Genomic DNA, 40,631 nt, shown 5'->3' on the forward strand with positions numbered 1-40,631 from the left:
GAGAAATGGGAGCAAGCTCCCATTTCTCCGCTCGACTTGCATGTATTAGGCACGCCGCCAGCGTTCGTCCTGAGCCAGGATCAAACTCTCCGATAGAAAGTCTAATCTAGCTTTAAAACTTGTTGTTTCCGTAGAAACAATTTCTTGCATGGCGTTTCGTTCAGTTTTCAAAGATCAATTGTATCTTTCGTTTGTCGTTTTCAGCGACTCAACTAATATAACATTTCGTCGGAATCGATGTCAACAACTTTTTTCGAGATTGTTTATTGTTATCTGCGTGCTCCGTAAGAAGCAACGTGATTAATAATACATGACTACCGAAGTAGTGTCAATCTCTTTTTTTATTTAATGATGTTGTCTTTGCAACAACGTTATCTACTATATCAGTTGATTCATGGTGGGTCAATACATAGGATGATATTTTTTGAAAAACAAATAAAAAAGCCAGAGCACAGTTACGCCCTGACTTTAAATGTATTAATTCTTCTTAATTTAATTCAATCAAACGTTTGTTTAACTCGCTCTCTTCTCTTCGATTAAATCGAACATTTCTTCTTTCTTTTCCTTAGTCACTTCACTTAATTCTTCACGTTTCTTGTTGCTGTAGTCTAGAAGGATATCTGAACGCTTATTAATTTTCTCTTTGAGTATTTCTACTTGTTCTTTTGAAATCTTTTCTCTGTAATATAGTTCCTGGGCAGCTTTATAGAGAAGATCCTCTTCTGTCTGAACAACATCATTAAAGGTTGATCGGATTTCATCTAGCTGTTTGATTTTTCGTAGATGCTCTTTGTTTACTGAGATGTCCGCCTTTGCTGATGCAAGGTCTGCTTCAATTGATTCATGAGCTTCATCCACTAATTGATCGAGGGTGTTGTTTAGTTCAACTTTTGAATTAACCGTTTTATAAAAACCGCCACCAGCATCCGCTGCATCCTCGAGCTGATTACGTCCTTCTGTATCTACGTTGAACCCAATAATGTTTACTGTTACATCTAGATCTGATTCATGGAGGTTTTTCGCTTCCTCTACAGGGTCTCCATCACACGTTTCAACACCATCACTTACGATATAAATGTTGTTCTTTACACCTTCTCCAGCTTTCCCTTTTAAATCAGACTGGACTGAGCTGATAGCATCACCTAAAGGAGTCCAGCCCGTAGGTTCGAATTTGCTCAAAGCTTCATTAAATGTCTTTTCATCGTATGTATTCAGTTCATAAAACACCTCATTACTACTACACGAAAGCTCCTTATCACTATCGTCATTGCTTCCTTTATGGCCATATGCTCTTAAGAGTACATTGGCATCCTCAGGTAAGCTACTAGAAAATCGCTTTAAAGCATCTTTTGCGAGATCCATCTTCGTTCCCCCGCTTACTTGCCCTGCCATACTTCCACTAGAATCCAAAAGAATGACGACATTCTCTTCATCTACCTCTTCTTCCTTCTTCAATAGATCCATAAACTCAGGGTTATAGTTTTCGTACGCTTCATTCACTTTGCTATAGTCAGCATGTAGCATAGAAACCAAACCGTTATAAGCTTCCTCCGCATTTGCTGAAGAAGGAATTTTCTCTATTACTTTATCAGGATTAATGGATTGTTTACCACTCTTAATGAAAGAACCCGGAGCTTCTTTTACAATACTCTCTGCATCTGTCGCCGCTTCAGGAAATTCGGCTTTCACTTCCTGTTGCTGTTCTTCTTCTTTGTTATCTTTACTTTCTTGACTAGCACCATCACCGTTGTTAGAGCAAGCTGCTAGTAGTATGCAAATTAACCCCATTAGTAAAACAGAATGCCTCTTCAAGTTTGTGCACCTCCGATAAAACACCTTATCAATAAAATGAACCAAATGTTTTTTAGTGATAGGTTATTACCTAAACGAATTTGTTATAGTTAAAATTACTCCGATGAAGAGTATCATTAATACAGTTTGAATAAGACGTACTGAAATACTCTCCCCTAAGTTTCTTCTGCTCATATGAGCAAAAACACCTATTACACTTACTATACATACAACTATTACAGCATAAATCAACCACGGCGGGCGTTCAGTCAATTTGTAGACTCCCCCACCCTGTGATTCACCTAATGAAAAAACTATTCCTAACGTACTGCCAAGAACAGTTACTGCCGCAATCGCTTCTATATAACCCCATACTTTACTCATATAACTGTCACCTGGTGTTCTCCACTATATTTTTCAGTAAATTAATTAAGTTAGTGCATAACGCTATTAGTAAACAAGTAATTCTAATAAAAGAAGAAACTTATTCAAATTCAAAAATAACAAGAATGTGCAACAGTTTGATAGCACATCTTCTTACAAACTTTAATTCATAGCCAAAACTCTCCTATGGCTCTAGATACTAAAAGTAATATAAATAAAATAGCACCCCAAACTATCGTTTTAACCGTAACATTCTTTCCATTTTCACTTATAAGATTAACTGATGAAACAATTCCACCAAATGCAAACACAATAATGATTCCCACAAAAAACATTTTATCATTATTATCTAATTTCCCGTTTTCAATAAATAACTGAGAATAAACAAATATTACTACGAATGCGAGTATTATTAGTATCGTTGTAGTCCTAGATAATTTTTTCCACACTTTTAACATTCACCTCCACCTTTAAAATATTATTAATCGATTTTTATTTGTGTATCGGGTGTATTGGGTTTCTATAGTTACTATTTAATAATTCTCTTTCCCTACTATTATCAGTTGGTTGATCTGGTTTTTGGGATTTCTTTTGTTGTTCTGAAGATTTCTCACTTGATTTTCCAGAGTCGGAATTGTTAAATCCATCCTTCACCTCTTTCTTTACAATATCTTCTGTTCCTTTACCAGTTAATTCTTCAAGCATCTCTGTAGAAGATGGATTCCCTAGCCAACTCAAAACCCTCCGGCTATTAAAAAATTTGTTACTCACATTAGAAAATACTCCATATGTGAACATACCTCCAACGAAGCCTGCGACGAAGTTTTCAGTAAAGAGCCATTCTCCTTTTAAGCCTTCAACCATGAAGTTTTCGATACCACCAAAGGTAGCAATAGGGACTCCCCACGCAGCGTACTGACCGAACTTTCCAGCCGAAAGTAAACCACCTGCAAATAAAGAAATAGGTGCCATTAATCCAGTTACTAAACCTCCTGCAACAATATCAATTAATAAGTGGGAATGATTAAACTCACCAGTTATTATAGAGTTTGTTAAGGACATCATTGTAGAAATCCGGACCCCCACACTCACACCGTTAGTTATCTTGGACAGAGTTCCACTCGCAGTATAGGATAATTTGAGCTGACCCCAAGCACTCTTCCCTAAACTCAACAAACCTCTCCCAGCAGCAGCCAACGCCCCAGTAGCCTGTCCAATCCCACCAAGCAGCGCACCACCAGCTGTCCAGCCTAATGAGCCTAGGAAACTATAATCGCTGTTTCGATTCATAAGGTAATAAGCGCCACCAGCGATGCCAGCTCCTATTCCTGCTGCAATCGCAACTGGAGCGCTAATAATCCCAAGAGCGACTCCACCTACGATCCCTGCGCCAACGCCTACAAAACTTATTGTTGATTTAACCCAGTTCGGCGTAGCATCCCAGAGATTAGATGTGAAATTCGTTAATGCATTCCATCCATTAACTGCGCCATCAATAAATCCGTCCCAGAGGTTTGCGGACCAATCTGTAAAAGATGCCCACAATTCTTGTGACAAACTACTGAGCTCGCCCCATTTGTCACTTGCAAAATTCATTAGTTTGTTCCATCTATCAGAGATGACATCCCCCATATCACCGACAGTATCGAAAAGTGGGGCTAGAAACTCTCTTCCTTTGTTAAAAGCGTCTCCTATATAGTTTCCGATTTCTTCCCACCAATGGCTATCTTTCTTACTGTCATTAACAGTGGCCTCTCCGTCACTTTCGGTTTTTTGAAAGTTATCGTTCTTATAGTCAACGTCTCCAACCTCAGCTAAAGCAATAGGAGATATGCTAGTAGCGAGCATTAATATGAGAAAAACCAGAGATATCAGACGTTTAAACGCCACTATGTACCCTCTCCCCTCTGTTATTTACAACTTATATCGATTCCCACTGGTGTCCCAATCCCAGCAGCAGCATCCGCTTTGATTCCTTCGAACTGTGAATCTTCAACAGTAACGTATGAACCTTTGCGTTCAGATTGTACGTAAATGCTGAAGGTTTCTTCTTCAAATTCAACCCTTACGTTTCGATCAGCACCATTTTTCTTGGCATAGCGATTCGCTGCATCTTCAATTTCAGACATGTTTCCTCGCACGGCTTCACAGGCAATCTCGCTAATTTCCTCTTCATTATAAAAGTAGAGTAGTAGCTTATTCGCATCCAGGTCGACGCCATCGCCTTCTTTGATCCATTTCTCAACTTCTGAACGATAGGAATCGTCTCCGCCTTCGATTTCACTCTCAAGCCATCCACCAATGTCAGCATCTTCGAGTTCCTCATTTGCGACATTTTGCTTTATATCTTCAAGGCGATTTTCGAGCTTGTCTTTAATCACCTCGTCATAAGACTTTCTTGCCTCTCTTGATGCAGCTAGAACTGCTGAATCTGCACTTGTTTGACTGACGCGTTTTGAGATGAATACATTAAAGAAATCAAAGAAAGCAAAGCTGATAAAAATGGAGACGACGAGTAACCCAACCATGATCAGCAGCATACTGTTGCCTTGTTCATTTTTTAGATAAGAACGTAGTTTTGTCATGGCAAATTTCCTTCGTCGTCATCCTCTTCCATCGGCATCGTCGCATCAGCATCAAAATCAAGTTCAATTTGACCGACAAGCGGAATTGATACAGTCGGAATTCTTGAAACGACCGTTACAGTTATGTCCTCTCCCGATTCAACCGAACTGACAGATTGAATCTGTAAGCCACCTGCTGAACGCTCCGCTACTTGTTCCGCATTCCCACCTACCGATGCCGCCCTGGCACCATCTCTGGCAGCTGACTCTGTAACAACAACCGCATAAGCCACTAGCGCCATCTGCCAGATAATCATAAATGCCACGATAACAAGCGGGAATACAGCTAGAAATTCAATCGTTTGTGACCCTTTCTCATTTTTGAGGTAAGAAGTAAGCTTTCTCATAGCGAATTAAATGTCACTGATCATTTGAGAAATACGATCAACGATAGCGGATGCTATTCCATCCCCATTTCCTTCTACCGCCGTTGCAACGGCTGCCATCACTGCTAGAACAACTAGACCAAGCGCTACCCACTCAAGAGCTTGAGCTCCTTCTTCATTATTTACGTACTGATTCATCGTTTCCTTAGATTTAATCATTAATTTGTTCAACATTGTAATCTCTCCCTTTATTTAATAGTTTTATTATTTGAACCTTCTAATTAAAGAAGGTATCAAGACCAAATGCACCAGGGTTGTAAATCACGTTCAGAGCTAGTAATCCGATGATCAAGATGAACACACCCGGCAAAACGAAAAATGTTGTTACTAGCGTAATTTGAGGACTTGCCTTCGCTGCTTTCTCCTTAGCTTTAAAGCTTCTAGTGGCGCGAAGGTCATCCGCTTGAATGGCGAATGTTTTAGAAACAGGAACACCTAGAGTAGATCCCTGAATAAGAGAGTTGACAAGCATCTCTAGCTCTCTAGATGAATTTCGGTTGATTAAGTTTTCATAAGCTGTTTTTCTCGGAACGCCAAGATCAATTTCGCGATTAAAGCGTTCTACCTCTTCACTCAGCGGTCCATCGAACTGCCTTGTAACTTGATGGAGAGCACCATCTAATCCAACACCAGCTTGAAGTGTGACGCTGACGGTATCGAGAAAGTCTGGCATCATCATACTAATCGTTTCTTGTCGTTCTCGAGCTTTTAATAATAGCCATAGATTCGGCCCTAAATAGCCCCCAAGAGGTAGTAGGAGAAACATCGCAAATGCAAGCGGAAGTCCTAGAAGAAGGTAGAACATCCCAGCGACGATTCCGCATAGTCCAAGGAAGAACCGAAGACCATAAAAGCTTTCAAGCCTGAGGCCCATCGGATTACCCGCCTGAATCAGGTTGTTTTCGTCCTTTTCTCGATCTGAGAAGAACGCGTATTTAACGCCTGTTGGTCCTGCATATTCAGCTGCTTTTATCAGGCGATCACTCACTTTTTGCCTAAAACTCACTCGGCTCTGTCGAACAGATTCCTCTACCTTCAGTTGGTCGACTAGCTTATGTTTCTTGCTGATATACAAGTAGATATAGATAAAACCGATTAGTAGTATTAATAAAATGGCAGTAATTAAGAAACCCGCGTAAACACTTAATAATGAACTCATAGGTTACACCCTTATCCTTGAAATCCGTTTGATCAGAATGAAAGCCGCGAACATGATAAGGGAAAATATCGCGAATAGGAGCAGCCCCCATGTTGTGAATAGAACGTTTAGAAAGCCTTCGATGAACAGGTTCATCATAATCGCCATCATGAATGGCATGATCACTAGAATGTATGCGATCGAGCGTGATTCTGCTGTCGCGGTTTGGATCTCTTTTTGAACACGACCTCTTTCCTCTATCGTTCCTGCCATTAAATCCAGCACTTCAGCAAGGTTTCCCCCTACGCGCCGTTGAATCAAAATCGTACTTACGAATATCGAAATCTCCTTACTCGAGTATCTCTCTCGAAAACGTCCCATCACTTGCTCAACGTCATCCCCAAGCTTTATTTGTTGGTCCATTATTTTAAATTGCGGACCAGCTGGTTCTGACACCTCTGTCCCTACCATTTCAATTCCTTGTGGGATTGTCTGACCAGCCTTAATCGAATTAGACATCATCCTACAGATTTCAGGAAGTTGTTTGTTGAAGCTTTCATTCAACTTATCTTGTCTTGCATTTAATAGAAGTCTAGATCCGATCCATACAGAGAAGTACGCGATCAATAGTGCGATGAGTGGGAGTAAGCCTAATAAGAAAAACCCCACGAACCATAGCACTGCAAGAGTAAGTAAATAGATCCCCATATACTCAGAGGGCTTTAGGCGAATGTTCGCTTTGACAAGCTTCTTCCCTAAGTCTCGTGACAACTCTGATTCGTCGTATTTATCGCCTATCAAAATCACGAAACTCTTTCTAGTCTGTTCACCTGTTTCAAACCATTCATCGATCTTCTTAACTGACTGTTTCGCTCGACGACTTTCCATGACGTAATAAATGAATAAAAAGAATGATAGAAATGCAGCGGTAAGTGCCAGGAGGGCAGTAGTCATACGATCGCCCCCTCTAGGAACAGTGAATCAGGTAGTTCAACTCCGTAAGCTTTGAAGCGATCAACAAGGTTTGGTCTATACCCAGTAGCCTCAAAATGCCCTTTCACTTTGCCATCTGCTGTTACACCTTCACGCACATAGCGGAATATGTCATGAATTTCAATTTCCCCGTTAACTTCAGCAATTTCAGCTATGCTAACTACTTTACGCCCACCATCAGGTTGTCTTGAAGTTTGGACGATGAGATCGAGAGCTCCTACAAAATAGCCCCGAATGATATCAACTGTTATCGGTAAACCTGACATCACGACCATTGCCTCCAAACGACCAAGCGCATCTTTTGGCGAGTTGGCGTGCACCGTTGTGAGAGAGCCTTCGTGCCCCGTATTCATGGCTTGAAGCATATCGATCGCTTCAGAACCACGAACCTCTCCGACAATAATTCGATCAGGACGCATTCTTAGAGCATTCTTTACAAGCTGACGAATCGTGACCTCACCTTTGCCTTCCATATTGGGTGGCCTCGCTTCTAGACGAACAAGGTTTTCATACGTAAAGCGAAGTTCAGCCATATCCTCAATCGTTACGACCCGCTCTCCGAGTGGAATCGAATCTGAGAGAACATTGAGTAGAGTTGTCTTCCCGCTTCCCGTTCCTCCAGATACGAGGATATTCGTTTTTGCTTTAACGGCCGCTTGTAGAAAGCGTCCCATTTCATCCGTAAACGTCCCAAAACCTTGAAGGTCCTCAAGCGTAAACGGTGTTTTATTAAATTTACGAATTGAGATAGAAGGCCCATCTAGTGAAATAGGAGGAATGACCGCATTCACACGGCTTCCATCCGGCAGTCTCGCATCTACCATCGGCGAACTTTCATCGATTCGTCTTCCAAGTGGAGCGATAATGCGATCGATGATATGACGAATATGTTGATCATCTTTGAACTGAATGTCTGTTTCCTGCATTTTCCCGCCACGTTCGATATACACTTCGTTCGCACCGTTCACCATAATTTCTGTGATGCCATCATCCTGAAGCAACGCCTCTAGCGGGCCATATCCAACAGATTCATTAATGATCTGTCGAATGATCCTCTCCATTTCTTGACTTGGAATGATGACTTTTTCTTCATCGATCATTTGTTTAACGAGCCGTTCGATCGTTTGCTTTCGTTCATGAGGTGGAAGGGTAGTGATACTCTCAAGATTCGCTTCTTTAATCAACCGATTCTTGTAGTGCCTCACCCACTTTTCTTCAGGGCTGTTTGTAACGTCCCATTCTCTAGCCTGTGGAGTACTTTGATTCGATGCTCGCTGTAACCAGGACATAAACTCACCTCCTCTACATCAACACTTTGTCAACAAAGAGCTTCATATCCTTCGTTGCTTTTGACTGACCACGATCATTTTTCTTTTTATAAAATGGTTCACCCATGTTCAGAACCGGTTGTAAACCGAAGTAATCGGATCGAACCGAAGCGGTAACTTCTTTTGAAAGAAGTCTCGCGATATCCTTTTCCGCTAACTCACCTTTTGGGTGTGTCCGATTTAATAGAAGTGAAACAGGGTGATTGCGTCCGCTCAGCTGAAACCGCTCGAATAAATCCATCGCATTTTTGAAAGCACGTAGCCCCAAACTATCCGGGGTCAGAATATAGTGAATCGCCGTCGACTCTGTTAATCCAGTAAAACTAATCGTACTGATGGCTGAAGGCAAATCAAGAATCACATAGTCATAGTGCGCTCGGCACGTACGTATCACCTTTGAGATCAGCTCTTCGTTTATCTCTTCTGCCTTAGCTGGATTTGCAGGTCCAGGCAATACATCGATACCTGTTCGCTCATCTTTGATCGCAATGTTCTCGATATGATGTAAAGACAGCTCCTGAAGAACAGGCTGTAGATCATAATAGGATCTTGAGAATTCAAGCCCAAGAGCCGGCTCAACTCCTCCGAACTGCGCATTTAAATCTATGAGCATGACTCGTTTATCATGGTGAATTCGAAGTGACTGAGCTGTTAGGATCGATAATAATGTCGTTCCACTGCCACCCTTTGCACTATAAAAGGCATGGACAACACCGTTCCCTGAATCGCGGTTGAACGATTGTTCTGTTAATTCAAGACTTTGCTGGACTTCCATAATCAGTTGACCTAGTCGGTCCATCTCATCAGGGAACACCAATACATCATAAGCCCCCGCTTTCACCCATCGTCTCCCTTCATCAAACGAACGATCATCGGTTATCCCGATCACGAAGCTCGAGGTAGGAACCGTAATCGCTTGAAGAGCCTCAAGCTCATCACTATCTACAAAGTAAAATTGAAAGGTTTCAGAGAAAGAAGGTTTCCATTCTTCCTGAGTGACGACATCGACGCCACCTTCTAAAAGCTCTTTTCTTATCGACTCAATAACGTCTTTTTTCTTTGATAAAATTAATGACTTATACGACGAACTCATCTCATCCACCCCACTTTACTCCTCATCAGACTCATCCTTCGCTGCTTCTTTTTTAGCATTTTCTTTCTTCTGTTCAGCCGCCTCTTTTGCTTTGGCCTCTTTGGCCTCTTCTTCCTTCTTCTTCTCAGCCGCTTTCTTTGCCGCAGCTTCTTTCTTCGCTTGCTCTGCTTCTGCAGCAATTTGGTTCACACGAAGAATACGAATTTGTTTCGCTGCGTTTTGGGCATGGATCAATTTTTCAGCCTGGTCCAAATCTAGCGATACTCGAATTGCTGGACCAAACGACTCGTCGTCATTATCCGACTGAATTTCTTCTAGTTGTACGACCGGAACCGTTTCAAGCAAGCGCTCTGTTGTTACGCCGCTTTTGGTTTCCATAACAGAATACACATCAACAAGGTCACCTTCAGTGATCGCTTGATCGATTACGACATTAGACGTTGGATTTAACCACACGACTCTGTTTTCAGCCGGAATATCAAGCTTCTTCCTGACAACGTTTTTTGTAAGAATATCCCCATCATTTAAGTTAACGACGGCGATCGCTTCATCTAGATCCTTCTCATCCTGGATGAAAGAGGATACCTGGCTGCTTCTTGGCATCTCGACCCATTCGATATCACTTTTCTCAAGTGACGTGTATGAACGGATATCAGAACCTGCAGCTGCTACCTTTACCGTTTCACCCAATGACTCCTGAGCCATCCGAATTTGATTTAGAATAAAGCCAGCCGCAACGACGGCAAGGATAAAAGCAAGTGTAAGAAAAATAAGTGCTTTTCGTTTTGCATCAATCATCAGATTCACCCCAACGCTTATTAATAGGTATCCGAGCAATATGGATAAATGGAACATTAACCGGAAGGTGGGGTTTCGCTATCGTAATATCGCGGTCACCTTGAAAGTCGATCGACACGCCTTTTTTCACAACCCAGTATTCTGAATCGTCCTTCGGAACGATTACGGCTTTCAGTACTTCCGATAGTTTTCCAGATCCTTCAACAGTTATTTTTTCGTTTTTCCAATTAGCTCGTTTGTAGATTTCACTTTTTGGTTCTCGATACGCACGAAGCATTCTTCCATTCGAGAAGACAGCTGGCTTTTGAGAGATGACCGTTCCTGATACAGTTCTAGTCAACCTTTCAACCAAACGATTGACTTCCTGCTTTGTAGGTTTTGAGAGAGATTGAACCTTTTCAACGAGCATGTAAAGCAGCGCTCGGTTGCTTGGAGCCGGAATCGCAATCACATATCTTTCGTTCATAAGCCAGTTTGATAACTTCCTAAGCTCATCAGCTGGTTGTACTTGAGGGTCATAGAAATAAATAATTCTGCTACCTGAAGGAAAACGATCGATGAAATACGCGATCTCATCCTCTAGCTTCCAGTTGGCAAAGGGAACCTTCTTTGATAATCGGAATCTAGAATCATACTTATTGAGATAGTCTCCTAAATCATCAGCACCCTTTAGTTTGATAGGTTTTATACAAATGGTATCGCTTTGGAGTGATTGAAGCCCAAGCGATTCATCAAGTACGATTTTCATATAATCTCCTTGCTCTTTTTTTGTTTTTTTCACATTTGTTATATTCGCATAAATGTGTAAAAAAATGTGTGCAAATCGGCCGTATAATGGAATTTCCAGAAAGTAACGACGAAAGTCACCGTTACATCTGTGCTAAAACGACTGTACGTATGACTTAAGGCTTAAGATAGATAGTCACTCATCTGTGATTATTGGCGCAATACATGCAAAAAACCAGACAGCAAATGACTGCTGTCTGGTTTCTATTAATCTTGTAATCTACGCTAAGAATGCAAAGTAGGCAACGAATACAAAGAACAAGGCATACATGATCGGATGTATGTTCTTTCCTTCGCCTTTCACTAGCATCGTGATGGGATACATGACGAACCCTAGTGCAATCCCAGTTGCGATACTGTACGTAAGCGGCATCGCGATGATTGTTAAGAATGCTGGCACTGCGATTTCAAATCGGTTCCACTCGATTTTCCCAAGAACACTGACCATTAGAACCCCAACGATAATCAAGACGGGAGCCGTAACTGCTGGCGTTACGACAGCTAATAATGGTGAAAAGAATAAAGCTAGAAGAAAGAGTCCAGCAGTGACAACGGAAGTGAACCCTGTTCGGCCACCAGCCGCTACACCTGATGATGACTCAATATATGCGGTTGTTGTAGATGTTCCTAGCACAGCACCTAGTACCGTTGCAGATGAGTCAGCGAACAATGCTTTACCTGCACGAGGTAGCTTATTGTCTTTCATAATCCCCGCTTGCGTTGCAACAGCGATTAGCGTTCCTGCTGTATCGAAGAAATCTACGAATAAGAAAGTAAGGACGACGACTAGCATATCGATCGAAACTAAGTCACCAAGGTGACCAAGTGCTACGCCAAATGTTGGCTCTAGACTTGGAATACCACCAACGATGCTACTTGGAACTGGAACCTGGCTGAAGATCATTCCAACGATCGCTGTGATTACCATTCCGTAGAAAATGCCTCCGTTTACGTTTCGCACCATAAGGATGACTGTGACGATAAGACCAAACACCGCTAGAAGCGTTGAACCTGATAGAAGATCTCCTAACTGGACGAGTGTAGAATCGTTATTCTCAACGATACCAGCACTCTTAAGACCGATGAATGCGATGAAAAGCCCGATACCGCTCGCTGCGGCGTATTTTAATTCCATCGGTATGGCATTGATAATCTTTTCTCTAATTTTGAAAATCGTAATAATAATAAAGATAAGTCCTGATACTAATACGCCCGCAAGCGCTGTTTCCCAAGGTACTCCCATGACTATCACGACTGAATACGTGAAGAAAGCATTTAATCCCATTCCAGGTGCTAGTGCAATCGGATACCCAGCGAGCACACCCATGATTAGCGTACCCAGTGCCGCAGCTAAAGCTGTAGCGGTGAAAACAGCTCCTTGATCCATTCCTGCATCTGCTAGGATAGATGGGTTAACAAATAGGATGTATGCCATCGAAAGAAATGTTGTTAATCCCGCGATCGATTCCTTTTTGTATGTTGTGTTGTGTTCTTGAAAGCGAAAAAATCGATTCATTTTAAATCCCCCTATTTGAACATCCGTCGTAAAAATAAAAAAAGCTCCGGGTTCTCTACCCGGAGCGGACTAATAGGAAAAGAAAGATCGCAAACCGTCATGCTTCGTGAGCCAAACGGTTCACTCCCCTCTCTGTTTCCTTCGTAGTCAGGTTATTTACGGTAACCTGGTAGAGACTTTCGGGCCATATTCCCGATGTTATACGATGGATTGTCGTTCATTTATTTACTAGTGTAGTGTATCAATTACTTCATTTTGCGTCAACAGTAAATCCGAACAATTTCTGTTTTTATTTTTTATTTGTTCGTGTTTACTCCCACTCGATTGTAGCAGGTGGCTTGGAAGTAATATCGTACACGACACGATTCACATGATCCACTTCATTCACGATACGAGTCGAAATGATTTCAAGGATATCGAAAGGAATACGTGCCCAGTCGGACGTCATTCCATCGATCGATGTAACGGCACGAACACCAATCGTATAGTCATACGTTCTCGCGTCTCCCATAACGCCAACACTACGGAAGTCAGGAAGGGCCGTGAAGTATTGCCAAATATCACGATCAAGTCCTGCTTTTTTGATTTCTTCACGAAGGATCGCATCTGATTCACGAACGACCTTCAGCTTCTCTTCCGTTACTTCGCCAATAACGCGGATACCAAGACCTGGTCCTGGGAACGGTTGTCTCCATACAATCTCATCCGGTAGACCAAGCTCTGTACCAACTTTACGAACCTCATCTTTAAAGAGCATGTTGAGTGGTTCGATCAAGTCGAGCTTCATATCTTCAGGAAGACCACCTACATTATGGTGGGATTTAATCGTTTGAGCTGTCGCAGTTCCACTTTCAACAATATCTGTGTAAAGCGTTCCTTGAGCAAGGAATGACATATCCTCAAGCTTCTCGGACTCTTCTTCAAACACATAGATAAACTCGTTACCAATGATCTTACGCTTCTTCTCTGGGTCCGTTACCCCTTTGAGCTTCGATAGGAAACGGTCAGCAGCATCGATCTTGATAAGGTTCATTTCAAACCCTTCACCAAATGTCTTCATCACACTGTCTGCTTCGTTCTTACGAAGAAGGCCATGATCGACAAACATACATGTTAGCTGGTCACCGATCGCGCGGTGAACGAGAGCCGCAACGACAGAAGAATCAACGCCCCCGCTTAGTGCGCAAAGAACTTTCTTGTTACCAACTGATTCACGGATCGTTTCGATCTGTTCTTCAATAAAATTCTCCATGGACCAGTTTCCTTCACACTCACACACGTTGTAAACGAAGTTCTTCAATAGTGCGTTCCCATGCTCAGTGTGACGAACTTCAGGGTGGAACTGAACGCCATATAGGTGACGAGAAGAATCGCTCATCGCTGCAACTGGACATGATGGGTTTGTTGCAGCTACATCAAATCCTTCTGGTGGAGCTTTTACAAGATCACCATGACTCATCCATACTGATTGCTCTTCAGGAAGGCCCTCATACAGTGGTGATTGGTGAGTGATGTTCAACATAGCTTTACCATATTCACGGTGCTTTGCTGCTTCTACACTACCACCAAAATGATGTGTCATAAGCTGCATACCATAACAAATGCCAAGAACCGGAATGCCAAGCTCAAAAATTTCCTCATCACAGCGTGGTGCTCCTTCACCGTATACGCTGTTAGGACCGCCTGAGAAGATGATTCCCTTCGGATTAATCTTCTTGACCTCTTCTGCAGTAATGGTGTTCGGGTGTAACTCACTGAATACACCAAGGTCACGAATACGTCTTGCTATTAGCTGATTGTATTGCCCTCCAAAGTCGAGGACAATAATGGATTCCTGTTCTTCTAACATCTAATTCCCTCACTTCTATTTAGTCTTCAGTAGTTTTGTCTACAATAGCTATCACTACTCTAACAAACAATGCCCGGTAATATAGAAAAAAAGCCAGAACTCTGCCATGGTACAAAGGCAGAATCCTGGCTTTAACTAGGAATATCTGCCTTCATAGTCAGATCATTTACGGTGATCCGGTAGAGACTTCTGGGCCATATTCCCAGGGATATACGAAGGTGACACTTATTCTCGCTAAAACTATGGATTCATTCTATCAACCGTCTATACAACGGTCAAGATTGCATCTTTTTAATTAAATTTTCCCATAATTCCTTCATTTCGTTCCAACCAGATTCTGAAGGTTTACCACGATAGTGATTTTCCTCATAGCGCCTTGTTAAAACCTTCATATCCTGTGTACCAAGTTGGTTGTCAACTTTCACCGCATACTCACGTAACGTCTGACCATCTCCCCGCTTAATACCATGAAGTTCTAGCAACCATAGGAGTCTAAAGTAAGCTTCTGATAGTGCTTTGCTATCGTCTCGCCGCTTATATTTACGAAGGAAGAAACGCTTGATCCACTTCTTGTAATTTTTAAATGCATAAACAACGAAAGCTGCTAACACAATGAGTAAACCAATCGTATGCCAGATTGTCCATTCCAACGATAATGAGAATCCTTTTGAAGAACCTTGCTGCTCATCCTCTTGAGTTTGATTTTGAGGCTGTTCTTCTTCAGGCGTAGCCGGTTCAGGAGCTTCAGCTTCTGCTCCGCCCTCTTCATTATAATCAGATACAAAGTCAGCTAAGCCCGAAAACCCACGCGTTGGCTCAAACGGAACCCAACCTACACCTGGAAAATAGGCTTCTACCCAGGAGTGGGCGTTATTGTTCGTAACTTCATACTCACCATAATCACCATTCGTGCTTACATACTCTCCTTCAGTAAAACCTTTCACCCAGCGTGCTGGTATATCAAGACTTCTCAATAGTACCGTCATAGAGCTTGAGAAATTATCGCAATATCCCTTTTTACTTTCAAAAAGAAATTGATCAACATAGTCTTCATCTTGATCAGGGACCGATACATCTTTCGTTTCATAAACAAATCCATTACCAACGAAGTAATTCTCGATCGCTCTTGCTTTATCGTAAGGATTGTCTTCTTCTGCTACGATCTCCTCAGCAAGTTCCGAAACACGTTCTGGAAGCGATTCAGGTAACTGAAGATACTGATTCCGGATATCTTGTGAATACTCTACCGGTGCTTCCTTAAGAAGTTTCTCTGAAAATGTTGGCCTTTCATATGATAACGAATAGTTATCAAGTACAAATGGGTCAGCTAGCTTTTGAGTGAATACTTTCCCAGAAACAACGTTCGTCACTAATTGAACATCATCTGGTGCCTCAACATCTGTCACTTGCCCAGGGTGAATGATAAAGTCATATTCAACGTTACCACTCATCGAAACGTTTGCATCTAACCCTTCGACCTCAACGCTTTCTTCGTAAAGACGGTCTGTTCGGCCTTCGAAAATTCTGCGATCAGGGAGAGAAACGTCCCACCCTTTACCTGTATACACATCTTTTGTTTCTACACGCCAATAGCCTCTTTGCTGTGTTTCAGCATTGAAAACAGGTGTATCATCTTCAATGAAAGGACCACCAAGCCTTGAATCATCTTCATCATAGCCGATCTTACTGATGCCATTGCCTTTCGCATCGCTGCCCTCTTCATACTCTGTTGTTTTCTTAATAAACGGAACAGGATCTGGCCACTGTGGTTCTGCCTTAGGTGCGATATAACCAAACAAAGAAGAGAATGTGATAATCAGGACGAGAGGCATAAGCCAGAATACAGGAAATCTACCTTTTGAGAAGGTAACGCCCTCTTGCTCTTGAATTCGTAAGATTTGTAGTAACCCTAATAACACAAAGCCAATCATTATGATGCGGATGATTGCAACATCAGCGTTATAAGCTGTGAACGTATCGATCACAGAGATATACACGATGGTAACGACGAGAAAGAGAAAGATTCTTCTTGTCTGAATCAACCAGTACTGCATAAGATAACTGATCAACCATAATAAAATAAAAAATAAAAGTGTCCGAAATAGATTGGATAACTCTCCCCAACTTGTATCGAACATCAATCCGATGTTTTGACCGACGTCTGAGAGAAAGTACTTGAACCAAATCATTTCAAGAAAAGCACCAGGAAAGAATAGAGAATGCAGGGCATAGGTCATCGCGATCGCTTTAATAGGAAACGATAACCAGAATGGGATTTGAAAATAGGACATCAAGAACAGAAATGCTGTAAAGAGAATAAACACTTCTGGTTCCCCGGTATTTGAAATGACAGATAACGGCCTTAGCCATTCCCAGAACAGGAGAAAACCTAGTCCATAAAGGAGAAGGGAATAGATCCAGTCTAATTTCTGATCAGCTTGTTGCACGTTTCCCACCTCCCTTTAACTCCTCATTAAAAACCTCACCTGAAATAGCATGAACCTTCACTCCAAATTGAATAAGCTTGTTAAGTTCCGCCTGCTCAGCGAGTTTAATATTTTCAGTAACGTAGAAGAATTCAACCTGCACTTTTCTTGAAACAAGCTCTTTCAGCGTCGAAAGAAACGCAGCATCAAGAGAAGGACTCACAATAAACACGCCTGTCCCTGCAGGAAAATGGTGTGCCTCACGTTTAATAACAGTATCGAAACGCGTAGATCCGTTCGGATTCACTCTAGCAAGATGGTGAAAAATTCTTCTGCGCTGGGCCTTTCCACCATTCACACTTAAAACGGTATGATCTTTCCCAGAAGAAACGAGCCCCATCATCGCATTTTGTCTCAACGCAGCATGCGTGATGGAAGCAGCAAGTCGAACCGCCTTCTCAAACAGTGGTGAGTAATCACGACCAAAATGCGTTTCCTCACGATCTAGAAACAGCATGAAGTCCCTACTAACTTGTTGTTCGAACTGCTTCGTTAATAGCTTCGAGCTCTTTGCTGTTGCTTTCCAATCGATCCAGGACAACTTATCGCCAGGTACATACTCTCGAACACTTACGGCTGTTGAATAATCAAAGTCCGCCTTTCTTGGGGAAGGTCTTGTCCCAGAAAGCTGTTGGCGGTAAGGTGTCCATGTAATAGATTGATAGCTTGGAAGAACATAAACAGATTGCTCAACTTTTACATTCTCTTCATGTTGAACGAATCCAAACATATCTCCCGCTCTGCATCGCAATGAATGAAACCGATACTCCCCTCTTGGAATAGGATTAATGACATAAGAATATGTCAACTCCTTACGAAACATGGGGAAAAGAAGTGCGAGCGACCCTCTCTGATACCGAGAAGAATCTTCTGAAGCAAGTGGAAATAAACGCTCAGGTAAAAGATCTTCTACGATTAAATAAAAAAGAGGAAAGCGATTTGCACGCTTGACCGTAACCGTTACGGTGAGCTCCTGACCATCTTCCAATTCCGTCTTATTAACTGTTCTCGTCATCTTTATGCCATCTAGCGGATAGAAAAGCAATGCGAGGGAGTAAATCACGAAGGGAATGAACGTATAGAAGAGAAACCAACTAACAAACCCGCCTTGAAACATCGCATATGAGAAGGTGATGAGTAGTAGGAAAATTAAAAAGAAGAATTTTAAAACTCGATTTTGTGAAAGCTTCTCTCTCATTACACTTTCTCTTCCCTTACGATCGGAACTTTTACTCTTTGAACGATCTCTTTTATGATTTGCTCAGACTGCTGACCTTCAAAAGCTGCCTCCGACTTTAAAAGCACACGGTGTGATAACACATAAGGAGCTAAATATTTGATGTCATCAGGAACGACATAATCACGATTGCGCATGAATGCATAAGCCTGGGCAGCCTTCATCAATGAAAGTGAACCTCGAGGACTCGCCCCTAAATAGATCGACGTATTATGTCTCGTCCTGCTTACGATATCGATGATATACTGCTTAACTGATTGCTTTACGAATACCTCTTTCACGGTCTTCTGCATGCTGATCAACTCATCGATTTCAAGAGCTGACTCAATCGCGTCGATAGGATGCCCGTGCTCTGTTCTATTCAACACTTCGAGCTCCTCTTCAGGAGATGGATAGCCCATCTTCAGCTTTAGTAAGAAACGATCGAGCTGAGCTTCAGGCAGCGGATACGTTCCTTCATATTCGATTGGGTTTTGTGTTGCCATAACGAAGAATGGTTGAGGAAGGATATGCGTTTCCCCGTCTACCGTCACACTGCCTTCTTCCATTCCTTCTAGAAGTGCAGATTGTGTCTTTGGTGACGTACGGTTGATCTCATCGGCAAGAATAATGTTTCCTAAAAGAGGCCCTTTTCGAAACTCAAACATCATTTCTCTCTGATTAAATACAGAGACCCCTGTTAAATCAGATGGCAATAAATCGGGTGTGAATTGAATTCGATTAAATCCAGCTCCTACCGATTTCGCAAGTGCTCGAACCATCATCGTTTTCCCTACGCCCGGAACGTCTTCTAAAAGGACATGGCTACCAGCCAGAAGGGCAACAAGACTTAATTCAGTAACCTCCCTTTTTCCTACCATTACATTTTCAATATTTTCTATGACTTTTCTCACAGATGGGTGGTACGTATCGTACTGGTACTCTGAGCTCATGAACGATTCCTCCATTAACCTCTATCAAGGTAGTTGTATTCAATATAGGTATCTTTACCTATTAAACGCAATGTCTAAATACTCATAGCCTTATTGTAACAAAAATAGGAAACGACACGTTAGAAAGTTCCTATATTTTCACATAATTACAAAAATAAAATATGGAAGATAGTGTAACGATACTCGTTTTCTCTACGTAAAAACGGGAACAGGATATGTAAATCTTGTCCTACAATCTTGTTGGTATAAGAAAGGTGATTACTATGTCCGTTGTATTGAAAAGGATCTATGATGAGGAAAAACCGCTTGGAGGTCATCGTGTGCTAATAGACCGAGTTTGGCCTAGAGGGATTTCCAAAGAAGATGCGAACTTAGATGAATGGATGAAAGATATTGCCCCAAGCTCTTCCCTACGTAAATGGTTTGCTCACGATCCTGATAAATTCGAATCATTTAAAGAAGCATACCAAAAAGAAATAAAAGAATCAGATGCTATGTCAAAACTAGATGAGTTGAAGAACATAGCTAGAAACAATAGGGTTGTATTGCTCTACGGGGCTAAAGACAAAGTGCACAACCATGCTGTTGTATTGAAGGAAATGATCGAAAAGTAGACTTTTATTTATAATGGCAAGGTAACAATAACAATAGGCTCCGAAGTTATTCGGAGCCTAGATTTTAATTTTGTTTAAACCACTCAGGCTGATGAAATCCCTGAAACTCTTCTTCAATTACTTTTCTAAATTCATCAGACCTTACTGCTTCCTCAATATCCTTAACATATTGCTCGTCCTTATCTTCCGTATTTACAACAACCTGGTTGATGATATTTTCAGGCAAATCGTCTTTTACGATCGCATCGTTCAGGTCCATTCCCGCTGCGATCGCGAAGTTCCCGTTCACTGCCGATACATCGACCGAATCGAGCGTTCTCGGGAGCTGTGCTGCTTCAACAGGCTTAAAGACAAGGTCTTTTGGGTTTTTTGTAATATCTTTTATAGAAGCACGGAGAGGATCGACATCCTCATCAAATTCGATCACGCCGTTATCTCGTAGTACCGTTAACCCTCGCGCAAGATTCGTAGGATCATTCGCAATCGCTACAGTACTTCCCTTTTCGATCTTATCTAACGAATTATATTTGTTTGAGTAGATGCCGATTGGAGCAGTAGGTACCCTGATCACACCGCTTAACTCCATATTGTTTTCTTTCGCAAATGCATTCATATATACTTCATGCTGATATAAGTTTGCATCGATCGAACCGCTCTTCAGTGCTAGATTCGGCTGAACATAATCATTAAACTCCTTGATCGTGACCGTGTATCCTTTCTTCTCAAGATAAGGTTTCACACCTTTTTCTAACATATCGCTATAAGGAATCGTTCCTCCTAGAATCAACTCTTCTTTCTCTACATTGCTTGCTTTACTCCCCTGGTCTCCACATGCTGACAGCAACCCGACCGTCACTAAAAGCACGATCATCGTTAACACATTTTTCTTCATTTGAACGACTCCTCACTCTATTTTTTGTCTACTGTTTTGGCGATAAAATCACCCATGTATTGAACGAGTTGAACAATGACGATCAATAGGATCACTGTCGTGAACATCACAGTATCGTCATAGCGATAATACCCATAGCGAATCGCTAAATCTCCAATGCCTCCACCGCCGATCGTTCCAGCCATTGCTGAATAGCCGATCAAACTGATAGCGGTTATCGTAAGCCCTGTAATCAAACCAGGTTTCGCTTCCGGCAAGACAATGTGCCGAATGATCATCCACGGCGAAGCCCCCGCTGCGACAGCAGCTTCGATGACGCCTTTGTCAATTTCACGCGCAGCCGATTCCACAATTCTTGCATAAAACGGTATTGCCGCAACCGAAAGGGAGACTGAAGCAGCCATAGGACCAATCGTTGTTCCTAATAAAAGGCTCGTCACCGGAAGGAGGAATACGAGCAAGATGATGAAAGGGACTGAACGAATTAAATTGATGATGATGCCAACCACTTGCTTCACCCATTTATTCTCTAGAAACAACCCTCGATCCGTAATAAACAGGATGACACCTAGCGGGAGGCCGATAATCACTGCGAACAACAATGCGATCCCTACCATGATCAACGTTTCAAAGAACGCGACATTTAGTTCAGGCAAGAGCTTGATAATGTGTTCCATCATTGATCACCTCCACGCTGTTTACTCGCTTCTCTAAATAAGATATCGCTTGATTTACTTCAGCCTCTTCGCCACTCACATCCATAATGAACACCCCGAGCGGCGTTTCTTGGATGTATTCAACTTTTCCATGTAAAATATTTCCTTTCACTTTGAATCTCTGTAGCATATCGGATACAACCGAATCGGTTGCGAGGTCTCGGAGAAACATGAGTTTAACGAGCTTCCCTTGGACTTGGTCAATCAACGAATCTGGAAGATGAAATTCAAGCACGTTTTGGATGAACGTCTTTGTTAATTCATCCTTTGGATTAGAAAAAATATCGAATGTGGTGCCGGATTCGACCACTCTTCCTTCCCGCATCACCGCACACCGATGACAGATTTCCTTCACCACTTCCATTTCATGAGTAATGATCACGATCGTTATTCCTAGCTTCTTATTGATATTCCTCAGCAATGAAAGAATGGATTTCGTCGTATTTGGATCAAGGGCTGACGTCGCTTCATCGCAAAGCAACACCTTCGGATCGTTTGCTAACGCTCGAGCAATACTCACCCTCTGTTTTTGTCCACCGCTCAATTGCGATGGATATTTCCGTTTCTGGTCAGCGAGATCAACGACATTTAACAAATGATCTACTTTTTCCTCAATATGTTTTTTACTCACACCGGCAGCCAGAAGCGCAAATGCTACGTTGTCATAGACGGTTTTTGAAGCAACCAAATAGAACCCTTGAAAAATCATTCCGATCGATTGCCTTGCTTTTCGAAGCGCTTTATTCGATAGCGATAGCAAGTCGATTCCATCAACGTGGACGGACCCTTTCGTCGGCCTTTCCAAAGCATTAATAAACCGTAAGAGCGTACTTTTACCTGCTCCGCTATACCCAACGATTCCGTAGATTTCTCCCTTTTCTACACGAAGAGAAACGTTATCGACAGCAACGATTTTGTCCTTCTTTCCATACTCTTTCGTAATCTCTCTTAGTTCGATCATCGCACGACTTCCTTACGAAAAGCATAGGCTTTTCCTGGATGATCATCTGGTAGTCTCGCTTCTCGGTCAAACAGCTTTTCACGCAACGTACCTTCTGCATACTCCTTTTTATATAACCCGCGTTTCTGTAATTCAGGAACGACTAACTCTATAAAAGCTTCTAAATCTCCTGGAGTAACAAGGTGATTCAAATTAAAACCATCCACTCCGGAAGCTTCGAATTGAAACTGGATCGCATCTGCTACCTCGGTAGGATTGCCGACGATCACACTATTTCGGTCGATCGATTCAAAACGATTTAACACTTCTCTTACAGTCAGTTTCTTCGGGGCATCCTTCGTCAACGTCGCTGCTTTATACTGGCCACCTTCTGTTGATTTCTTATATTCAAACGGCTCATCAAGATCCATTTTTTCAAATTCCGCTACATCATAGCCACTTGCACCGTATTGCGCTTTGGCTGCATCAGCGCTCCAAACCTTGTTGTATTCCTCAAACTTCTGCTCCGCTTCCTCCGTCGTTTCACCGACAATCACACTTAAAAACGAGAAGATCTTAACGTGGTCAGGATTTCTTCCATGCTTAACGGCACGCTCACGAATGTCCTCGGCATAATACCGGATTCGCTCTGGTGTAGGACCGCCAACAAATACACACTCCGCATGCTTTGAAGCGAATTCGCGCCCTTTCTCAGAAGTTCCAGCTTGGTAGATGACAGGCGTTCGTTGTGGAGATGGCTCACTAAGATGAGGCCCTTCCACACTGAAATATTGACCTTCATGATTGATTTCATGAACTTTGTGTGGATCAACAAGCGTATCCGTTTGATGATCTTCAACAACCGCTCCATCTTCCCAACTGCTCTCCCACAGTTTGTAAGAAACGTCCATATACTCATGAGCAATATCATACCGTTCATCATGACGAATCATCTTATCGAGACCAAAATTACGTGCTGCATTCGGTAAATAAGACGTCACAACATTCCAGGCAACTCGCCCTTTTGTTAGATGATCAAGGGTAGAAAACCTGCGCGCATTCCCAAACGGTGCTTCGTATGTCGTACTCACCGTTACAGCGAATGAGAGGTGCTCGGTGACACTTGCCATCGCTGGAACAAGAAGCGCGGGATCGTTGATCGGAACTTGCAATCCGTCACGGATAGACGGTTCTTTACTCTTTTGATAAACATCATACACACCGAGTACATCCGCAAAGAACACCGCATCGAACTTTCCTCTCTCTAATGTCTTAGCAAGGTCGATCCAGTAGTCTAAATCTTTGTATCTCTTATGACGCTTGCTCTCTGCATGTTTCCATAGCCCGTGCGAATTGTGCATCGAACTGTTCATGTCAAACGCATTTAAAATAATTTGTTTACTCATCTCTCCATACCTCCACTCTTTTTTTAGAACGTAAAAAGGCCTCTTCATAAGAAAAGAAGAGGCCGTGAAAAAGCAACTGTCTTTTCTTATCCTTCAAGCATCGCTTGCTGGAATTGGCACAGTACTCATCCGAGTCTGTTGCCGAGGCTTCAAAGGGCCAGTCCCTCCACCTCTCTTGATAAGAAAGTTTGTTTTATGGAATTTAACGATGAATATACAGCACCGATTCATGACCTGTCAACAAGATATCAAAAAATTATTTCTTTTCTAATTACTTATTGACATTGGATTAATTTGTCTTTATTCTATTCTTTAACGCGCTAATACATTTATCTAGAGTCAGGGGAGGAAACTGGTCCAACGATCCTGCAGCAACCGCTTGTAACAAGCAAGGTGCTCATTCCAGCAGACTTTTTGTCTGAAAGATGAAGCTTGTATGGTTCGAATCAAGGAGAGCCTAAGTCTACTTTCAGCTGAAAGTAGACTTTTTTTGTATAGAGAAAAAGGAGGATACCGATGCCATTCGCAACTGAAAAGCAACCTAACTTAGAAAAAGACGTCAAAGAACTTGTAGAACGGTTTAAAACAAGAGCCGCCAAATACGATGAAGAAGAAAGGTTTCCTTACGAGAATTTCGAAGACTTAAAGGAGAAGAATTTTCTATCTCTCACTGTGCCAAAAGAATACGGAGGCTACGGTCTTAACCTGTACGAGTTCTTGAAAGTTCAAGAACAGCTCGCATCAGGTGATGGTCCTACCGCTCTATCCCTCGGTTGGCAGCTTGGCGTTATCTTAGAAATCGCTGAATCGAGAGCGTGGGATGAAGCGGTATTCTCTAAAGTGTGCGAGTTGATCGTAAACGAAAAAGCCCTTCTAAACCTCGCGCAAACAGAAAAAGCAACCGGCAGTCCTTCCCGAGGAGGCATTCCTCAAACAACTGCCACGAAAACACCAGACGGCTGGTTGATCAATGGACGGAAATCCTTTACGTCGATGGCTGTTGCTCTTGATTACTCGATCGTGACGGCTGATGTGGATCAAACCGGCAAAAAAGGGTTTGTGCTGATCGATCATAAGCTTGAAGGCGTTCATGTCGAGGAAACGTGGGATAGCATCTCTATGAAAGGTACGAAGAGTGATGATCTCGTGCTACATAACGTCCACGTTAAACCTGAGGATCTTTTGGTAATCGAGGAGAATCACAAGGCATCACCGAAAGGATGGTACCTACAAATACCCGCTGTGTATCTTGGCATCGCAACATCAGCCATGGACTACACGGTCGAATTTGCCTCTTCCTTCTCCCCTTCAACACTTCCTGGGCCGATTAAAGATGTCTCGGAAGTACGTAGGAAGATTGGTGAAATGCAGTTAGAGCTATTCAACGCGAGAGAAGTTCTTTATTCTGTTGCAAAGCGATGGAGCGAAAATCCTGACGAGCGTCCACATATGGAAACGGACCTAGCAGCAGTAAAGCACATCGTGACAAATAGCGCAAACCGGGTTGTAGATTTAGCGATGCGCGTAGTCGGTGCTAGAAGTCTTTCTGCCAGCAACCCATTACAGCGGCATTTTCGAAATGTACGAGCAGGGCTTCATAACCCCCCAACTGATGATGCAATTGTTTATAGTCTTGCGAACAGCGTGTTTGCTGATTAAGTACGGTTTAGAAAGAATGTTATTACACTAGTTTAGGAGAGTGAAAACGATGAGCAATGTTGTACTAATTTACGGAGGGAATTCCCTTCAATCGAGATTAAAAGGAATTAAAGACTATGCAGAAAGCTATTTAGATGAGCAGTCGATCTCCTATGAATCAATCAATGTGATTGACTTACCTTCTACAGATTTAATTACCGCTAACTTTAATAGTCCCGAGATTTTAGAAGCAAATGAAAAAGTGGAGAAAGCGTATGCTGTGATTATATTGACCCCAGTTTATAAGGCATCGTATACAGGGATATTGAAAACTTACCTTGATCTTCTCCCTCAAAAGGCTTTGAAGGGAAAAGTTGTTCTCCCATTGATGATCGGTGGATCGTTCGGACACCTGCTTGCGATCGATTATGCACTAAAGCCTGTCCTGTCTTCCCTTGGAGCAACGAATCTCCTTAGCGGTGCGTATGTGATCGATCAGCATGTTCAGCGTGGTGAGGGGAATACGTTTGTGTTGGATGAGGAGGCGAAGAAGAGGTTGAGGGGTAATTTGGAGACGTTGGAGGAAGAATTGAAAAAATAAAAAAAGAGATGACGAACGAAATGTTCGTCATCTCTTTAAATTTTATGAAACGGGAGATGATGCAATATAGCTAAGTGAACTAAATGGTAGGGTCATTTTTTCTTCCCTCACTGAAATTCACTAAGTTATATTATTACATCATGCCGCCCATTCCACCCATACCGCCCATGCCGCTCATGTCAGGCATGCCGCCGCCTTCGTTTTCCTCAGGCTTGTCAGCGATAACTGCTTCAGTTGTAAGAAGCATAGCAGATACAGATGCAGCGTTTTGTAGAGCTGAACGCGTAACTTTTGTAGGGTCAACGATACCAGCGTCTACCATGTTTACCCACTCACCAGTAAGAGCGTTGAAGCCGATACCGATCTTCTCACCTTTGAGGCGCTCAACAACAACAGATCCTTCAAGACCAGCGTTGTGAGAGATCTGACGGATTGGCTCTTCTAGTGCGCGAAGAACGATTTTCACACCAGTTGCTTCGTCGCCAGTTGCTTCAACAGCTTGAACTGCCTTCACAACGTTAACGAGCGCAGTACCACCACCGGATACGATACCTTCTTCAACTGCTGCGCGAGTTGAGTTAAGAGCATCCTCGATGCGAAGCTTACGTTCTTTCAATTCAGTTTCAGTTGCAGCACCAACTTTGATGACAGCTACGCCGCCAGCAAGTTTAGCAAGCCGCTCCTGAAGTTTTTCTTTATCAAACTCAGAAGTTGTTTCTTCTAACTGAGCTTTGATTTGGTTAACACGAGCAGCGATCTTGTCAGTTTCACCAGAGCCTTCAACGATTGTTGTGTTTTCTTTCGTTACAACAACTTTAGAAGCGCGGCCAAGCTGAGTGATGTTTGCTTGTTTAAGATCTAGACCAAGATCTTCAGTGATAACTTCAGCACCTGTTAGTGTACCGATGTCTTCAAGCATTGCTTTACGGCGGTCACCGAATCCAGGAGCTTTAACAGCTACTGCGTTGAACGTTCCACGAAGCTTGTTCACAACTAGTGTTGCTAGAGCTTCACCTTCAACGTCTTCAGCAATCATAAGAAGTGGTTTACCTTGCTGAACAACTTGCTCAAGCACTGGTAGTACATCTTGAATGCTTGCGATCTTCTTATCAGTGATAAGGATATATGGATCTTCTAGAACAGCTTCCATCTTATCGGAGTCTGTTACCATGTATGGAGATGCATATCCGCGGTCGAATTGCATACCTTCTACTACTTCAAGCTCAGTAGCAAAGCCTTTTGATTCTTCAACAGTGATAACACCGTCGTTTCCAACGCGCTCCATTGCTTCAGCGATCAATTGGCCTACTTCTTCATCAGCAGCAGAAATCGACGCAACCTGTGCAATTGACTCTTTACCTTCGATTGGCTTAGAGATTTTCTTAAGCTCTTCTACAGCAGCTTTCGTTGCTTTTTCGATTCCTTTACGGATAACCATTGGGTTAGCACCTGAAGCAACGTTCTTAAGTCCTTCACGAACCATAGCTTGCGCAAGAACTGTTGCAGTCGTTGTACCGTCACCAGCAACGTCGTTCGTCTTGCTTGCTACTTCTGCTACAAGCTTTGCTCCCATGTTTTCAAAAGCATCTTCAAGTTCAATTTCTTTTGCGATTGTTACGCCATCATTTGTGATAAGTGGAGAACCGAACTTCTTCTCAAGTACCACGTTACGTCCTTTTGGACCGAGTGTAACTTTTACTGCGTTTGCAAGAGAATCAACACCGCGAAGCATTGAGCGACGGGCTTCTTCACTAAACTTAATATCTTTAGCCATTTGTTACCCTCCAATTTATGTAGTTCTTATTGTATTTGAATAGGTTAATTACTTGCTTACAACTGCAAGAATATCGTTCTCACGAAGAATCAAATATTCTTTTCCGTCATATTTCACTTCTGTGCCAGCATACTTACTGTAAATAACAGCGTCGCCTTCTGATACTTCAAGAGCTACACGCTCGCCAGAATCAGTCAATGCACCGCTACCTACAGATACAATGCGACCTTCTTGTGGCTTTTCTTTTGCAGAATCAGGAAGTACGATTCCGCTAGACGTTTTTTCTTCTAATTGAATTGGTTCTACTACTACGCGATCACCTAAAGGCTTTAACAACTCAAACACCCTCCTCAAGTGGATATTTATGGTTTGTTTTCGTTCTGTTAGCACTCATCAACGACGAGTGCTAACACATGTATATAATAAAATATTTTGCTATTCATTTGCAAGTAGTAAAGTTGATTTTTTTCACAGAAAATTTGCATTCCTTTATTTATCAACCCGTCCTATGAAAAAGATAAGACTTAAGCACTAGTTTTCTGAACATTCCCTCTTCTGTGTCGCTCCCTTGTCGAGGACCCTTATAGAAGGCATTCCCAATCATAAATGTGTTAAACTAATACAGTATGCAAAATGCCTCTTCCTAGGCATGCAAACCACTAAAAGGAGTCATGCTTCTTGGCAAAACATTACTGGACTATTTTAATGACCTATATCGTGATGCAGTTATCAGGATATCCGGGTGCTAAGCTATTTCAATACTTTGATATTCCGAATCCAATCGTAAGCTGGTCCGTTGTCAGCTTTCTAGGTGCACTCATCGTAATGCTGTTCCTTCTCCGCTCAACACCTGACGTTCCATTCGAGCGCTCTACCCGCGTTTCAGCTGGGCAGGCGGTAAGCTGGAGTATTCTTGGTGTCTTCATGGCTTATTGTGCTCAAATCATTGCTGCCATGATTGAGGTCAATGTATTCGGCATCGAGCCCGGATCGGAAAATACTGAGATGCTAATGGATGTAGCGAAAGCAACACCCGTCTTCATCATCGTCATCTCCATTATTGGACCTATTCTTGAAGAAATCGTATTTAGAAAAGTTATTTTCGGGGCATTATATACTCGTTTTAACTTCTGGATAGCCGGAATTGCAAGTTCGGTTGTATTTGCAGCAATCCACTTCGACTTTTCACATATCCTTGTTTATACGGCGATGGGACTTACGTTTGCATTTCTTTATGTGAAAACGAAGCGTTTGATCGTACCGATTATCGCGCATATGACGATGAACACAATCGTTGTACTAATAAACGTTTTTTATGCTGATGATATAGCAGACCTGCAAAAACAAGTTGAACAAATGGAATCATTTATTGGAGGACTACTAACATGAGATTTTCACCAACTCTAATGGGGTTTTTCTATGCTGGGCTAGGTTCGATCTTCACCTACCTTGCTGTTCAGAGCGCTCGTTCTGATGCAGACATGTGGAGCTTTTGGACGATTCTGTTGATGGTGCTGGCAACGGTTGACTTCGTCTACTCCATCCGCTTCTTTCTACTTAGAAAGAAAATCAATCAATTAAAGAAAAAAGATCAAAACAAAAAGCGATAGGGCTAACCTATCGCTTTTTGTATATCTTCGTATTTTTTTATTGATCGGAATTCTGCTCTGCTTCTGCTTCCTCCAGCTGACGTTTTGCCTCTGCTTGCAGCCTCTTTCTGTAGCCGTAGCGAGACACGAGAATACTGAATTCATATAGTAAGAAGAGCGGCACAGAAACCATAAGGTGTGAAATGATTTCAGGTGGTGTGATCATACCCGCGATGACGAGTAACCCAAAGTACGCATACTTTCTAATCTGGACAAGCATTGCAGGGTTCAACATCCCAAGTCTTGTAAAGAACAGAACGATCACAGGCAGCTGAAACACGAAGCCAAATGGTAACGTTAATTGAAATAAGAAGGTAAAGTATTGATTTGCGCCGTACATTTCCTGAATGTTAAGGCTTTCTGCCAGATTTCCTACAAAGTCGATGACAAAAGGAAACAGGACGAAATATGAAAATGAGATGCCTCCAAGAAATAAAATAAAGACTGATGGAATATAAGACAACGTTACTTTTCGTTCATTTTCAAAAAGTCCCGGCGAAACAAAAGCCCATAGCTGATAGAGAGCGATGGGCGATGTCATAATGAAAGCAATCAGGAACGCAAAGCTGAAATAAACCTTTAACGGGTCCGTTAATGTAAAAGCGTTCATCGGTATTCCTTGTGCTTCAGGAGCATTTTGTAGAAACACAATGACCGGCTTTGCAACAAAAAGGCCCGCAATAAAGGAGAGAACTAAGATAACGACAGTGATGATGATTCGTTTCCTTAATTCTTCTATGTGATCATAGATGGATTGTTTTTGTTCATCCATTCCTTATCCGTCCTAACCGATTACTGTTCGTTTTTTTTCTTATCGTTTGTATCATCGTCGTCATCTGCGAGTCCTTTTGTTGCATTCTTGAACTCGCGAAGTGTATTACCTGCTGCTTTACCAAGCTCAGGTAGTTTCTTCGGTCCAAAAATGATTAAAGCAACAACTGCAACTAGAGCGATACTTGCGCCACCCATTCCCATGCGTGTCACCTCCTTATGATTGATAGTTTAAACTGGATAATGCTTCATGAAATATACGAGAGCCTGCAGTTCAACTGCCAGGTCAATATGATGCACTCGAATATGATCAGGTACGGTCAAACGTGCTGGCGTAAAGTTCAGTATACCTTTTATGCCAGCCTCGTCCATTTGATCAGCAATCGCCTGAGCAGCATGGACTGGCACCGTTAGGATCACGACTGAAATGTCGTTCTTTTTCACTTGTTCTTGAAAATTATCTATATGGTATACCGGAATACCGCCAATTTCTTGATTCACTTTTGTGGGATCCGCATCAAATGCTAGTTCGATCTTCGTATTGTTATTTTTGATGAAATTGTAGTGAAGAAACGCCGTTCCAAGGTTACCGACTCCAATGAGAGCTACTCTTGTCGTTTCGTCTTGATCAAGCGTCTTACTAAAGAAAGATAACAGATAATGAACATTATACCCATACCCTTTTTTACCAAGAGCACCAAAATAACTGAAATCTCTTCTTATGGTAGCGGAATCTACCTTTATCGCATCGCTCAATTCAGCAGAACTTACCCGCTGCTTTCCTGATGCACTAAGATTCTTTAAATAGCGATGATAGAGCGGCAGTCTTTTTGCTGTCGCTTGCGGAATTTTTGTTTGATCAATATCCATAAACACCCTCCACATTGACCTCCGCGCTCAATATATGGTTGTACTACTCGCGCTTGTAATCCCCGCTTTTCCCCCCGGTTTTTGTAAGGAGATAGGTTTCCCCGATAACGATGCCTTTATCCAACGCTTTGCACATATCGTACACTGTTAATGCCGCTGCTGATGCTGCCGTCAGCGCTTCCATTTCTACTCCGGTGCTTCCTTTTGTTTTCACATGAGCTTCAATGGTAAGCTCATAACAAGAAGAGCTAAGTTCCCAGTCGAAATGAAGGTCAACGCCAGAAAGCGCTATCGGATGACACATAGGGATGAGATCAGACGTTTTTTTTGCTGCCATAATCCCGGCAATTTGAGCGACTTGAAGCACATCGCCTTTCTTCATATTGCCTTCTTTAATGCCGGAATATATTTCTTCACTAACCTGCACGCTCGTCTTAGCAACCGCTGTTCGAGCAGTCGGAGTTTTCTCTGTAATATCGACCATCTGTGCTCGGCCTTCTTCATTAAAATGAGTAAATGAACTCATGGCTGCCCCTTTCTTCTATAGATGATAGAAGGTTACATGCTGCTACTTGTGACTATACACCATTTCTATCCTTTTTGCTGTTTTTTAATAAGAATTTTTATTACCATTTAATGAACATTCCTTTAGTTGCTCACCTTGTCCTCACTACGATAAACTAAAAGGAACGTTATCGACTACAATTGCACGATTTAATCATACAACCAGAAGAGAGAAATTTGAGGTGAACAAGCAATGATTGCACTACAAGTAAATGGCGTATCAAAATCATTTGGTGCTGACCCTATTTTATCTAATATTAAGTTAGAAGTACAATCGAGAGACCGTGTAGCACTCGTTGGTAGAAATGGTGCTGGTAAATCTACTCTCCTTAAGCTCATCACAGGGCAATTATCCTATGATTCAGGAGATATCATCAAACCAAAAGACGTACGGATTGGATACATGGCTCAGGACACTGGCCTTGAATCAAACCTATCGATCTTTGATGAGATGCTTAGCGTCTTTGAAGAGCTTCGTGGTATGGAAAAAGAACTTCGCAGATACGAAGAAAAGATGGGTAATCCAGCAATCTATGAAGATGAACAGGAATACCAGCGTATCATGAAAGAATACGACCAGCTACAGGTCTCTTTCAAGGATAAGGGTGGCTATAAATACGAAGCAGACATTCGGACTGTCCTTCACGGGCTTAATTTCAAAGACTTCGATTATAGTACACTCATTTCCACTCTCAGTGGGGGACAGAAAACCCGTCTCGCACTAGGGAAACTGCTATTAACGAAGCCAGAACTACTTATACTAGATGAGCCAACAAACCACCTGGACATCCAGACGCTTACCTGGCTTGAAGGGTATCTCGCGGGCTATTCAGGTGCACTTCTTATCGTTTCCCACGACCGCTACTTTCTCGATAAAATCGTGAACAAAGTTTATGAAATCTCTAGAAACCGCGCAGAGCGATTTGAAGGAAATTATAGTTTCTATTTAGAAGAAAAAGAACGTCGCTATGAGCAGCAATTAAAAGAGTTTGAGAAACAGCAGAAGGAAATCGCCAAACTAGAAGACTTTGTTCAAAAGAACATCGTTCGTGCTTCTACTACCAAGCGTGCCCAGAGTAGAAGAAAGCAGCTTGAACGGATGGAACGAATCGATAAACCAAAAAGCGATGAAAAGTCAGCGAACATCTCTTTCTCAATCGACAAGCAAACAGGAAATGACGTGTTGAGTGTAAGAGAGCTATCGATCGGCTATCCTGATGCTGTGATCAATGATCAGCTTACGTTCGACTTGAAGCGTCAAGAAAGCGTTGCTCTCGTTGGTCCGAACGGTATAGGAAAATCAACCCTTCTTCAAGCGATCGTCTCAGGCAAAACGCTACTAGATGGGGATATCAATTTTGGAAGCAATGTGAAGATCGGATTTTATGACCAAGAGCAAACGAATCTTACATCTAACAAAACCGTTCTTAACGAATTGTGGGATGACTTCCCATTAACAGACGAAAAAGATATTCGTGCCGTACTAGGGCGGTTCCTTTTCAGTGGGGACGATGTATTAAAGATTGTTTCTGAACTTAGCGGTGGTGAGAAAGGAAGACTTGCACTTTCGAAACTGATGATGCAAAAGTCGAACCTTCTTATTCTTGATGAACCGACTAACCACCTTGATCTTGATAGTAAGGAAATTCTAGAAGAAGCGCTCATCCAGTTCCCTGGAACGATTTTATTCGTTTCTCACGATCGGTACTTTATTAATCGGATTACGACTCGCGTTCTTGAGTTGTCTACTGAAGGCGTAACATCGTATCTTGGCGATTATGATTATTACGTTGAGAAGAAACAAGAACTCGCTGAACTTGCCGCTCTTGAACAGCAAGAGCAAAACAATGCAGCACCCGAACCTTCAGGTAAATCGAGCTTCCAACAAGACAAAGAAGCAAAACGCCAGGAGAGACAGACTCTAAGAAGAATCGACGAAATCGAAAAAGAAATTGATTCTGCAGAAATTAGAATCGCTGAAATTGAAGCAGAACTTTGTATCCCTGAAGTTTTTGAAGATCACGAGAAAGTCATGGTCTTAAATGAGGAGCTCGATAAGCTCCGAACTAGAACAGAAGAACTATTAGAGGAATGGGGAGAACTACAAGAATCCTAAAACAGTCCACAGTGGACTGTTTTTTCTTTAGATAGGAAATATTCCGACATATTCACACAATCCACAAACTTATACACAGATTGTGTGCTTACTTTACGTGTCATTTCAAATTTATCAACATTATCCACAGGAACATTGATTGTTATCCACAATTCTTTACCCACAATAGAAATCCCTTTTTCTTCATATATAGAGCAATATGTCCACATTATCCACTACTTGTGGACAAGTTCAACATAAAAAAACCGGGACTAGATTCCCAGTTCTAATCCCGGATTTGCATTAAGCTGTAACGATGAACGCTTTCCTTTTCGGTATCCAATTGTGCCAGCTGCCGCAATCATGGCAGCATTATCTGTACAATAATGAAGTGGCGGGATGATCAGCTCGATATCGGAATCTGCGAACACTTCTTTCAGCGAAGAACGTAGTCCTTTGTTTGCTGCAACGCCTCCAGCAAGAAGCACTTGCTTTACATCATATTCTTCCGCCGCACGTTTCGTTTTGGTTACGAGAACATCGACAACGGCTGCTTGAAAACTAGCTGCTAGATCCTCAGGCTTAATCTCTTCATTCCGTTGCTTTGCATTGTGAACCGTGTTAATCACTGCTGATTTCAATCCGCTAAAGCTGAAATCATATGACCCTTTCTCAAGCCATGCACGTGGCAAAGGGACTGATTCAACACCTTCTTGTGCAAGACGATCGATATGTGGTCCACCTGGATAAGGTAACTTTAGTGTTCTTGCCACTTTGTCATAAGCTTCGCCTGCAGCGTCATCACGAGTTTCACCGATTAATGTGAACTCTCCCTCAGACTCCATATGAACAAGCTCTGTATGCCCTCCTGAGACAACGAGAGCAAGCAGTGGATACTTAAGCTCAGAGACAAGCTGATTCGCATAAATATGACCAGCTATATGATGCGTTCCGATCAGAGGCTTTTGATGAGCGAACGCCAAGGCTTTCGCTGTATTGACTCCTATTAAAAGCGCACCTACAAGGCCTGGTCCTTCTGTAACGGCAATTGCATCAACATCATCCATCGTTACTTCAGCCGTACGAAGAGCTTCTTCTAGAATGACCGTCATTTCTTCAACATGATGACGAGAAGCGATTTCGGGAACGACTCCTCCAAAACGCTTATGACTCTCAATCTGTGAAGCGACGATATTAGAAAGAACTTCTGTTCCACCTTTGACGATCGAAACCGCTGTTTCATCACAACTGGTTTCAATCCCTAGTATGATCTCTGCATTATTTTCCATTTAAATTCACCCACATTACTAGTGCATCCTCCTGGTTATCTGAGTAATAACTTTTACGGATGCCCCCTTCTACAAAACCTAGCTTCTTATATAAGTTCTGTGCAACTGTATTGGAAACTCTCACTTCAAGCGTCATTTTTAAAGCTCCACGAGACTTTGCAAACTGAATCGCTTTGCTCATCAACGCTTCTCCTAACTTCATACCTCTATAATCAGGATGAAGCGCGATATTGGTGATATGAGCTTCATCAATAATCACCCATACGCCGCAGTAACCTGCGATCTCTTCCCCTACTTCGAGCAAAAGATAAGTCGCAAACTGATTCACAACCACTTCATTATAGAAGGCTGACCGACTCCAAGGTGTCGGAAATGTTGCTTTCTCAATTTCCATGACAGCTTCAATATCTTCCACAGTCATTGAACGAAACGATATCGTTTTTTCCATAACGAATCCCCTACTTTTCTTGCGAAGCGAGCCACTTGGCTTCAGCCTCTGCCATCCTAACGTAATTCGGTTTAAACGAGTGTACATCCTCGATTGGTTCTTTCATCGCTCCAAGTACAGCAAGCTCTGATGGTCGAGCATTAGCGCAACTAACAGGAGGAAGAACAGCTTTATCTCCTAGGATCTCTACAATCGTTTCTTTGTGGTTCAACAAATCATTACTAATGAATAAGAACTGATCATGCGCATCTTTGTTTTGTTTAAGCCATTCCTCAAACAGAACGATCTGATCTTCATTCTTTCTCATAAGTCGCGTTCCATCTTTCACAAATACCCCATTGTATACTTGTCCTCTTCTCGCATCAAAAAATGGAACGATTGCTCCATCGAAGAAACGTCCGCTTTGGGCAAGAACTTCGAGACTCGATACCCCTACTAAAGGAATCTTTAGCGTCCACGCTAATGTTTTTGCTATACTGACTCCAATCCGAAGACCGGTGTATGAACCAGGTCCTTCAGCAACCACAATTCGATCGAGCTCATTCGGTTTCACGCCAACCTCTTCTAAAAGCTCTTCGATCGCTGGCATCAATCGGATTGAGTGATTCTTCTTTAAGTTTGTAATCAGCTCGCCAACAATGGTATCGTCTACCATCACGGCGATCCCCATTACATAGTTAGATGAATCAATCGCTAGTACTCTCATCTTGCAACTCCTTACAAACAGATTCATAAAAAGCACCAAACGGTCTTAATATCAATCTGCGTTCTGATTCTCTTTGGTGATAAATCTCGATCCTTAGTAGTTCTTTAGGTAGCATATCCTGTATGAATTTCGCCCATTCTACGACAGTTACACCTTCACCCTCAAAATATTCATTAAACCCTAGATCTTCATCACTTTCTTCTAACCGATACGCATCCATATGATAAAGAGGAATATTCCCCTCATATTCTTTAATGATGGTAAATGTCGGGCTATTTACGATCTTCTCTACTCCAAGCCCTTTTCCAATTCCCTTTGTAAAAGTTGTCTTGCCAGCACCGAGATCTCCCTCTAGCGTTAATACGCTTCCTGGTTTAAGCTTCTCTCCAAGCTTAATGCCAAGCTCGATCGTTTCTTCTGGAGATTTCATGATGAAAGCATATCCACTCATGGTCATCACCTATTCCTCAGACGAGAAGTGATTGAATCCCTTCTTGTCCAAAATATATTTGTTTTCCTTATTCATTAAGTAAACCTGACAATTGCCTTCTTTGACGAACCCTATTTTGTAGATAGGCTCATCCTGACTCTTAAACATCTTCTCAACATGTGGCCAATTCTCTTCTGAGACAGTTCCAATCAAAACAAAATCTTCTCCACCGTATAACATCCAGTCTAACCGCTGCTCAGAAGAATAAGCATCGAATCCTTCTGGACTTGGAAGTTCTTCTTCCTTAAGAACGATCGACACATGGCTCGCTTCAGCAATTTCATTTGCCTCACTAGCAATTCCATCACTCACATCATTCAATGAGATGCGATACCCACTCCTCGACAAAATTCGCCCTGCCTTCACATGAGGGACCGGGGTTTGATGAGCGGATAGAAAAGATGGTTTATTGGCATTCTCCTGCGTCGTTTCGTTCAATAAATAAGAAAGGCCCGCTGCCGACCCTCCCACCGTTCCAGTTAGAAAAACAACGTCACCAGGTTCAGCATTCTTTCTCAATAGCTTTCTGCCTCGCTCAACTTTTCCAATCACCGTTACGGACAATGTAAACTCGTCCCGAGCTGAAACAGTATCGCCACCGATCATGTCCATCTCATGCTCAGTTCCTACCGCATGTAAGCCACGATAAACTTGCTTGAGCTCTTCTTCAGACCATCCTGATTTTGGAATGGAGATCGACACTAGATAAAAGAGAGGCATGCCACCCATCGCTGCGATATCGCTAATGTTAACGGCCAAAGCTTTCCTACCAACTTGCTCTGGGCTCATTGTGTTTTTTGTGAAATGGACGCCTTCTACCATTGTATCAACGCAGGCAATTTCATCCCACCGAGAATCAACACGATAAAGCGCTGCATCATCACCAATACCTTCGATCAATTCTTCTCGTTTTGTATAAGCTGGTGTAATTGAACGTATAAAATCAAATTCATCTTTCAACCCAACTCATCTCTCTTTCCATTTTATAAAAAAACCTTAGGAATTTCATCCTAAGGCTCTCCTTCTAACAGTTTATCTTAAATTCTAGAAAAATCACATCCAATTCCAAGAAAGAACCGATGTGAAGTCATGTTTGTTCGTATAAAAATCCGTATAAAATAAAAAAAAGCGATTCGCTCGCTCTATCAAAATACTAAAATGGCGGTCCCGACGGGAATCGAACCCGCGATCTCCTGCGTGACAGGCAGGCATGTTAACCGCTACACCACGGGACCGTTATGTAATGTTTGAAAACTGTAAACTATTTGTTAAGAGTCTAGGTTGCCCTAAAGGACTCCGATTAAATTTTAACTTCGAAGTATATTCGACGTAGTTAAAATTTTGGTTGCACCCTAACGGGTACTACGATTAACTTTTAACAGAAAGCTTATTCAACGTCCTCAAAAGTTTAAATTGGTTGCGGGGGCAGGATTTGAACCTGCGACCTTTGGGTTATGAGCCCAACGAGCTACCGAACTGCTCCACCCCGCGACGATATTAATAAATTGATGCTGCACCTGCTTCTATATGCTGTGCACTGTTTCTTCCTCTGCTAGCTTATGCTCCAATGCGTATCCGTCGAAACAACTCGATGTTGATTCATAGAAGTAACGCTCGTTGCTCCACCCCGTGACGATATTAATAAATTGATGCTGCACCTGCTTCTATATGCTGTGCACTGAAAGCGTACGTAAGTAATGTCTAACGTCACAAGTAATACTATACCAGATAAGTACAGGTTATGCAACCTTTGAAAAAGAAAGAAAAATCCCCCTATATTAGAGGGATTTCTCAACGGCTTGCTTAAAAGCGTCTGCTATATCATTTTCATTCTCAATACCAACTGAAATACGAACGAGCTGCTTTGTAATTCCGAGCTTTGCCCTTGTTTCATCAGGTACTGTTCGATGTGAGGTGGCGATAGGGTAAGAGACCGAAGTATCTAGACCAGCTAGTGTTGGAACAATCTTCACCCAACCAAGAGACTTAAAGAATTGATCTACATTAACACTGTCTTCTAACTCTATGGAAACAACCGCTCCATTTCCTCTCTCAGAAACGTATTCTGGATAGTAGACACTCTTTATCCCATCCACACGTTTAAGCTCTTCAGCTAGGAATTGTGCATTTGTAACATGGCGATCCATTCGTACGCTCAATGTTTTTAGTCCTCTACATCCTAGCCATGCTTCAAACGGACTAAGGTTCGATCCAAGATTAATAACCTTTGCTTTCGCTTTTGCAATAAGATTTTCTTTCCCTACAACAACTCCTGCTGTAACATCACTATGGCCGCCTATGTACTTCGTAGCGCTATGTACGACAAGATCGATCCCCATTGTATATGGCTGGAGTAGGTATGGCGTCGCAAACGTATTATCAACCATCGTTACAAGACTATTTTTCTTACCAAGACTAGCAAGTTGATGTAAATCTTCTACTCTTAGAAGAGGGTTTGTGACAGATTCCGTGTATAACAATTTCGTATTTGGCTGAATGGCGTTCTCAACTGCTTCTCCGTCTGCAAAATCAACAAACGATACCTCGATACCGAAATCTTTTAATTCACTCTCGAACAATGAATACGTACCACCATATAGATCATCACAAGCAACGATATGATCTCCAGCTTGAACAGCTGCTAAAACACCAACTAGGATTGCGGATAACCCTGATGAAGTCGCCACCCCCTTAGGTGCTCCTTCAAGATCTGCTACACCCATGCCGAGATCATCCGTGTTAGGATTGCTAACCCTCGTATATAAATAATCTTTCTTTCCTTGATAGAAAGACTCCAGGTCATCAAGATCTTCAAAAACAAAAGAAGATGTTTGGTAGATCGGTTTAGCCTTACTTACAGTTTCAGCTTGTTCCTTACTAGGAAACCGAACTGCTCTTGTGTCGAAATGAAAACTCATTTACGTTCCCCTCTCTAATCTGAAATTCTTTTTCATTAACCTTACGTCTTATAGAGTTATTTATCAAGTATGGCGGTCGGAATATTCTAAAATAAATGGCAAGAGGATTGAAAATTGACTTTCGGGGAGCTTGTGATGTGGCGTTTGAGGTATTTATCAGCGATATTTTCATGTATATCAGCGAAAAATTAAATATATCAGCGCTTTTTTGATTATATCAGCGTAATGGGCACTTTTATTGGCGATATGTCTTTTTTATCAGCGAAGCGTTAATTGTAACTCTTGATTAGTCCAGACAATACACTGGATTCTGCGGGATATCCGCTATATTTTTGATATATCCGCGCTTTTCAGTTTTTATCCGCGAAATAAACAATATATCCGCTAAAATGAAATTATATGCGAAATCGTCTTTCCAACCATAGATTACACAAAACCTCATTCAGACAACACAAAAAAGCCAGAGACCACAATGATCTCTGACTTCTCATTCGCCTAGCGACGTCCTACTCTTGCAGGGGGAGAGCCCCCAACTACCATCGGCGCGCGAGCTTAACTTCCGTGTTCTCATACGGGGCGCGATAAGCGGCGAACTCGCCAGCTGCGCGATCCTGGATCCTCATAGATCTCCGACTATCTACTCCGGTCCAGACTCACTTGCTTCCTCGAATTTCTTGCTTCTCCCACCCCTACGAAGCTTTCGAAGATGCTCTTGTTTGTCTTCTCAATGAAGATTTCAACCTCACGGTTTAGCTATTTATATCTAAAACAAAAAAGCCAGAGCTCTATGCTCTGGCTTCTCACTTGCCTAGCGACGTCCTACTCTTGCAGGGGGAGAGCCCCCAACTACCATCGGCGCTGAAGAGCTTAACTTCCGTGTTCGGCATGGGAACGGGTGTGACCTCTTCG

General features: G+C 42.2%; 40 protein-coding genes, 2 tRNA genes, 2 rRNA genes and 4 riboswitches. Of the genes, 6 read left to right on the top strand and 38 right to left on the bottom strand.

All coding sequences use genetic code 11. From position 1 onward, the window contains the following. The 19 genes from LCM09_RS20210 to LCM09_RS20300 all read right to left on the bottom strand — a co-directional run. Positions 1-96, bottom strand: a 16S ribosomal RNA gene (locus tag LCM09_RS20210); the annotation flags it as partial. Between the two features lie 417 nt (positions 97-513). Next, positions 514-1,812, bottom strand: a complete 1,299-nt coding sequence (locus tag LCM09_RS20215) for a VWA domain-containing protein (protein WP_224885506.1) — start codon at positions 1,810-1,812, stop codon at positions 514-516. 66 nt (positions 1,813-1,878) lie between these two features. Then, positions 1,879-2,175, bottom strand: a complete 297-nt coding sequence (locus LCM09_RS20220; protein ID WP_224885508.1) for a hypothetical protein — start codon at positions 2,173-2,175, stop codon at positions 1,879-1,881. A gap of 167 nt (positions 2,176-2,342) precedes the next feature. Beyond that, positions 2,343-2,633, bottom strand: coding sequence for a hypothetical protein (locus LCM09_RS20225; RefSeq protein ID WP_224885510.1), 291 nt, complete (start codon positions 2,631-2,633; stop codon positions 2,343-2,345). A 34-nt stretch (positions 2,634-2,667) separates the two neighbouring features. Continuing rightward, positions 2,668-4,065, bottom strand: a complete 1,398-nt coding sequence (locus tag LCM09_RS20230) for a hypothetical protein (RefSeq protein ID WP_224885512.1) — start codon at positions 4,063-4,065, stop codon at positions 2,668-2,670. A 20-nt stretch (positions 4,066-4,085) separates the two neighbouring features. Continuing rightward, positions 4,086-4,760, bottom strand: a complete 675-nt coding sequence (locus tag LCM09_RS20235) for a pilus assembly protein TadG-related protein (protein WP_224885514.1) — start codon at positions 4,758-4,760, stop codon at positions 4,086-4,088. Continuing rightward, positions 4,757-5,146, bottom strand: a complete 390-nt coding sequence (locus LCM09_RS20240; protein ID WP_224885516.1) for a TadE/TadG family type IV pilus assembly protein — start codon at positions 5,144-5,146, stop codon at positions 4,757-4,759. The genes LCM09_RS20235 and LCM09_RS20240 overlap by 4 nt, the downstream gene beginning before the upstream one ends. 6 nt (positions 5,147-5,152) lie before the next feature. Beyond that, positions 5,153-5,359, bottom strand: coding sequence for a hypothetical protein (locus tag LCM09_RS20245; RefSeq protein ID WP_224885518.1), 207 nt, complete (start codon positions 5,357-5,359; stop codon positions 5,153-5,155). A gap of 43 nt (positions 5,360-5,402) precedes the next feature. Then, complete coding sequence (locus LCM09_RS20250) at positions 5,403-6,344, bottom strand: type II secretion system F family protein (RefSeq protein WP_224885520.1); 942 nt, start codon at positions 6,342-6,344, stop codon at positions 5,403-5,405. A 3-nt stretch (positions 6,345-6,347) separates the two neighbouring features. Beyond that, complete coding sequence (locus LCM09_RS20255) at positions 6,348-7,277, bottom strand: type II secretion system F family protein (RefSeq protein ID WP_224885521.1); 930 nt, start codon at positions 7,275-7,277, stop codon at positions 6,348-6,350. Continuing rightward, complete coding sequence (locus LCM09_RS20260) at positions 7,274-8,605, bottom strand: TadA family conjugal transfer-associated ATPase (protein ID WP_224885524.1); 1,332 nt, start codon at positions 8,603-8,605, stop codon at positions 7,274-7,276. Before LCM09_RS20260 ends, LCM09_RS20255 begins: the two co-directional genes overlap by 4 nt. A 13-nt stretch (positions 8,606-8,618) precedes the next feature. Then, complete coding sequence (locus tag LCM09_RS20265; protein ID WP_224885576.1) at positions 8,619-9,737, bottom strand: CpaE/TadZ family protein; 1,119 nt, start codon at positions 9,735-9,737, stop codon at positions 8,619-8,621. Positions 9,738-9,752: 15 nt separating this feature from the next. Next, entirely contained in the window at positions 9,753-10,535 is a 783-nt protein-coding gene (locus tag LCM09_RS20270) for a CpaB family protein (protein ID WP_224885526.1), read from the bottom strand. Then, positions 10,528-11,283, bottom strand: coding sequence for a hypothetical protein (locus tag LCM09_RS20275; RefSeq protein WP_224885528.1), 756 nt, complete (start codon positions 11,281-11,283; stop codon positions 10,528-10,530). The genes LCM09_RS20270 and LCM09_RS20275 overlap by 8 nt, the downstream gene beginning before the upstream one ends. A gap of 258 nt (positions 11,284-11,541) precedes the next feature. Further along, positions 11,542-12,837, bottom strand: a complete 1,296-nt coding sequence (locus tag LCM09_RS20280; RefSeq protein WP_224885530.1) for an NCS2 family permease — start codon at positions 12,835-12,837, stop codon at positions 11,542-11,544. Between the two features lie 124 nt (positions 12,838-12,961). Further along, a riboswitch (purine riboswitch) is annotated at positions 12,962-13,063 on the bottom strand. An 84-nt stretch (positions 13,064-13,147) separates the two neighbouring features. Further along, positions 13,148-14,686 (bottom strand): glutamine-hydrolyzing GMP synthase, encoded by a 1,539-nt coding sequence (gene guaA, locus LCM09_RS20285; RefSeq protein WP_224885532.1) that lies wholly within the window; start codon positions 14,684-14,686, stop codon positions 13,148-13,150. A 134-nt stretch (positions 14,687-14,820) separates the two neighbouring features. Further along, positions 14,821-14,922: riboswitch (purine riboswitch) on the bottom strand. Positions 14,923-14,961: 39 nt separating this feature from the next. Further along, positions 14,962-17,142, bottom strand: a complete 2,181-nt coding sequence (locus LCM09_RS20290) for a transglutaminase TgpA family protein (RefSeq protein WP_224885534.1) — start codon at positions 17,140-17,142, stop codon at positions 14,962-14,964. Next, positions 17,120-18,370, bottom strand: a complete 1,251-nt coding sequence (locus LCM09_RS20295; RefSeq protein WP_224885536.1) for a DUF58 domain-containing protein — start codon at positions 18,368-18,370, stop codon at positions 17,120-17,122. Before LCM09_RS20295 ends, LCM09_RS20290 begins: the two co-directional genes overlap by 23 nt. After that, on the bottom strand, positions 18,370-19,341 hold the full coding sequence (locus tag LCM09_RS20300) for an AAA family ATPase (protein WP_224885538.1): 972 nt from the start codon (positions 19,339-19,341) through the stop codon (positions 18,370-18,372). Before LCM09_RS20300 ends, LCM09_RS20295 begins: the two co-directional genes overlap by 1 nt. 263 nt (positions 19,342-19,604) lie before the next feature. Between LCM09_RS20300 and LCM09_RS20305 the strand changes: the two genes are divergently transcribed. Then, complete coding sequence (locus LCM09_RS20305; protein ID WP_224885539.1) at positions 19,605-19,955, top strand: DUF488 domain-containing protein; 351 nt, start codon at positions 19,605-19,607, stop codon at positions 19,953-19,955. Between the two features lie 64 nt (positions 19,956-20,019). Here the strand turns inward: LCM09_RS20305 and LCM09_RS20310 are convergent, their stop codons facing one another. Genes LCM09_RS20310 through LCM09_RS20325 form a run of 4 tightly spaced genes read right to left on the bottom strand, consistent with a single transcriptional unit; the run spans position 20,020 to position 23,909 of the window. Beyond that, the gene (locus LCM09_RS20310) at positions 20,020-20,847 is read right to left on the bottom strand and encodes a MetQ/NlpA family ABC transporter substrate-binding protein (RefSeq protein WP_224885540.1); all 828 of its coding nucleotides are present in this window, start codon (positions 20,845-20,847) and stop codon (positions 20,020-20,022) included. A 17-nt stretch (positions 20,848-20,864) separates the two neighbouring features. Continuing rightward, positions 20,865-21,527: a methionine ABC transporter permease gene (locus LCM09_RS20315; RefSeq protein ID WP_224885541.1), complete on the bottom strand. Its 663-nt coding sequence runs from the start codon at positions 21,525-21,527 to the stop codon at positions 20,865-20,867. Beyond that, complete coding sequence (locus tag LCM09_RS20320) at positions 21,496-22,524, bottom strand: methionine ABC transporter ATP-binding protein (protein ID WP_224885542.1); 1,029 nt, start codon at positions 22,522-22,524, stop codon at positions 21,496-21,498. Before LCM09_RS20320 ends, LCM09_RS20315 begins: the two co-directional genes overlap by 32 nt. Further along, positions 22,521-23,909 (bottom strand): LLM class flavin-dependent oxidoreductase, encoded by a 1,389-nt coding sequence (locus LCM09_RS20325; RefSeq protein ID WP_224885543.1) that lies wholly within the window; start codon positions 23,907-23,909, stop codon positions 22,521-22,523. The genes LCM09_RS20320 and LCM09_RS20325 overlap by 4 nt, the downstream gene beginning before the upstream one ends. Positions 23,910-23,992: 83 nt before the next feature. Next, positions 23,993-24,094: riboswitch (SAM riboswitch) on the bottom strand. 141 nt (positions 24,095-24,235) lie between these two features. Further along, positions 24,236-24,341, top strand: a riboswitch (SAM riboswitch). An 84-nt stretch (positions 24,342-24,425) separates the two neighbouring features. Between LCM09_RS20325 and LCM09_RS20330 the strand changes: the two genes are divergently transcribed. Further along, positions 24,426-25,568, top strand: a complete 1,143-nt coding sequence (locus LCM09_RS20330) for an acyl-CoA dehydrogenase family protein (RefSeq protein ID WP_224885544.1) — start codon at positions 24,426-24,428, stop codon at positions 25,566-25,568. 49 nt (positions 25,569-25,617) lie between these two features. Beyond that, positions 25,618-26,148: an NADPH-dependent FMN reductase gene (gene ssuE / locus LCM09_RS20335; protein ID WP_224885545.1), complete on the top strand. Its 531-nt coding sequence runs from the start codon at positions 25,618-25,620 to the stop codon at positions 26,146-26,148. A 133-nt stretch (positions 26,149-26,281) separates the two neighbouring features. Here ssuE and groL read toward each other — a convergent pair whose 3' ends face one another. Both groL and groES read right to left on the bottom strand, forming a co-directional pair. Further along, positions 26,282-27,922, bottom strand: coding sequence for a chaperonin GroEL (gene groL, locus LCM09_RS20340; RefSeq protein WP_224885547.1), 1,641 nt, complete (start codon positions 27,920-27,922; stop codon positions 26,282-26,284). 48 nt (positions 27,923-27,970) lie between these two features. Continuing rightward, complete coding sequence (groES, locus tag LCM09_RS20345; RefSeq protein WP_224885549.1) at positions 27,971-28,258, bottom strand: co-chaperone GroES; 288 nt, start codon at positions 28,256-28,258, stop codon at positions 27,971-27,973. A gap of 342 nt (positions 28,259-28,600) precedes the next feature. On the opposite strand from groES, the gene LCM09_RS20350 reads away from it, so the two are divergent. Together LCM09_RS20350 and LCM09_RS20355 are read left to right on the top strand one after the other, a co-directional pair. Next, positions 28,601-29,311 (top strand): CPBP family intramembrane glutamic endopeptidase, encoded by a 711-nt coding sequence (locus LCM09_RS20350; RefSeq protein WP_224885551.1) that lies wholly within the window; start codon positions 28,601-28,603, stop codon positions 29,309-29,311. Beyond that, entirely contained in the window at positions 29,308-29,532 is a 225-nt protein-coding gene (locus LCM09_RS20355) for a YdiK family protein (protein WP_224885553.1), read from the top strand. Before LCM09_RS20350 ends, LCM09_RS20355 begins: the two co-directional genes overlap by 4 nt. A 37-nt stretch (positions 29,533-29,569) precedes the next feature. Here the strand turns inward: LCM09_RS20355 and tatC are convergent, their stop codons facing one another. The 4 genes from tatC to moaC are packed head-to-tail and all read right to left on the bottom strand — an operon-like array spanning position 29,570 to position 31,738. Then, positions 29,570-30,343 (bottom strand): twin-arginine translocase subunit TatC, encoded by a 774-nt coding sequence (gene tatC / locus LCM09_RS20360; RefSeq protein WP_224885555.1) that lies wholly within the window; start codon positions 30,341-30,343, stop codon positions 29,570-29,572. A gap of 20 nt (positions 30,344-30,363) precedes the next feature. Then, the gene (locus LCM09_RS20365) at positions 30,364-30,546 is read right to left on the bottom strand and encodes a twin-arginine translocase TatA/TatE family subunit (RefSeq protein WP_224885557.1); all 183 of its coding nucleotides are present in this window, start codon (positions 30,544-30,546) and stop codon (positions 30,364-30,366) included. 27 nt (positions 30,547-30,573) lie between these two features. Continuing rightward, positions 30,574-31,212, bottom strand: a complete 639-nt coding sequence (locus tag LCM09_RS20370; RefSeq protein ID WP_224885559.1) for a redox-sensing transcriptional repressor Rex — start codon at positions 31,210-31,212, stop codon at positions 30,574-30,576. A gap of 43 nt (positions 31,213-31,255) precedes the next feature. Then, a complete protein-coding gene (moaC, locus tag LCM09_RS20375) occupies positions 31,256-31,738 on the bottom strand; it encodes a cyclic pyranopterin monophosphate synthase MoaC (RefSeq protein WP_224885561.1) in 483 nt (160 codons plus the stop codon). 231 nt (positions 31,739-31,969) lie between these two features. Here moaC and LCM09_RS20380 point away from each other — a divergent pair, with 231 nt between their 5' ends. Next, entirely contained in the window at positions 31,970-33,892 is a 1,923-nt protein-coding gene (locus LCM09_RS20380) for an ABC-F family ATP-binding cassette domain-containing protein (RefSeq protein WP_224885563.1), read from the top strand. 251 nt (positions 33,893-34,143) lie between these two features. On the opposite strand, the gene tsaD is transcribed toward LCM09_RS20380, so the two are convergent. From tsaD to rrf, 9 genes are all read right to left on the bottom strand, one after another. Beyond that, positions 34,144-35,160 (bottom strand): tRNA (adenosine(37)-N6)-threonylcarbamoyltransferase complex transferase subunit TsaD, encoded by a 1,017-nt coding sequence (gene tsaD / locus LCM09_RS20385; RefSeq protein ID WP_224885565.1) that lies wholly within the window; start codon positions 35,158-35,160, stop codon positions 34,144-34,146. After that, complete coding sequence (gene rimI, locus LCM09_RS20390; protein WP_224885567.1) at positions 35,150-35,608, bottom strand: ribosomal protein S18-alanine N-acetyltransferase; 459 nt, start codon at positions 35,606-35,608, stop codon at positions 35,150-35,152. Before rimI ends, tsaD begins: the two co-directional genes overlap by 11 nt. Positions 35,609-35,618: 10 nt before the next feature. Continuing rightward, complete coding sequence (gene tsaB / locus LCM09_RS20395) at positions 35,619-36,314, bottom strand: tRNA (adenosine(37)-N6)-threonylcarbamoyltransferase complex dimerization subunit type 1 TsaB (protein WP_224885568.1); 696 nt, start codon at positions 36,312-36,314, stop codon at positions 35,619-35,621. Next, positions 36,295-36,765, bottom strand: a complete 471-nt coding sequence (gene tsaE / locus LCM09_RS20400; RefSeq protein ID WP_224885570.1) for a tRNA (adenosine(37)-N6)-threonylcarbamoyltransferase complex ATPase subunit type 1 TsaE — start codon at positions 36,763-36,765, stop codon at positions 36,295-36,297. Before tsaE ends, tsaB begins: the two co-directional genes overlap by 20 nt. 9 nt (positions 36,766-36,774) lie before the next feature. Continuing rightward, a complete protein-coding gene (gene thiL / locus LCM09_RS20405) occupies positions 36,775-37,764 on the bottom strand; it encodes a thiamine-phosphate kinase (RefSeq protein ID WP_224885572.1) in 990 nt (329 codons plus the stop codon). A 199-nt stretch (positions 37,765-37,963) separates the two neighbouring features. Next, positions 37,964-38,039 (bottom strand) — tRNA-Asp (locus tag LCM09_RS20410). A gap of 179 nt (positions 38,040-38,218) precedes the next feature. Continuing rightward, positions 38,219-38,295, bottom strand: a tRNA-Met gene (locus LCM09_RS20415). 287 nt (positions 38,296-38,582) lie between these two features. Then, complete coding sequence (locus LCM09_RS20420) at positions 38,583-39,722, bottom strand: trans-sulfuration enzyme family protein (RefSeq protein WP_224885574.1); 1,140 nt, start codon at positions 39,720-39,722, stop codon at positions 38,583-38,585. 806 nt (positions 39,723-40,528) lie between these two features. Beyond that, positions 40,529-40,631: ribosomal RNA gene (rrf, locus tag LCM09_RS20425) — 5S ribosomal RNA — on the bottom strand; the annotation flags it as partial.

It is taken from the genome of Guptibacillus algicola (genome assembly GCF_020171805.1).
Taxonomy (GTDB): domain Bacteria; phylum Bacillota; class Bacilli; order Bacillales; family Guptibacillaceae; genus Guptibacillus; species Guptibacillus algicola.

Bases quoted from the DNA above. Each gene is read 5' to 3' on its own strand.
- LCM09_RS20270 (WP_224885526.1), bottom strand. From the start codon at position 10,535: ATGATTGATGCAAAACGAAAAGCACTTATTTTTCTTACACTTGCTTTT.
- tsaE (WP_224885570.1), bottom strand. From the start codon at position 36,765: ATGAGTGGATATGCTTTCATCATGAAATCTCCAGAAGAAACGATCGAG.
- LCM09_RS20225 (WP_224885510.1), bottom strand. From the start codon at position 2,633: ATGTTAAAAGTGTGGAAAAAATTATCTAGGACTACAACGATACTAATA.
- tatC (WP_224885555.1), bottom strand. From the start codon at position 30,343: ATGGATGAACAAAAACAATCCATCTATGATCACATAGAAGAATTAAGG.
- LCM09_RS20280 (WP_224885530.1), bottom strand. From the start codon at position 12,837: ATGAATCGATTTTTTCGCTTTCAAGAACACAACACAACATACAAAAAG.
- LCM09_RS20250 (WP_224885520.1), bottom strand. From the start codon at position 6,344: ATGAGTTCATTATTAAGTGTTTACGCGGGTTTCTTAATTACTGCCATT.
- moaC (WP_224885561.1), bottom strand. From the start codon at position 31,738: ATGAGTTCATTTACTCATTTTAATGAAGAAGGCCGAGCACAGATGGTC.
- tsaB (WP_224885568.1), bottom strand. From the start codon at position 36,314: ATGAGAGTACTAGCGATTGATTCATCTAACTATGTAATGGGGATCGCC.
- LCM09_RS20315 (WP_224885541.1), bottom strand. From the start codon at position 21,527: ATGATGGAACACATTATCAAGCTCTTGCCTGAACTAAATGTCGCGTTC.
- LCM09_RS20365 (WP_224885557.1), bottom strand. From the start codon at position 30,546: ATGGGAATGGGTGGCGCAAGTATCGCTCTAGTTGCAGTTGTTGCTTTA.
- LCM09_RS20295 (WP_224885536.1), bottom strand. From the start codon at position 18,370: ATGAGAGAGAAGCTTTCACAAAATCGAGTTTTAAAATTCTTCTTTTTA.
- LCM09_RS20370 (WP_224885559.1), bottom strand. From the start codon at position 31,212: ATGGATATTGATCAAACAAAAATTCCGCAAGCGACAGCAAAAAGACTG.
- LCM09_RS20245 (WP_224885518.1), bottom strand. From the start codon at position 5,359: ATGTTGAACAAATTAATGATTAAATCTAAGGAAACGATGAATCAGTAC.
- LCM09_RS20330 (WP_224885544.1), top strand. From the start codon at position 24,426: ATGCCATTCGCAACTGAAAAGCAACCTAACTTAGAAAAAGACGTCAAA.
- LCM09_RS20325 (WP_224885543.1), bottom strand. From the start codon at position 23,909: ATGAGTAAACAAATTATTTTAAATGCGTTTGACATGAACAGTTCGATG.
- LCM09_RS20355 (WP_224885553.1), top strand. From the start codon at position 29,308: ATGAGATTTTCACCAACTCTAATGGGGTTTTTCTATGCTGGGCTAGGT.
- guaA (WP_224885532.1), bottom strand. From the start codon at position 14,686: ATGTTAGAAGAACAGGAATCCATTATTGTCCTCGACTTTGGAGGGCAA.
- ssuE (WP_224885545.1), top strand. From the start codon at position 25,618: ATGAGCAATGTTGTACTAATTTACGGAGGGAATTCCCTTCAATCGAGA.
- LCM09_RS20380 (WP_224885563.1), top strand. From the start codon at position 31,970: ATGATTGCACTACAAGTAAATGGCGTATCAAAATCATTTGGTGCTGAC.
- LCM09_RS20305 (WP_224885539.1), top strand. From the start codon at position 19,605: ATGTCCGTTGTATTGAAAAGGATCTATGATGAGGAAAAACCGCTTGGA.
- LCM09_RS20420 (WP_224885574.1), bottom strand. From the start codon at position 39,722: ATGAGTTTTCATTTCGACACAAGAGCAGTTCGGTTTCCTAGTAAGGAA.
- LCM09_RS20220 (WP_224885508.1), bottom strand. From the start codon at position 2,175: ATGAGTAAAGTATGGGGTTATATAGAAGCGATTGCGGCAGTAACTGTT.
- LCM09_RS20275 (WP_224885528.1), bottom strand. From the start codon at position 11,283: ATGAAAATCGTACTTGATGAATCGCTTGGGCTTCAATCACTCCAAAGC.
- groL (WP_224885547.1), bottom strand. From the start codon at position 27,922: ATGGCTAAAGATATTAAGTTTAGTGAAGAAGCCCGTCGCTCAATGCTT.
- LCM09_RS20310 (WP_224885540.1), bottom strand. From the start codon at position 20,847: ATGAAGAAAAATGTGTTAACGATGATCGTGCTTTTAGTGACGGTCGGG.
- LCM09_RS20240 (WP_224885516.1), bottom strand. From the start codon at position 5,146: ATGAGAAAGCTTACTTCTTACCTCAAAAATGAGAAAGGGTCACAAACG.
- rimI (WP_224885567.1), bottom strand. From the start codon at position 35,608: ATGGAAAAAACGATATCGTTTCGTTCAATGACTGTGGAAGATATTGAA.
- LCM09_RS20300 (WP_224885538.1), bottom strand. From the start codon at position 19,341: ATGAGCTCAGAGTACCAGTACGATACGTACCACCCATCTGTGAGAAAA.
- LCM09_RS20260 (WP_224885524.1), bottom strand. From the start codon at position 8,605: ATGTCCTGGTTACAGCGAGCATCGAATCAAAGTACTCCACAGGCTAGA.
- LCM09_RS20235 (WP_224885514.1), bottom strand. From the start codon at position 4,760: ATGACAAAACTACGTTCTTATCTAAAAAATGAACAAGGCAACAGTATG.
- LCM09_RS20265 (WP_224885576.1), bottom strand. From the start codon at position 9,737: ATGAGTTCGTCGTATAAGTCATTAATTTTATCAAAGAAAAAAGACGTT.
- tsaD (WP_224885565.1), bottom strand. From the start codon at position 35,160: ATGGAAAATAATGCAGAGATCATACTAGGGATTGAAACCAGTTGTGAT.
- LCM09_RS20320 (WP_224885542.1), bottom strand. From the start codon at position 22,524: ATGATCGAACTAAGAGAGATTACGAAAGAGTATGGAAAGAAGGACAAA.
- LCM09_RS20255 (WP_224885521.1), bottom strand. From the start codon at position 7,277: ATGACTACTGCCCTCCTGGCACTTACCGCTGCATTTCTATCATTCTTT.